A 57,671-nucleotide genomic window follows, 5' to 3' on the forward strand; every position below is an offset into this window, starting at 1 on the left:
TCCTTAAATAGATCAAATTCTGATTCCTCTATAGCAGGCCTTACCTTTTTATCATATGCCTCTGGTGTACAAAGGATTTTCTTCCACACAACATTACCTTTGAGATACCTAAGTACATCTGACTGTGTTACCTTTTCATAAACAACGCATATGTCTGGGTATTTAAGCATATCATCTGCTTTTGCTTTTGATTTCTCTTCGATTACTGGAACATGAGGGTTCACACAGATTGAGTGATGTCGGAATATTTTAATTTCTCCATGTGTTGCTCCCCATCCAGGCAATGTTTTAATGTATATCTTGTTTGTCGGGAATCCCATTTTAAACAGTTCATAATCTGTTATATATTTGATAGCCCTTGATACTTTTATTTCTATCTCTTTCATAATAATAATGGCTAGTTAGGGTGCGCCTTAACGCACCCTGTTTTTAAAAGTTAACGGTTGTAGATAAAATCAACTAATTCCTCTGCTTTGAAATTGATTGCTACTTTGCCAGCTTGGTAGTCTGCAATTAGGTTGTTTAATTTACCTAATGGGAACACCTTACATTCAATCTCTCCTTTAGGAGAGAAGAATTTAATGTAGGCGTACGCATTGCCACCTTTATCAATTCCCTCATAGATGCGACCAGCAAGTCTCAAGCCCGAACTGATGGCATTGAAAAGTTTTTTGAAGTCACTCGCTTCCGACGTTCTCATTACCTTCACATACCTTTCGATTTGTGCTTTGCTTACACTTTTGAAGTACTTCATTGCTACCTCATCCACTGTTAACAGATTCTCAACTGTCTTCTTTGCAGTTGCACTCTTCTTGAACTTGGCAAGAAGAGGATTTAAAATTTTGGCTGTTGCCATAGTTTTAAGTTTATTTAATATTGCTCCACTTTATTGGTAGGAGATTAACCGCCTTCCCTTGAGGAATTAATACAAAGGAGCCTCGGGGATTAAGGTTAATAAATTAGAATTGGAGAGAAAAAGAGAAAGCCATATAATCGACTGACTATATGGCTAATAAATTTAAAATAAATTAAAACGGTGTAGCTAGATGTAAAGCTGCTTTTCCCCGTAGGTTTTTGAACGTTTTGTAGGATCGCTGTCTCTCACTATAGTTCTGATATAGCTATATTTATCTTCTCGGGTTGGATGATTGTATTCGATATATTTTAGAGCCTTAAGAATATCATAGATTAATACGTATCTATGCTTCTTAACAACCTCGAAAGTGTTATATTGAGTGATATAGATGTCCATCAGCAGTATTAGGTGGTTTAACAGTTTAATGTTCTTCTTACTCTTTCTGAATGTGCTTCTGCTTTCAAGTTCAATGTCATTTACATCATCCTTGGTCAGCTTCGTATAAAACTTAGTACCATTGCGCTGATGTTCTTCAATGATTTCTTTCAAAAGCATACTGTAAATCTTGTTTGCTAAGCGCTCTGGAATAACGATATTTTCGCCTCCATTTCTATCCGCTATAACAATATCCATGTCTGAAGGAATGTAAGTAAGCTTATTAACACCCAATCCCCCAACATGCCTAGCTTCTGCTTTGACATAACCATCTACAATAAGATGCTCTTTTGTATCTTCTGAAATTCTATCAAACCCCTTGCTTCTGTCCTCTGCATCAAGCAATAGGCTGGCTTCCTTGCCAATCAGAACCTTTTTTTTCTTTATGTTCAGATACAAACCAATCAGCTCATCTAGATAAGACAGTCTATTATCATTTCCTTGACGTTCTGAGAATTCTCCCCAACTGAACAATGTTGCAAATAACAAATTGTCTATGGCTTGTAGATTCAGTGATGGTATGTATTGTTTATGTTTTTCGCCAACATCACGAAGCTCATTATAGAGTTCGCTTAGCTTTCCATCATAATGTAGCGACTTATCATTACCACCCATAAACTTGAAAGGCAAATTGTTATAAGTTACTTTTAATTCTCCAATTATAATACTACCAAGCTGATCAGATATTGTAGGATGTATTCTTTCGTATGTATTTCCTCTAGCTAGCTCATCTGATATAAGTTTGTTGGCAAACTCAATGTTTGGGCTGATGTCTATAATATTATCTGCTTCGTTAAGTACCATCCAAATTTCTGTCAAAGGGTCTATAATTAGGTGAAAGGTACTAAATTTTGGATTTTGATATATTTCTTATTTCTCAATATCATAAATAAGGCATTCAATACAGATCATCTCGACGAGAATCGAACTGCTATCTAAGATATTTCTTCTAAAATTCGTAGTTCCCCTTGATTTTTTTAAAAGTTAACAAGTGATTAAGAGACATTTAAGGATGAAAATATGCGCCAGTAGATGCGCCAAAAGGATAGTATAAATGCCTCAAACTGATTGTAATTCGACCTTATTTCGTTATCTTTGATCAGAGATAATTAACAAATTAAATATCAGCAACAGACTGCCTTTTAAGTGTAATTATCTATTTTACAAGTGGTTAAAAACAAGAAAAGAGAGCTGTTACACTCTCTTTCTTTCAGTGATCCCGACGAGAATCGAACTCATATCTAAAGTTTAGGAAACTTCTATTCTATCCGTTGAACTACGGGACCATTTATGCCGCAAATATAATAAAAGTTTTGAGGCTAAATGTGTGAACTTGATGTTTCGGATGATATCCTTGGGGAAGGCTATCCTAAACAATAGCGGATGTTATCTGTTGCATTATATATTCACCTCATATTTCTGTTATGGATACGAAAATGATCTGGGCTAATCTTGCCGTGAAAGACTTGGCACGAACTGCTGAATTTTACAATGCCCTTGGCTTTAAACAAAATGGGGAGCAAACTACCGATCTGGTGAGCTTTTCTTTTGGCAATAATCATTTCATTATTCATTTCTTTACAGAACAGCAATTTACCAATGCAGCAAAGTTAGAGAACACGGTTCTTCACACCGGAACTGAAATTATATTTAGTCTCTCAGCAGAGAGCCGCGAAGAAGTTGATGTCTGGTTTGAAAAGACGAAGGCTGCTGGAGCCGCTATTTACGCCGAGAAAGAAAATTATCAAAAAGGTTACACCTTTGGCTTTTCGGATCCAGACGGACATAAGTTTAACGTGCTTTATTGGCCATCTTAATTTGAAGTTTACTTTCGACAAAACTTTGAACAGAGTCTCTAAAGGCTAACCTACATTATTGTATAAAAAAATCAGCAGATGCAATTTGTGCATCTGCTGATGTGATCACTTTTCAACTTGTGTGTTTAAAGTGCCTGAGGTAACGTCAAAATACACGAGTGAATCACTTGTGTTTAACCTAAGTTATACATCAGTTAGTTCCAGATGTACATGCTAAATACGAATTCTCAGCAAGGCTAGTTTTAAAAAAGATATTCCTATTTATATTATCCATTGATTTTCAGCATGCTTCGATTGCGCTCATTGGTTTTGGATGAACAAACGTGAATATCGCTTAAATAAGTTAACTTGCTGCCTTCAACGTTTCGAATCTAAGTACCTGTAATAAGCGAATCACTCCAATGCTCCAACGAATAGTCCACCCTATTTTAACGGCTCTTTTTTTCATGTTAACCGCAAATGCAAATCTCGCTTTTGCGCAGAAAAAAACATTTAGGAAAACTACTATCGATAGTTTGACTTTTACCCAAAACAGAAAAATAGTAAATAGTTTAAATACTAATGTATGGCTCAAAAAAGCTTTCACGCTTGATAGCATCCAAATTCCTTATCGGCTTCTTTTACCTAAAGCGCCTAAAACCGGAAAGAAAGGCTACCCTTTGGTGATTACTTTTCATAATTCCACCAGAATAGGCACCGACAATAAGCAGCAACTGGAGCCACTGGCAAAAATTTGGCTCCGACCTGAAATTTATAATGACTATCCATGCTATGTGGTGGCACCACAATTCAACAGGCGATCTTCCAACTATGCGAATGATGAGGTGGGTACTGCAATTGCAAAACCCTCTGCGGATGTTTCTGCTTTATTGAAATTGATTGACCAATTGGCAGATGAATATCCTGATATCGATCGAAATAGAATTTACCTGATCGGCTACTCCATGGGCGCCTCTACTGCACAAAATCTACTGAACCTGGCGCCAGATAAATTTGCAGCAACCATTTCTATCGCAGCCGTTTCAGATTTCTCTAACCTTCAAAAGATAAGGCTAAAAAACATTTGGCTCATCCATGGCGAAAAAGACGACGAAAACCCATACCAGAGTAGTTTGGCTTTATTTGATCGATTGGCTTCCAACAAAAATCTCGTTTTCACAACCTTCACCAATCTAAATCACAACAACATTGTAATTCCGTTTTTATTAACTGAGGAGATTCCAAAATGGCTGTTTAGTAAATGGAAATAATTTTTGATAGAACAAATGATCGCACCTGCAGGAAACCAGTATCTGTTTAATCGGAATTTGATGATGAAGGCGAAGGCGGTTTGGCTTTACCTGCTACTTTTTGGCGGCTTATCAGTCACCTTTATCGTTGCAGCAATGATCGACCCAAATGTTGGAAAAGGGATTAACGGGTTGACTGACAAAAATCGATACAGCCAAAAAGATATCAACCCTTTAATGTTGAAATACACCACTGGGATCCGCTCTATTTTTGCAGATAGCAAAGGAGATATTTGGTTTGGCAGTGACCAGGAGGGTGTTGCGCTGCTTCATAAAGGGAAATTTGAATATTTTAATAAGTCGAATGGTTTAAGTGATCATCAGGTACGGAACATTTATGAAGATAAAAATGGTGTGGTTTGGTTTGAGTGCGGCAGGGGCTTAAGCCGATATCAAGACGGTAAAATGGCGGTTTATACCCAGAAGGATTACCATAAAAAAAACGACTGGAAGCTCAACAAGAATAGTATTTGGTTTAAGGGAAATGAGATGGAAGCCTATAATCAGCTTGAAGGCAACCCTGGCGTATACGAATATGATGGAAAAAACCTCTCCTACCGCACATTTCCCATTCGTTCCAGAGTAGGGCATGAAAATCACTATTCGATATCAACGGCTTTTGTGAAGGGCAAAAATGGCAGACTTTGGTTTGGCTCCTATGGCGCAGTACTGGGCTATGACGGAAACAATTTTAAAATTCTGAACGATTCGACCCTGGGTTTGAGCGACAAAACCGGGCATCTCCACACCAGAGCGATCATGGAAGATCGTAAAGGCAACCTTTGGATTGGCAACAACGGGATAGGTGTATTGAGATACGACGGCAATAAGGTTGTTAATTTTACTGTTGAACAAAAACTCAGAAAAGCCGACATCGGGGGGAATTCGTTAGAAAAAGTTTTTGCACTTGCCGAGGATCAGTCCGGAAATATATGGTTTGGAACCGTAGGATCTGGTGTATGGCGATATGATGGAAAGTTGATGAAGAATTTTACTAAAGCAGATGGACTGGAGAGCCAACACATCTGGACAATCTACAAAACACCGCAAGGCGAATTGTGGTTCGGCGGCGCAAACCCAAGTGGAGTATACCAGTTAACGGGAGATAGGTTTGAAAGGAAATTTTAACCTTTACATCTATAATTTAACCTACCAAGCCAATAGGTCGCAGCTGCTACTGTGGCTTATGGCTTGGCAGGTTTAGTTTGAAATCAAACTCTTATTTTTTTTCAGTGTAAGAATTATTACGCTATTTCAATATTTTCTATCCCCTTTTCTAAAGCAGTTTTTTTTAGATCAGGCATATTTACGCCTTCTACTCTGAAAACAGTAACATCTGTCATTCCCAGAAAGCCAAGAACAGCTTTTAAATAAGGTGCGGCAAAATCATAGGCTTGCATCGGTCCATCAGAATATACGCCACCAGAGGCAATGGCCAGATAAACTTTTTTCCCTTTAACTAAACCTTCAGGTCCGGTTGCTCCGTACTGAAAGGTAACGCCAGCTCTGGCGATGTGATCAATCCATGCTTTAAGCGTAGAATGGATGCCGAAATTGTAAAAAGGTACACCAATGACTAAAATATCTGCATCTTTTATTTCCTGAATCGCCTCATCAGAATGTTGTACCGCAAGCCGATTTTCGGGACTTCTCTGTTCTACAGGCGTATAAAAAGCGTTAAGATGCGCTTCCTCCAGGTGAGGGAAATGCTTGTTGATAAGGTTACTCTCCTTAACCTTTGATCCCGGGTATTTGAATTGAATTTTATCGACAATGGCATTACCTAGTTTAATGCTCATAGAGGCCTCTCCACGAGGACTTGACATAATATGAAGGATATTTTTCATCTGTATATATTTTTTTAAGGGTGATGAAGCGATCAGATTGATTCATTCCACTATGTGGTTTCAAAAAATCGTGATGGTTTCCTGTTTCTAAATTTACCAGACAAATTTAGCCGTAACACCTGAGCAAACCTTCTTACTATCCCAAAGGGTAGTGCTATCCTTTGGGATAGCCTCTTTAAAATCAGGCACAAAAAAAGCCCCGAAAAACTCCGGGGCTTGATGCAAATCCTAATGATATATTATCGAATAATACTACCTTCTTGAAACTTTTCAACCGGAGCAACAAAGGTTAATTTACCTTCCGAATTCTCGGCCATTAAAATCATTCCCTGTGATAAAATTCCTTTAATTTCACGGGGAGCAAGATTAACAATCATGCTCACTTGCTTGCCGATAATATTTTCTGGCTTATAGTATTCTGCAATACCTGAAACTACGGTTCGTTCATCGATACCGGTATTTACGGTTAGCTTTAATAACTTTTTGGTTTTCTCTACCTTTTCGGCCGCTACTATAGTTGCCACACGGATATCTATTGCAGAAAAATCATCGAAATTAATGTTTTCTTTAGCAGGAGTAGCCACAACAGCACTCGCGGCATTCGTTGCTTTACTTTGATTCAGTTTTTCAATCTGAAAATCGATTTCAGCATCTTCAATTTTCTCGAAAAGGAGTACGCCTTCTCCAATCTGATGACCGCGTTTAAGCAAACTCACACTTCCTGCATCATCCCAATCATGACCACCATTCACCAGCATCTTCATCAACTTCTCCGCGGTAAATGGTAAGAAAGGCTCAATTAAGATTTGAATATTTGCTGCGATTTGGAGCGACAAGTGCAAAATGGTCCTCACGCGATCTTCATCTGTTTTAATCAGCTTCCAGGGTTCAGTTTCTGCTAAATATTTATTTCCCAAACGGGCAACATTCATCACTTCGGATAAAGCCTCTCTAAAACGATAATTCTCTATTGAAGCCGATATTTTTGCCGGATAACCTGCCAGCTCATCAATTACAGCTTGATCAACTTCAGTAATTTCCATGCAGGTGGGCACAATTCCATTGAAATATTTATGGGTAAGTACCACCACGCGGTTTACAAAATTGCCAAGTATAGCGACAAGCTCGTTATTGTTTCTGGCCTGAAAATCTTTCCAGGTAAAATCGTTATCCTTTGTTTCTGGTGCTGTTGCGGTAAGTACATAACGCAACACATCTTGTTTGCCTTCAAACTCACGCAGGTATTCGTTTAACCAAACTGCCCAGTTTTTAGAGGTAGAGATCTTCTGTCCTTCGAGGTTTAGAAATTCATTGGCTGGCACATTGTCGGCCAGGGTATAATCGCCATGCGCCATTAACATGGCCGGAAAAATGATACAGTGAAAAACAATATTATCCTTGCCAATGAAATGTACCAATTTGGTTTCATCACTTTTCCAATATTCCTCCCAACCACATTTATCCGCTTCGTAATTACTGATGTAATATTCTTCCGCTTTTGGATTCCAAACATCGAGTTTGGCATAGTTACAAAGTTCTTTTGTGGCAGAGATATAGCCAATCGGAGCATCGAACCACACATATAATACTTTACCTTCCGCATCGCGGAGCGGAACACGTACGCCCCAATCTAAATCGCGGGTCATGGCCCGGGGCTGTAACCCAGCATTCAACCAGCTTTGGCATTGTCCGTAAACATTTGGCCGCCACTCTTTGTGGCTTTCAATATAAGTCCGCAGGCGATCTTCGTATTGATCTAAAGGTAAAAACCAGTTTTTAGTTTCCTTTAAGATGGGTTTATCTCCTGAAAGCGTAGATTTTGGATTAATTAAATCGGTAGCATTTAAAGTAGAACCGCAGTTTTCACACTGATCGCCATAGGCGTTCTCATTGCCGCATTTTGGGCACGTACCGGTAATGTATCGATCAGCTAAAAATTGTTTCGCCGTAGGATCATAATATTGCTCTGTAATTTCTTCGGTAAATACACCTTTATCATAAAGGGTTTTAAAAAAATCTGAAGCCGTTTGATGATGGGTTTGCGAAGAGGTACGGTGATAAATATCGAAAGAAACCCCAAATTCTTTAAAAGAATCTCCGATAATCTTATGGTATTTATCTACCACCTCCTGTGGGGTAATTCCTTCGCGTTTTGCCTTCAAAGTAATTGGCACACCGTTTTCATCCGACCCGCAGATAAACTTCACATCGCGTTTATTGGACCGAAGGTAGCGGGCATATATATCAGCAGGAATGTAAACACCGGCTAGGTGCCCGATATGTACCGGCCCATTGGTATATGGAAGTGCTGCCGTTACGGTATATCTTTTTATTTTACTATTATCCAAAACAATTTTTATTAATTTGGCAAAGATAAGTGTTTTAAAGATGATTAAGCAGCCCCCGTATTTAAAAAAAGGAGATAAGATTGCCATAGTTTGTCCGGCAAAGAAATTACCTAAATCCATTGATAGTGCAATTTCCATTTTGGAAAATTGGGGCCTAGAGGTTATAGTTGGCGAAAGTGTATATGCAAGTCACCATCAGTTTGCGGGCACAGATCAATTGAGAACCAACGACATTCAGCATTTTTTGGATGATGAAACCATAAAAGCGATTATTTGCGGTCGCGGGGGCTATGGCACCATCCGTATTATTGACGAACTCGACTTTACGAAGTTTAAGCAGAATCCGAAATGGTTTATTGGATTTAGTGATGTGACGATTCTACTTTCGCACATTATAGCGCAAACCCAGATCCAATGCTTACATGCGCAAATGCCTTACACTTTCGATGAATCTACACCTGAAGCTTTAGCGTCATTAAAAAAGGTGATTTTTGGTGAGCGTCAAACTTATCGTTACCGCAGCGAATTTAATAATCAACCGGGTGTTGGAAAAGGCCTTTTAATAGGGGGAAATTTAACATTGCTTGTCATGATGCAGGGATCAGTTTCGGAGATGGATTTTGATGGTAAAATCTTATTTCTAGAAGATGTGGGAGAACAAGAGTATAGCATCGATAGAATGTTGAGGATGCTGAAGCGTGCGGGAAAGCTAAGAAATCTTCGGGGCTTAATCATTGGTGCATTTAATGAAATCGCAAAAGAGAAGATCTTTTTTGGCCAAACGGCAGAGCAGGTAATTTGGGATATCGTGAAAGATTATGCTTATCCTATTTGTTTCAATTTTCCCACCGGACATATTGAAAATAATTTAAGTATGGTTTTAGGGGCTGAAGTAGAATTAAAAGCAGAAAAAAACGACGTTCAATTTAAATATTTATAACATGGCAATTTTTGATAGTTTAGGTAAGTATCGCAACACTGGCCTATTAATTCTCCGCATTGGTTTAGGCGTGATGTTTATTATTCATGGTTTCCCAAAATTGGCTGGCGGTCCTTCTGGCTGGGCAGGTTTAGGCGGCAGCATGAAAGTTGTCGGCATTGATTTCTTACCCGTTTTTTGGGGCTTTATGGCTTCTGTAGCTGAAACCTCTGGCGGCTTTTTGTTAATTGTAGGATTATTTTTTCGCCCTGCCTGTATGTTATTGGTTTTTACAATGGCTATAGCCGCTTTGGTTCATTTTGGAAAAGGCGATGGCCTGAAAGGCGCAAGCCATGCAATAGAGTTGGGTATTGTATTTTTCAGCTTGGTTTTTATCGGCCCTGGAAAATATAGTGTAGATAAGAAATGATGTTTGATTTATTAAATTGGGGAGAAAGGCCTCTCATAAATCAGTAGAAATTATAGGAGATTCAAAAAATAATTAAACCCATTAAGAACCTTTGATTTGAAGCACGTATATAATTAAATAACTTTTTTAATTCTTATCTTATGAGAAACATACTATTAATTATTGCTTTATTGCTTGCATTTTCATGTTCAAGCGCTGCACAGTTTAAAATCGGGCAAGATATTATTGGTACACCTTACGACTCTAAGTATACTGATGGATATGTTGGTGATGTTTATTTATACTCCAACTGGATAACTGGACACGTTTTGCAAGAGAATGAAAAATATTTTAATAACATGCTTTTGAAATATGACATATTTAATGATCGCATCATTTTTAAATCAAATGAGGATCAGGCTATGGCATTCAAATATCCAATTAAAGAATTTCAAATGATCTTGAATAAATCCTCAATCGAACCTATGGCTTTGTTCAAAAATGGTTTTCCTGAGGTTGGGAAATATAATCAAAAAAGTTACTATCAAGTTTTGACGGAAGGAAAAACAACACTGCTTAAAAAGCTTTATAAATCGATTTCTGAAAGCATTTCATATGGAGAGTCTGAAAAGAAAAAGACATTCTTGTACAACGAAATATACTTTCTTTGCCATCAAGGAAAGATGATTAAATTTCAAAAAAATACTAAAAACTTATTGGCTATTCTTTCAGATAAAAGGACTAAACTAAGTAATTTTATAAAGGAGAAAAATTTAATTATGAAATCAGAAGAGGATTATGTAAATGTGATAAACTATTACAACACACTATAATCGTAACAAACTTACAAAGTTAGCTTTTATCCAAATCACCACATGTTAAAGAGCTGTTGCATATAGGATATAATAACTATTACCTATTTTTTTAATCATGTATGTTTTTATTTATTAGCGTTGATAACTATCATTTTGGGAAGAAGCATACAGCTCAAGTACATCAAATTCTAATAATATTGGCTGTTTATATCATAACTAAAATACGGTTTTTAATCCCAATATCTACAATAACTTTTCTTATAAAACTAAAAAACCCGATAGCAAATAACTATCGGGTTGTAATCAAATATAAATGCCAAAAATATTAGTCTCCCACGAGTGGATTTGTATTTCTCTCATTAATTGGAATGGGGAAAGTATATCTAGGATCAGCAACTGGAATGTTTTGTCCAGAAGCCCCGATTGCCGGTAAAGGTCTATTTAACCTTGCTAAATCATTATATCTTTGCCCTTCACCTAACAATTCAATTCTACGCTCTTTTAATATAGTTTCAAAAAGCTGTGATGCATTTAATGTGCCAAAATTGTAGCTCGCATCCGAACGTTGGCGAACAGCATCAAGTAAAGCTCTAGCTCTAGCTAAATTGCCACCTGCAGAACGAGCTTCAGCTTCAGCAACATTAAGTAATACCTCAGCATACCTAATCATTGGAACAAAGTCAGTCCAAGGTGAAGGGGTGTTATACTTTTTTAATACAGGTTGGGCAGTTAAACCCGAACCCGTAAATAAAGCCGTGAAAGCTGTTTTACGAGCATCAGTAGCTGGCCAAAGAGGATCAGCATAAATACCTGGTGAAGTTCTATTTAAATAATAAATTAAGTTTGCTCCAGTAAAGCTATTATAATAATAAGCTAACTGATTCTGAGTTCCTGGTGCATTAGTTGCAGCCATTGGAAAAGAGAATATCGATTCTGAATTTGTGTATGGAGGGACATACAGTGTAGCCACATTTGCAGCTAAGCTGTGCCCGGCTCCAGCAGTTGTAGAAAAAGGTGCTGTAGCTGGAACAATTTTATTACCTTCTTCAATAACTTTAGGAAAATTTCCCATCGCCAAATAAACGCGTGTTTTCAAGGCTATAACAGTATTCTTATGCGCCCTTGTAGTTTTTGCTAAAGCTGTAGAATAGGTTGTTGGTAGCTGAGCTTCTGCTTCATCCAAATCTTTAAGAATTTGAGCATAAACTTGAGCAACTGTGCTTGAAGCCAGTGCATTATTAGCTGCAGTAGTTTCTGGCTGCAACCTCAATGGCAAACCTCTTGATGCGCCATTATCCAATGCATAAGGTTTTGCAAAAATCTGTACCAACTGGAAGTACACTAGAGCTCTAATAAATTTAGATTCACCAAGCGCAGGATTAGTTACTGTTGCCGGTAATCCAGCTACATTTTGGGTTAATCCATCGATAGCTAAGTTCGCACGATTGATTGTACCATAACCTACAGACCAAAAGCTTGAAATGTATGAGTTTGTTGCATCATTGGTTGCTTGATAAACATCTGCACCGGTAACGACGTTAGGATCCCTGAGAATATACTCTTCGGCACGAATGTCGTTGTAGATGTGGTAACGACCGCCGAATAAAGAGCCATTTTTCGCAGATGAATACAATCCTGTAATAACTTTATCTATACGCTGAGCAGTTGTATACGCTTCTTCCTGAGGAAGCTCAAGTTCTGGCGACTTCTCTAAAAACTCTTTTTTACATGAAGTTGCCAAAATGCTAAGAAGAAATACCGCGGTAACAACTTTTGATACCGGAAATCTATATGTTTTTTTATGAAAAATTCTCATGTTATTTATTAAATTATAAGCCCAAACTGATACCAAATGTAAATACCCTACCTTGTGGAATACTATTTCTTTCAATACCGCTTGCTAAATTTGTATCACCATTTGAAGAGATCTCAGGATCTACCCCAGTATATCCAGTTATCAAGAAAGCATTGTTAACCTGACCATACACTCTCAAGCTAGATATTCCAGATTTTCCAAAAATAGTTTTAGGTAATCTATATCCTAGTGTAGCAGTTTGTAACCTTAAGAAGTCACCTTTCTCAACATTCTCAGAAATTAAGTAAGATGAACCATTAGATACATTATCACTAAAAACTGGGAAGGGAATTGTTCCGGATGTATTCGTAGGAGACCATGCATTACTCACAACTTCTACAGAATTGTTCCAAAACCTTTGATCTAAAAGACCAGCACGAGAGCCATTATAGATATAATTCCCACCAGAAAAAGTAAAGTTTAGTGAAAGATCAAAATTACCATAGCTCATATTGTTGTTAAAACCCCCATACCAAGTAGGAAGTGTATTGCCTAATATTTGTTGTTGTGACGCTGGAGATGGAGCAGCCAGGCCATTATCAACATAAGTATAACCATTACCGGCACTTTGATGCAAGTATTGAATTTCTCTTCCGGTTCTATCAACAAAAATACGGCGTCCGTTTGCAGGGTTAACACCATTTGTTTTAACACCATATATTTGAGCAGCTGAATATCCTGGAATTGTGATACTGGTTTGTTCTAAATCACTGGTACTTGTTAAGATTTGTGTAATTTGTGGATCCAGAGCGGTTACCATGTTTTTGATAGTTGTAAAATTCAAGGTCGAGTTCCATTTAAAGTTCCCTTCACGGAATATAGCAGCATTTAAGGCAAACTCAAAACCTCTATTGTACATGCTACCAACATTTGAGCGAATGAAACCTCCAGGAATACCTTTTGATGGAGCCTGGGGAACATTTAAAATTAAGCCATCAATATTTTTGTTGAAATAATCTACCTCTAATGAGAACCTATTATTTAAAAACGCAATGTTAATACCAACATCTGTTTGTTTACTAGTCTCCCAGCCTAGATCTGCATTTCCAGCTCTATTGAATAGAAAACCCGTTCCTGTTTCTCCGTATAATGTTGGATCATATGTTGAAAAAAAGTTATAAGCACCAACTGCGGCATTACCCACAACGCCATAACTTCCTCTGATACGTAAATTGCTAATTATTTTTGCTAAAGAAGAGTTAGCGAAAAAAGCCTCTTTAGAAACATCCCAAGCTAAAGATCCACCCCCAAAATTACCCCATCTTTTTTCTGGTGAAAGTCCAGAATTCCCATCCCTTCTGAAGTTACCATTAATAAAATATTTGTTATCGAAATTATAGTTAGCAATAGCTAGATAAGATTCTAATGCAGTTGCATTTAACCCATTTCCTGCAGCGGTGTTGTTGGTAAATTGACCTTGAAATTGTGTGTAAAACGGATCTGACAATGTTGTCCTTTGAGCGCCCCAATCGTCAGATGTAGTACTTTGTGCTTCGTTACCAGCAATTAATGACAAATTATGTAAGCCCCCGAAGGTTTTATTATAATTGATGGTATTTATAAAGTTTTTATTATTTCTACGATTATTATTATTGTATGCACTACCAGTAGTGCTAAATCCATCACCACTTAGTGGATTCCAAAATCTGTAATTTTCAGTATTCCCTCTATCCCATGAAAAAGATGATTTTACTGATAAATCTTTTGTAAGTTTAATTTCAGCACCTAAATTAGCTATAATTCTTGTTGTTTCTGAAGTATTTCTATCCCTTTCAATTAGAACTTGTGGATTAGACCAGCTTGTAGGTACTAAGTTAGGGCCATTGCCAACTGTGCCATTGTTGCTAAGGCTATAAGAACCGTCATCATTGAAAGGTCTTAAATTTGGGGAAAGCGCAAAAGCTAACCTTCCTAAACCAGAACTTGCGAATGCACCTCCTGCGGCAGAACCGCTATTAGGGCTTTGGTTGTAAGTATTAGTGTAAGCCAAGTTCATGTTCAATTTTAAGAAACTAGTTGCTTGATGAATAACATTAGCACGACCTGTGTATCTTTTGAAATTATTACCTCTTAAAAATCCCTGTTGATCAGATAGACCACCAGAGATAAAATATGAAGTCTTTTCAGTTGCGCTACTTAAGCTAACATTATGATTTTGAGTTACAGCTGAACGGTATATTACATCATTCCAATTTGTATTAACCTCAGAACCATCAGCACGTAGATTCGGGAAAAAGCTGTTTCCATTGGCATCAGTTACAACTGTAGCAGTTGGATTAACTGCCTTCAAATTTTTTACAGCTTGATTTTTATATGCGATATACTGGCCTGCGTCCATTACTTCAGGAAGTCTAACTGCATTACTAACACCTGCCCAAGCATCATAAGAGAATTTGGTTTGTCCTTGTTTTCCCTTTTTTGTAGTGATAATTAGTACACCGGCTGCACCTCTAGAACCATAAATTGCGGTTGAAGCTGCATCTTTTAAAATATCGATAGTTTCAATATCTTCTGGATTAATGTCTCCTAATGGGTTGTTTGCCGCCGAGTTCTGTGAAGTATTGGAAGTTGAAATGGGGATACCATCTACAACCACCAAAGGAAATGAAGATAGAGATAAGGAACTTAATCCCCTAACACGTATCACTGGCGGGTTGTTTAGTAAACCGTTTGGCTGAACAATGCTAACTCCTGTCGCTTGTCCTACCAATCCCTGTCCAAAACTTTGAACAGGTTTATTTGCTATTTGGGCTGCATTTACAGTTGATGAAGCACCAGTAAAGCTTTTTCGTTGAATCGTACCATAACCCGTAACAACTACATCTGTTAAGGTTTTAGCATCACTTACCAACATCACATCAATTGAATTTCCAGCGCCAATAGCTCTCGTTTGAGCTGAATAGCCAATATAAGTAAACTCTAATGCTGTAGCATTGCCAGTTACACGAAGGGTATACTTACCATTTGCACCTGTTGTGGTTCCACCAGATGCACCTTTGATTTTTACACTTACGCCAGGTAATGGTAACCCATCCTCCTTACCCGTAACTGTACCAGTGATTGTTCTTTCTTGCGCTATTGCAGTCCCCGCAATAAACAGCAATATGAACAAACTTTGTAAAAGTTTTTTCATAAAAGTTTTTAGTTTAGTTAATAATATTTGTCTAAGATAAAGTTTGGTTATCCGTAATGCAAATTTTACATAATAAAAAGAATCACATTATTTTCCTAAAAAGAATACAAAACATAAAATATATTGCCTGAACGTTAATTAAATCGGCAAATTTTATTATTATTAACCAAAAAAAAGACAATTTCACAAACTCAAACACTAAAAAAGATACAATTAGATTAATTTAGCATTAGATATATTTTGTTAAGAAGAATCTCAGTTGCTACAGACAATGAATATAAACTGAAAAATCGTGCATTTAAACCTTAGTTTTACCGTTTAAGTCGTAATAAATAGATATTAATTTATAATTAGCGGTTTAATAATGTTTTTAATTTTTATGATCTAATCTTATCAAGCCGTTATATCAGGAATACTACGCGCTGCATAATATCTATTGAACGCCCTAGGCCGTTTTCATATTAATCATTGCTATTACACCTAGCTGAAACAATTTGTATTACCTACATAAAATGTTTATCTTGATTAGAATCATTAAAGAATTTATAAGCCCACGATAAATATTATGAAGTCATATCTTTTACATATAGTATTTTTTTCTTTAGCAATAGGAAATGCAGTTGCGCAGATTGGCGTCGATGTTATCCTTGCAAATAATGATGTTAATTATTCTGGCAAGAATACTGCGGCAAAAAACAATACCGACTATTTAATTCAAAGTTGGAATAAGGGGGCGGTTCGATTGAGTAATGGTTCTATATACAGGAATATATTCCTTATTTATGACATTGTTAATAATAGACCAATTTTTAAATCTGATAGCGGAACTCCGCAGATGTTCAAAACTCCTGTAAGTGAATTTTCATTAAATATTGCTTCAGAAGGCAAAGAAAATGTAATTCGAAATTTTCGAAGTGGCTACCCTGCTCTTGAGGGAAACAACACATCCACTTTCTATGAAGTGTTATCCAATGGAAAGATAACTTTTTTGAAAAGCATTAAAGTCAGAACTGTAGATGAAAGAGCTTCAGGTGCGATATATAGCGTTATGCAAAAACAGCAGATTAATAGTTATTTTTTCTTCGCCAACGATAAGCTCATTAGTGCAAAAAAAGATAAAAAACAGATTTATGCTATACTTGAAAACTCTAAGCACAAAATGCTAGACGAATTTATAGAGAAAAATCATCTGAAGATGAAAACAGATGAGGACATAACTAAGCTAATTGATTACTATAATAGCTTGTGATAGTATCAAAATGGAGAATAAGCACCATAAAAAAAAGATTTAAAGCTAAGTAAACTTTATAATGCTAATAAATTTCAAAACTGGAAAGGCTAATCACACAATAACAAGCTGTCAATTTGTTAGTATCTTCCTTTTAGCATTCAGTACCCCTAAGTATTTATAAATGATAACGGCGCAAACACCTGTGTTTCCGCCGTTGTATATTAGCAATTATAAGCTTGTTTCCTAAAGTATCTAAATAAAAATGCCCCCATCGGCTTTTAACCTATTGGGGGCATATCATCTTAAATAAAGATTGGTCTTTACTTATTAAGTGATTTATAACGAGCTATTATCTATCAGATTTATATCTGATAACAAGAGAAACCGCCCTAGGTGCAGTAGTTTGATTCCAATCGAAATTTAAGGTAAATGTTTTAGTCGCTGGGTCGTACTTATTAACTTTGCCAGAAACATTTTTCAAAGTCAAATTTGTAAGGGATTTCATTGTAACAAGATTTGTTGCTGGATCTATAACAGCTTGAAGACGATCAATTCCTGCAAGAGCCGCACCAGTCGCCCAAGTTAATGTTGCAATCTGAACTGTATTTGCATCAATTGCAGATAAGGTTAAATTTGGTTTACCTTCAAGACTACCATTTAAAGCATCGCCCACTGTTGGTACATTAGGAGCAGAATATCTTTGAACAGAACTGCCAGCTCCTATAGTATAGATACCATCATATGCGCCAGTTGTCCCCACGTTGATCATACCATATTTTTGATCACTTACTAGATCATCTTTTAAACAAGATGAAAGTCCCATTGTTAAGACTACAAGGGAAAGTATAATTGAGTGTTTTTTCATTTTTGCTTTCTTATTATTTATCCCAGAATATCTTTGAAGTTTGAGCGTTGATAACACCTTGTGCGGCAACGTTTGCAGCGTTTGTATTATACTCCGATTGAGGATACAACAAACGAGTTGGTATAACATTTCCACCTCTACTTGGAGACAACGATAAAGGAAGATCACTAGGTACGCCAAGTCTTCTATAATCAACATAAGCCTCAAAATTATTTATCCCGATCAAAGCCATATATTTCTGCATATCTATAAGACGTACTTTATCAGTAGCCAGAGACCATGAAACTAATGGATTGGCATTCTGATCTAGGTAAGTTGTCGCTGTAGCAACTGCATTAGTAACACCAAGCCAAACGAACGATTCTTGAACGGCAGCTCTATAAGCAGTTTCAGGAGTTCCTGGAATCCATCCTCTTTGGATAGCCTCTGCCTGTAAGAAAAGGCTTTCTACAGATGTAAACAACCATTGATCTTGAGTTGCGCTTTTGGCTAAACCTGGACCGGCAACATCAGAAGAATTGATCGCTTTTGGATCGCTATTCGGTATCGTCTCACCATAATTATAACCATAATAAATATTACCATTTAAAGGTGTAGCTGCTCTGCTAAATACATATTGATAACGAATATCAGCGTTATTTCTAAATTTACCTAAGATGTAATTGTTAGCACGGTTATAATCGTCAACTACAGCACCAAGCTCAGTTAATTTATAAGCCCCCCAAAACGGGTTTTGTTGATCCCTAATAATAGCATAACCAGGATTTACGCTTGCAGTACCTCCGCTTGCAATAAAACCACTACCATCAGCATTAATTTTAGCAATTTCAGCACTTACTGCGGCTGCACTTAAGTACTCAGATTGGTGGATTAATAATTTCAGTCTTTGAGTATTAACCAACTTTCTCCATTTAGTTAAATCCCCTTTAAATAGAACGTCTGCTGCTCTCATTTCTGCAGTAACATTTGCAGATGCGAATGTTTTAGCTGCCTCATCCAATTTAACTAAAAGGTCTGCATAAATATCTTCACCCTTATCATAAGCAGGAAGAATGTTATTCTGGAAATCGAAGGCTTTAGAATATGGTACATTTCCAAACTGATCCACCAAATACATAAAGCCGATCGACTTAATCACTTTAGAAGCTCCCACATAAAAAGTCTCCCCTGAAGCTAAACCTTTTTTCTCCATCAGGCTGGCATCAAATAAAATGTCATACCATCCAGTGTTCGTGGCCGTCCATTGACCAGCACCGAATGTAGTGGTGATTGCATAAGATTCTTGCTCCACACTTGGGCCATAAGTACCCGAACGAGTCCAATAGCCCATCCACATTGCAGCGTAATTATAGGATGTTGCCATCTTTGCTGCAGTACGGGTAAGCGCTGAAGGAAGCAACAATTGTGCTGTAATTGAACCTTCAGTTGGTGAATTGGGATTTTGATTGATATCAAAGAAACTTTTTTTACAACCTGTCATCACTAGGAATAACAGCGTAAAGGCGTATATAATCTTTTTCATTTTCTTATCTCTTTATTTCCTTGTATTAAAAAGTTATAGTGATGTTACCACCAAAAGTACGTGTTGGAGGGTTAATACTTGAATCACTAATACCATTACGATTACTTGTAGCTGTACCAGAACTTCCAGCACCAAATGAAGTATTTGTATCTGTGTACGTAAAATCTGGGTCAGTGTAGATATTTGTTTTAGGTAGCCACAATGCTAAGTTTCTTCCAGTTAAAGCTACTGACAATCCTTTGATAACATTTTGGTTACCTAAGATTTTCACTGGAATATCATAACCAATAGATACCTCTCTAAGTCTCCATGATGCTGCACTTGTTAAAAAGTTAGTACCTACGTTTCTGTAAACACCAGTATAGAAGTTTTCGTTGCTATTGATGGCAACATTGGTGTTAGGGGAATAACTTCCGTCCGTATTTCTAATAGATGAATTAGGGAAAACAAAAGGCGAGCGATTATTGCTAGCAGTTTCATAACCTACACCAGTCCAAGCCATAGCCTGACCAATATCATGGTAAGCATAATGACCTGTTTTGTATTCAAATAAAGCAGATACATTCAATCCTTTCCAACTTACTGAAGGATTCAAACCTAAAATCCATTTTGGCATTGTTTGACCAAAGATTTTTGTTGTTGGATCTTGTGTTGGTAAGCCTGTAGTAGGACTTACAACTACTCTTCCATCAGGGTCTCTAACATAATCAGTAGCTTTAATAACGAAAGCTGGATATCCATTGACAGCATAGTTAGCAGAATTGGTATAACCACCAATTAACACTTCTGGTAAACCAGCATAAATCTGAGTAATGTTAGTTGTATTATAGGTTGCATTTGCTCTCAAATTTACTCTAACTTCTCCTAAATCAACAAGAGGAGTTAATTTCAAATCTAATTCAAATCCCTTATTATCAAATGCTGCCGCATTTACGAATGCGCTAGTGTAACCTGATGAAGCTGACACGTTAATCGGAATAATCTGATCAGTCATTTTCTGGTTGAAGTATGTTCCTTCTAAACTAAGTCTTCCATTTAAGAAACCTGCCTCTAAACCAGCTTCAAAACTTTCAATGAATTCAGGTTTTAAATTAGCGTCATAAGTTGTATTGTTGGCAGTGTAACCTGGAAGTGTTCCGATAGGAAATCCTGTTGGTTGTGAAAAAGTAGCAGCTAATAAATATGGTGAAATATCAGCATTACCTGTTTTGTTCCAAGCACCTCTCAATTTCAAATACGAAAGTACTTTGTTATTTTTTAATGCTTCGATAGCATCACTTAACACTACAGCACCACTTACACCAGGATAGAAGAATGAATTATTCTGAAGACCTAAAACTGATGTCTGATCATTACGTCCTGTAACCTCGATGTTAGCCCATCCTTTGTAGTTTAAACCAGCACTACCATAAATACCTAATAATCTTGATTTTTGATAAGGAGAAGAACCTGTTAGTTGGCCAACACGGTTTCCAACGTTAAATAATTCAGGAACCACTAAACTGGTTGCTCCTAATCTATTATCTCTCGCTTCATCTTGACGTAAGTAGGTACCAACAATAGCCGTTAATTTAAAGTCGCTACCTAGTTGCTTGTTAACTGCGGCGAAAGCCTCTGAAGACAATCGCGTATTTTTAAACGCTCTTTCTTCAATAGCACCTGGAATCAATTTAAATGATCTTGATAAACCAAATGCATCAGGAATTTCACCTTTTGAGCTTCTTCTCTCGTTAATTGATTGTGTTGTGATTGCAGCACGATAAGTTAAATTTAACCAGTCTGTAGCTTTGAAGTTTAATTCTAAATTACTGATCAAATCTTCTCTCTTACCTTCTTTGCGCCAGTTATCAAGTGCAAAATAAGGGTTTAAGCCATAATCTGTAAAATAGTTGTTGTAGGTAGCAAATTTGTTGCCATTAAAATCTTTATATGATGTTAGTGGTACATAAGCAGGTGTATTAAAAATTAAATTCATTAACCCACCATTTAAACCTACGTTGTTTGCCGCATTGTAACTCGACATTGCTGCATCGTCAAAAACATTATAGTTTTGTTGACTATAATTTGTATTGAAACCAACTTTAAATTTGCCGTATTCTTTAGCAACATTTAGTCTAATTCCAGTTCTTCTGTTTTTGTCATCAGGCACTATACCTTTAATATTTGCATCCTGAAAACTTAAGTAAAAATCTTTTGCTGCGAATGAAACGTCATTTTGCATCGTTACACCAGTGTTAAAAAATTCTTTACGTTCATTATTTGGGCTATATTCGGTTGTCTGTATAGTCCCGTCAGGTAACTCATGACCTAGTTCTACAGTTGAACCATCAAATGCTGGTCCCCATGACCAGTTTTCGTATGGAATGTACTCTCCACTTCCACCAAGACCAAATTTCTCTTGAAATTTAGGAAAAAATGAAATGTTTGTAAATTGAGTGGAGTTACTCAACGTAATCACTGGCTTATCGTCTCTCGATCCTTTTTTAGTAGTTACTACGATAACACCATTTCTTGCATCAGGACCGTAAAGTGCAGCACCTGCAGAGCCTTTAAGCACGTTAACCGACTCGATATCATTAGGGTTAATAGAAGAAAGATAATTAATATCTGACTGAACACCGTCTAATAACAAAAGTGGATTATTATTTCCCGTCAAAGAGCGAATACCACGAAGGTTAATCTTTACGTTCTCAAATACACCACTGTTAGTGGTAGTAATGTTCATACCAGAAACTTTCCCTTGTAAACCATTAACAGCGTTTACAGCTTTTGCTTGTGTAATCTCTTTACTTGTAACTGTTGTAGCTGCATATCCAAGGTCTTTCTTTTGTCTAGAAATACCTAATGCTGTTACAACAACCTCAGTTAGGGCCTTAGAATCAGATTGCAAGACTACATTTAAGCTTGTTGAGGTACCAACACTTTTACTTTGTGCTGTGTAACCGATGTAAGAAAATTCAAGTGTAGATCCTGACGCAACTCTTACGGAATATTTACCATTTGCATCTGTAACTGTACCAGTTGTGGTACCTTTTACTCTTACACTTACTCCCGGAATAGGTAATTTGTCGTCCGCAGAAGTAACTGTACCAGTAATTGTTCTTTCTTGTGCCATTGCGCCGAACGCAACGAACATAAGAATGAACAAACTTTGTAGAAGTTTTTTCATAATTTGAAAATAGGTTAGTTAATGATTAATAATAATGTGCTAAAATATAGTTAGTTGGCTACACCACCAAATTTATTTTAACAATTTTTAACATTCCGCTTAAAATATGACAAAACCACCTTTTAAATGTTAATAAATCCAACAAAAAGCTATATCAGATTAACATAGCGCTCACATAATGTTGGTTTTGTGTAGCATTAATAACTACAAAATAGAATATTCCCGAAAAGTGTCTTGCCACCTTCCCAAAAGTTTCTAAAAAGAGGATCATTTGCCAGATAAACTACCTGGCCTTTACCAAAATCCTGAACACCAATTAATAATCCAGATTTCAGCTCTTCTCTTACTTTTTTACCGACTACACCAGCCATTAAACTTTTATCATTTACCTGACCAACGTTCCAACCCTTCGTAAAAGGTTCATAAATTTTGCGATCCGTTTTTAAAGTATAGTAAAATTTACCCAAACCGTAGGAGAAGGGGTGAGATGCATCTAAATTTACTTTATAGATTGCTCCTGGAATGGCAAATTCGAAATCATCTTTATCTTTATTTTTAAACAGAAGTTTGCTTGGTTCCGGTTTTTCATCCTTTTTAACTACTGCTTCCTTCTTTTTAATATCAAAACCTTTTTTCTCCAGAACGCTCTCTATTGCATCCTCCATTAAAATCAATTTTCCTCCTTTATTTAACCAGGCGGTTAAGCCGTCACCTATAAAAGAACCATAACTTCCATCAGGAAGAATTAAGGTATTGACCTTATTGATATCCAAATTATTGATATCTTTTGCATTAATAATACTTGGTGATAGATTTAAATCGTGCTCCAAATAAAACCATGTCTCGCCAAAAGCTAGAGAAGAAACCTCATTTCCCGATGCGATTGCAATTTTAGGCTGTTTTAAAATAGGATAAACATTCGAACCAAAGTCTTTCCCCTTTTCTACAAAACCACTGGTTATGCCTCGTACAGGTTTATCAAATTTCTTCGCCACCGCTACAACCTTATCTTTTAACCCCTTAACTACCTTTTCGTTTTCAGTTCTTAAAACAATTAATGTTCCGGCAGGGTAATCTCTGCCAGCGACAGTAAAGGCTTGATCTGACTGCCTCACTTTTATATTTTCTTTCTGTAAACTAATTAAAACACCAGCATCTTCAGCTGATCCCCAGGAAAATAACCAAGCCAGGGGTCTGTCAATGTCGTTAGAAGTTGGGTCGGCAACAGATAGATCAGCGTATTTCCCTTTAAAACTTTCTTTACTGGCATAAGCTTTCAAACCATATACATAAGGCAGCGCCCAAGCTGTTATATCATAGGTGTTTGAGTCGGTAACAAAAGTTTGGGGCTCCAGCAAAACATTGGCCAATACCGCTCGGGGTTGTTGAATATTTACAATCAAATCATTTCGCTCAGTCGAGAAATTCTCCTCTTTTTGTGTATCGTAGTCATACCCTCTACCCGTTTTCTCAGCGCCATAAGCAAACTGAATTTTATTTTTGCTCAGCAGTTCCGCCAGTTTTTTCAATCTGGAAATATTACTTGCCTTAATGATATAGGTTTTGTAAGCTCCCGGAGCTGCTATCAATTCTTGCCGGAAGTATTTTTTATATTCCTCCATTAACTTAGTCTGATTTTGCGAAGATACTTCGACCGTTGACATGCCGGTAGCGAAATGATGGGCAATTCTGTCTTTCAACGTAAGTGTATCACCATCGTTTGTAACCACAGATAAACCTGCCCTGATTCCTCCTTGCTCATAAGTCATACCGATTGAGCCGTTATACAAGGGGTAAGTATCGCCATAAGAGGGGTAGAGTAAGTCGAACCGTTCTTTGGTAAAATACTGCCAACCTGCAGCATCGAAATACTTAGCATTATTTTTCCCTACAACCACTTGAAAGCTTCTTTGCCAAGGGGTAATATCCTGATGAACGGGTTCGGCCGCTGGCGCAAAATAATAGGGCTCATTATAGCTTTGTTCATGAAAATCCACATGAACCTGAGGCATCCAATCATTATAAAGCGCTAAACGCTGTTTACTTTCCAATTGGGTTTGCCAAGCCCAATCTCGGTTTAAATCAAAGTAATAATGATTTGGCCTTCCACCTGGCCATGGTTCAATGTGCTCCCGGGAAGCGGGATCAGAATTTGGTGTTTTGCCCACCACACTATTAAAGTAATTTACATAACGGTCTCTTCCATCAGGATTTAAACACGGATCTATAACTACTACTGTATTTTTTAACCAATTATTGGCCTCCACGTTTTTGCCCGAAGAAAGCGTATAAAGCAGTTTCATGGCAGTTTCAGTAGAATTTGCTTCGTTTCCGTGCACATTGTAGCTCAACCAAACGATGGCAGGTTGGGCTTTTATATCAACTGTATTATCTGCGCCAGTAGATAGCTTTAAGTTATTTGTTCTAATTTGTTCTAATCGGGCAATGTTTTCAGTCGCCGATATTACGGCAACCAATAGCGGTCTACCTTCATTTGTTTTTCCGTATTCAATTAATTTAACGTTTTTTGGAGAAGCAACAGCAATTTGTTTAAAGTAATCGGCTACTTTATAATGTGGCGTAAAATGTGCACCAAGTTCATAACCTAAAAACTCATCAGGCGATTTAATTTGGGCATTTAAAACCAAAACAGAACCTATAAAAATCAGACAGAACGTTATGCTTTTTTTCATAAAACAATTAAATTTTATCTAATGTACTAATTTTGCTTTTTGTTAATGCTAAACCTTAATTTTACAGCATAATTATTACCGATAAAGATGATTACCACAGCCGAGTTATACCAGCACTTCCTTAACAATCCCCTTATCTCAACTGATACCAGAAATATTTCTGAGGGCTGTATCTTTTTTGCCTTGAAAGGCGATAATTTTAACGCGAATGGTTTTGCAGCACAAGCTATTGAGAAAGGTGCATCTTTTGCTGTGGTAGATGAGCAAGAGTATGCTATAAATAAAAAATGTTTATTGGTTGATGATGTTCTTCTCACCTTGCAGGATTTAGCTCGGCACCACCGCAAACAATTAAATATCCCAGTGATTGGTTTAACAGGGAGCAACGGAAAAACAACGAGTAAAGAATTGGTTAATGCTGTTTTAGCAGAGCGATATAAAACTTTTGCAACATCTGGCAATCTAAATAACCACATTGGCGTTCCACTTTCCATCTTAGCCATTGCTAACGAAGTTGAAATTGCGGTGATAGAAATGGGTGCAAACCATCAGAAAGAAATAGAGTTGCTTTGTACTATTGCCCTACCTACTCACGGCATTATTACTAACGTAGGCATGGCGCATTTAGATGGGTTTGGCGGTTTTGAAGGCGTAAAGAAAGGCAAAGCAGAACTTTATGCTTATCTTAAAGAAACCAATGGCTATACTTTTATTAATAGAGATAATGCTTATTTATTGGAAATGAGTGCTCAAGCCGGGCTAAGTAAACTTATTTATTACGGCACAGAAAATGGCAATACCATAAAAGGAATGTTAAAAAGCAGTGATCCATTTATTGAGGTTGAATGGACAAATCACGAGGTTTCAACGGCAGTAAAAACCAATTTGACAGGCAGTTATAATTTTGAAAATGTTCTGGCTGCAATTTGCATTGGCGATTTTTTTGACATGAGTCCAGAAGATATTAATAGTGGGCTTGCTAACTATCAACCAAAAAATAATCGCTCTCAGTTAACAAAAACTGATAGCAATACCGTTATTTGTGATTTTTACAATGCTAATCCAAGCAGTATGATGGCGGCTTTACATAACATTTCTGTATTATCTGCCGATAAAAAAACTGCCATTTTAGGTGATATGTTTGAGCTTGGGCCAGAATCGGCTATGCAACACGAATTAGTCGCGAAACAAGCTATTCAAAGCGGTTTGAACAAGATTATTTTTATAGGAAGCCATTTTTATGCTTTTAAAGATAGCTTTGAGGGTATATTTTTTGAAACGCCTGCCTTAGCAGCAACGTATTTAGGAGAAAACAAAATAGAAACTAATCTGATTTTACTCAAAGGATCACGGGGAATGAAGCTCGAAAGTTTATTGGAATATTTGTAAGCATCTGAACGAAAAGTAATTACTGCAAAATACGCAGAGAAAACAAAGTGGGGTAAAAAACGAATGTAGAATTTACAACGGAATTCAAAGATATGTTTGGGATGTTGCGAAAAAAAAGCGCCACACATTTCTGTACAATGCTTATGGTTTACTTTTCATATTCAAAAATCAGGCAGCAAGCACTGGATGCTATTCAACCTCCTCCACTAAAATACCAACGTCACTAACTTCGACTAAAGGATTATCACGCATATTTTGCTCAATTTCGATCTCAAATTTTCCTTTTCTCGGGAAACGATGATTTTCTAATAACGGCAAGGTATAACTGAATAAATTTCCTGACCCACTACCTAACCATTCTCCATCTTTTTTAGCCAATTGAAATTCGAACCGTTGATTGACCATCGCTTTTCCATCTTTAAAATGAGCCAGAATAAAAATATTTGAATATTTGTATTCAGCGGTGTGCCTTAACTTAAAATAAACATGGTAAGCTTTTGTATTATCTTTTATTTCAAATGCAGTTTTAATATGATTGCGATAAGACCATTTTCGGTCGGGAATTTCCACATTGCTATCAATAACACTCGAGGTACATCCTGTAAAAAACGATGCAACCAACAGAAAGCTCCATAAAAACGCTGGTTTATTCAGAAGCTGGTTTATTCTCGGAGCCATTTGTATTGTTTCGGCGGTTATTATTTTTTCTACGGTTATTTCTGTTCTTGTTTTTACTTTGCTCAGGCTTCGCACCTTCAATATTTTGAGTTCCTTCTGCCTTAACTATGGGTTTCTGCTGCTGAGGTTTCGGTCCGGCATTTTGCGGTTTTGGTCCGTTAACATGAGCAGGTTTTGGCACCGCTTGCGGTTGGTTTCTTTGATTGATATGCTGAGGTTTTGCACCAGCATTTTGAGGCTTAGCACCTTGTTGAGGCTTCTGAGCATTCTGCTGCGACCTGTTACCAGGCTCACTACTTTTTTCGCCAACCGAAACACGCTCTCTTCTGTTATCGTTTTTATTATTGCGATTTTTAGAATTCCTGTTTTGATTATTTTTCCCTCTCGAACGTTCATCCAAACGGGTTAAACTATCCTGGCCCACCACGTTTTCGTAATCGAATGATTTTTCAACCACTACCGGAGCAGCAATCTGAACAGCTTCTTCTTTAAGGTTTGGCGCTTTTTTACCAGCCTTGTTCATCACCATGATTTCCTTAACCCGAGCGGCCTTAACCGGAATCCAGTTTTCATCACCCTGATAACTAAACCACATTATTTTCTTAAAAATATCGGTTTTCTGGTGACGGGCATAACCCGCTTCAGTATCTAAATTCTCAATGCGGTCAGGAATATCCTTCAGCGCATCTAAATAGGTATCCAGCTCATAATTTAAACAACATTTCAACTTTCCGCACTGACCGGCAAGCTTCAACGTATTTAAAGAAAGGTTTTGATAACGGGCAGCAGCAGTAGAAACCGTTTTAAAATTGGTTAACCAGGTAGAGCAGCACAATTCGCGTCCACATGAACCAATTCCACCTAAACGACCAGCTTCCTGGCGCATTCCTATTTGGCGCATTTCAATACGGATCCGGAAACTTTCAGCCATTTTTTTAATCAGCTCGCGAAAATCGACACGACCATCAGCCGTGTAAAAGAAAGTTGCCTTTGTTTTATCAGCCTGGTAATCCACATCGCTAATCTTCATTTGCAAACGAAGATCCAAAGCCAGTTTACGGGCTTTGTGCATGGTTTCCCATTCCATCTCTTTGGCGGCGTTCCATTTTTCTACATCCGCTTCGGTAGCTTTGCGATAGATTTTTTTGACTACCTGATCTAAAGAAGTTTTGCGTCGTTTCATTTGTACGCGAACCAATTCGCCTGTTAATGATACATGGCCAACATCAAAACCTCCGGTTGGTCCTTCAACAGCAACCAGTTCGCCAATTTCCAAATAAATATTATCCGTATTAAGGAAAAATTCTTTTCTTGAACCTTTGAATTTTATTTCTGTAACCTGAAAAGGTTTATAACTTGAGGGCATATCCAGGTTGGATAGCCAATCGTGAACTTCCATTGTTTGGCATCCACCGGTGCCACATGAGCCATTACTTTTGCATCCATTAGGGGTGCAACCACCACCTGTTGAACAACTTCCACATCCCATAATCTAATTGTATATATATTGAGTCCCCTGAGGGAGCGTTTTAAACTTTATAATTTTTACCAACTGTAAAGATACATCTAAAAACAGAATTTTAGGATTTGCATTTCTTTCGATATGGTAATGTGCTTTCTCCAACTCAGCAATTATTGCTTCGGCCATTGGTAAAGTAAGTACATGTGCGCTGAGCTTTTTTGCGGTTTCAAGCGTTAACGGAGGCAGTTTAACCAGGTCTTCTGCTCCACTTAAAATTAAGCAACATTCGCGTAAATAATTTACACCGTACTTTAAAAAATTCTTTTGATTTTCCCTTCCCCACTTTGCCGCCTCATCGGTAAAATCTATCAATTCGGGCACTTTGTTGCTAAAACCATTTCTAAGCCAACTGGTAAAGGTACCAGAGCTGTCACTTTGCGTATCGGCGGCAAGTGCCTTAGCCTCTATCAAATTTCCATCCGCCAGAAATGCGTAATCTATCGCCTGATGCTCGGTTAAGCTGCCTGAATTCAGCAAATAATCCGTAACCTCTGTTCCGGTAAGTTTTGGTATTTTAACAATTTGCGTTCTCGACAATATAGTAGTTAAAATTTGATCCTGACTTTGTGCAATCAAAATAAACAGTGTATTTGCAGGTGGTTCTTCAATGAGTTTTAACAATGCATTTCCAGCTTTATCCAAATACTCAGGCAGCCACATAATCAAAACCTTCGTTTCAGCTTCAAAAGCTTTATAGCTTAATTTTTTTATAATATCGTGGCATTCGGCTATCGGAATATTTGCTTGTTTGTTGGCTGCATCGAGTTTCGATCGCCAGATATCCATATCAAAATACGGATCATGCATCACCATACTGCGCCATTCTTCCAGCACATCTACGGCAGTTTTTGTACTGGCAGATGCAAAAAATGGATAAGAAAAATGTAAGTCGGGATGAATGAGCCGCTCATACTTTCTACAGCTTGAACATTCTCCGCAGCTATCATTTTCCATTTTATTTTGACAGTTAATGTATTGCGCATAAGCAATTGCCAATGCCACCGCACCAGAACCAACCGGCGATAAAAAAAGCTGGGCATGGCTCACCCGGTTTTCCTTAACCGTTTGCACCAATTGTTGCTTTATTTTCTCTTGTCCGATGATTTCTTTAAACTGCATTTGGTGCAAAATAAGAAATAGATATGAGAATTGAAGCTTTGTTATTCTGATCTTCTTTCCGGAACTGTATTTTTTAAATTAAAACGACATTTTAATAATTAGAAAATCAAGCTCCGGTAATGCTTTTGATCCGTTCGGTCCCTCTTTGGGCTTTCTCCCAATTGGACCAATTTCGGGATGACGCTGCATTAGGCTCTGGAAAGCAAGTGAAGTCGCTTTTCCTTCCAAAAACCCATTTACCAAAAAACCTTACCTTTGGGGCTTTTAATTTTCGCAATGGTCAAAGCATTGCGCCACAGGCAAAACACTATATGGCAAGAATTCTCGCTTTTGATTATGGAACTAAACGTATCGGCATTGCCGTAACCGATCCCTTGCAGATTATTGCGACTGGCTTGGATACTATCCATCCCAAAGACATTATCGACTATATCAAAAGGTATATGTTAGCGGAGCAAGTCGAGGCATTTGTTTTAGGCGATCCAAAGCAAATGGATGGATCAGATTCTGAATCAAAACCACATGTTAAAGGTTTTTCCACGCTACTTAAAAAATCTTTCCCAACAGTACCCCAGCATTGGGTTGATGAGCGTTTTACCTCCAAAATGGCACAGCAGGCCATTATGCAAAGTGGCTTAAAAAAGATGGATCGGAGGGATAAGGATCGGGTGGATACCATCGCCGCCACCATTATTTTACAATATTTTATGGAAACAAACCGTTTATAACCGAATACATGAGCTTAATAAACGACGATTTACAACAACTACTTGTTAATTATTGCGAACCCGAAAGTGAGTTGCTTCAACATATCGATCGCGAAACCAACCTTAAAGTTTTAATGCCAAGAATGCTTTCTGGCCACTACCAAGGCCGGGTTTTGAGTATATTGAGCAAAATGGTATCGCCAAAAAGAATTTTAGAAATAGGGACTTTTACGGGTTATGCTACCCTTTGCCTAGCAGAAGGACTAATGCCCGATGGGGTGATTTACACCCTGGATATTAATGCCGAACTGGAAGATATGGTCAGAAACAATTTTGCCAAATCGCCGCTAAATGACAAGATCAAATATATAATAGGAGATGCGACTGAAACTGTAAATCAATTGGATGAAGTTTTTGACATCGTTTTTATTGATGCGGATAAGAAAAACAATGGCATCTATTACGATTTGATTTTCGATCGCGTTCGCCCCGGCGGAATTATCATTGTTGATAATGTGCTATGGAGTGGAAAAGTACTGCAAGAGAAGCAAGATAAAGACACCCGGAATATTACTATTTTTAATGATAAAATTACTGAAGATGAACGGGTTGAAAAACTAATACTACCTGTTAGAGACGGATTATTTGTGATTCGGAAAAAATAAAAATTCGTCATTACCAGGCGCAAAGCAATCTCATTCGACAGATTGCTTCGCGGTCTGGCAACGACGACCAAATGAAAAAAAATGAAACCATCATGATTTTTCAAACCAAACCAAAATGAATAAAATCATGGTAGCTTCATCAATATGAAAACAAATTATACACTGATGAAAAATATATTTACTTTTTGCCTTATACTTTTAAGTGTAATTACCGCCAAAGCACAAGACACGGAAGATTATATTGCCGAACATGTGGAAGTTGCGCAAGAGTTAATGCGTGATCATCAAATTCCGGCGAGCATTATTTTAGCGGTTGCCATTCATGAATCTGCTGCTGGAAACAGCCGGATTGCTCAGCATCTAAATAACCATTTTGGCGTTAAAGGGCCAAACAATAATGCTGATATCCGTTCTGCTTACCGCGATTATGAAAGCGACGAAGAATCTTATAATCACTTTGTAGAATTGATGGAAACCCGAGCGCCTTTCAATGGTCTATTTGGCAAATACGATCGATACGATTATAAAGGGTGGGCTAGAGGAATACAGAGATCTGGCTATGCCCGAAGCCGAACCTGGGCTAGCCAGGTTATTGCCATGGTAGATAAATACGATCTTTATCAATACGATGAACGCCCTGAAGATTATATAGCGCCTGTTTATAAATCGCCTGTTTACCATCGCAAGAAAAGATCTACATCAAGATTTTATACTGTAAAAGCCGGCGACAACCTCGGTGTCATTGCAAGAAAGAAAGGCACAACAGTAAAAACACTGATGAAAAAGAATCGACTTAAATCCGCCAGACTAAAACCAGGACAACGAATTAAGTTTTAAGTTTCAAAAAAGCTATCTCTTAAACATAATTTTACTTAAACAATTATCAACAATAATTATATAATGCATTCATCCTTTCGCTTATCATTTCTATTTCTCCTCATCGTTTTGGCCAGTTCTTGCAGTTCACGGAAGTTTTCGAAAAACAACAAGCAAATTGAAAAAGCGGCTAACAAAGCCAATAACAATAGTTATAAAAGCTACAACACTTTAAGCTATATCGATGAGTTTAAAGCAGTCGCCATTGAGGAAATGAATTCGGATGGTATTCCAGCGAGTATTACTTTGGCACAGGGTATTCTGGAATCAGGTAGCGGAAATAGCGATTTGGCTAAATATGCAAATAATCACTTCGGTATTAAATGTACCTCGGACTGGAAAGGAAAAAATTATTTTCGTGATGACGATCAAAAAAATGATTGTTTCAGAGTGTATAAAGATGCACGGGAATCTTTCAGAGATCACTCGGAATTCTTGAAGCGTAAGCGTTATAGTTTTTTATTCCAACTGGATAAAAACGATTACAAAAGCTGGGCTCAAGGCTTAAAAACTGCTGGTTACGCCACCAATCCAAAATATCCTGACCTGCTGATTAACATGATCGAAAAATATCAGCTTTATCAATACGATCAGTCGGAAAGCGAGAAACAGAAAATAGCTCGCGAAGATCGCGTTTTTGCAGAAATTAACCAAAATATACCGCAGGAAAAAAAGAAATTTACGCCCGTTGATACCCCGCCGCCAGGAGCAAAACCAATTATTGCCGATGGAACCTACACGGTTATAAAAGGCGATACCCTTTATAATATTGCCAAACGTTTCAATTTATCAGTTGATGAACTTAAAATGCTGAACGAAATGACTACAGATGGAATTAAACTTGGCCAGGTGCTCAAGGTTAAATAATGTTAATACTAAACATTGCCTGGCAGATATTTGTAGTTTTGTAAACACATGAAACTTTTTGTAACCATTGCTTTTCTTTTTTGCTTCACAATGGCGCTACATGCACAAAATAAACCTGTGCAGGGTATTGTTATTGATAAAGAAACCAAGCAACGATTAGCCAAAGTTTACATATATAATGTGCGAAGTAAAGATGGTTTGTATAACAACACAAAAGGTGAATTCAGCACTTATGCCATTTCTGGTGATACACTCGTTGCTGCACTTTCTGGATACGGTGTAGATACGATTATTTTCAAAGGCCAAACTGCAGTTTACTTTCAGCTGAAATCTCTGGGAATCAGACTCCGCGATGTGGTAATTGCACAAAAGAGATTAACCCCGCAGCAGCAATACGAAAAATCGATAAAAGAATTCCGCTATCAAACCATGAAGGGCAGCAGTAAAGACCTTTTGAATTTGGGCACCGGCGGAGTTGGTTTGGGCATTGATGCGATTTATAATTTATTGAGCAGACAAGGAAGAAATGCCCGCCATCTACAGAAGATATTGGAAAAAGACTATCGGGAAGATTTAATAGATTATCGTTTTAAAGCTTCTTTGGTTCAACAGGTTTTAGGTATAAAGGATACTGAATTGGAAGACTTTATGCAACAATATCGTCCAACTTATCAATTTGTACTTGATGCCGATGACTATGCTTTCAATGTATTTATCAAAAATGCTTATCGCAGCTACCGGCTTAACCCAAAGGCTTTGCAATTGCCTGCTCTGCCTAAACTGACAATCGAAAAGTTGTGAAAGCACCAATCCTGATAATTAAGCATTTACCCGTCGAAGGAATGGCAATTTTTCCCTTCATTTTGTTGAAGTCGAAGAAGCTTAAATCCGATATGGAAATCATCAATCATGAGAAAATTCATTTAAGGCAACAGCTGGAATTATTGATTTTACCTTTTTACCTGCTTTATTTAATCAATTACCTGTTTAATTTGATCATGTATAAAAAGCATGATTTGGCTTACCGAAAAATCATATTTGAACAGGAAGCCTACCGGCATGGGGCAGATCTAAGATATCTTAAAAACAATAACTGGTATGGCTGGATTAAATGGTAATAACGCGTCATTTTTAGTCGTTTCATAATTGTCTATCAGACATTCATTTTGTTAAAACCTTTTTATCTATAGAATTTTTGTTTTTCTTTGTAACCCATGAAGAATTGTTTAGCCGCCCTAATCCTTATTCTAAGTATTTGCTCTACAAAATTATTTGCACAGGTAATTGATACCGTCCCGATCAATACTAAAGACATGAACATTAAGCTTAAGCGTAGTCCGCTACCTAGCAGACAGGGGCCTCTAAATTTCGAGCCGGTAAAAATTCCTCCGTTTATTGTGAATGCAAAGGTTAATTATTGGAAAACCAAAACCTCCATAGGCATCAATGTAAACCAGGCGCAATTTAGCGATAACTGGAAAGGTGGAGGCGTGAATTCTGTAGCCGTAGGCGGTCTTTTAAACTGGAAAGCAGAATACAACAAGAATAGTTATAGTTATGTGAGTGAGGTAATTTTGCAGTACGGTAAAATCAAAAATAAAGATCAGCTGCAAAAGAAAACCAACGACCGCATTTTCTGGGATAACAAAGCTTCGTTTCAGTTATCAAAAAACTGGTTCTTTTTCGGATCTGTTAACTTTGAATCGCAGTTTGATAGTGGTTATCGTTACTTTAGAGATGGAAATGGTGAAGAACAGCAAGTGTTAATCTCCAGATTTATGTCGCCAGGATATTTAACTGAATCAATCGGTTTTGAGTACAAGCCAAATAAGTATTTCTCAACTAGAATTGGTACGGGTACCGCCCGCCAAACTTTTGTATTAGATACTGCTGTTTATGATAACAAAGCGAATGTTTTCGGGGTTGATAAAGGCAAGCATTTTAGAAATGAACTGGCCTTTCAGGTAGTAAGTGCTTTTGATAAAGACATTTTCAAAAACACCAACTTAAAAGCACGTTATGCCATGTTTATTCCTTACGAAGACATTGCCGTAAAACGCGTCGACCATAGATTAGATGTTGCATTAACAGCAAAGATTAACCGCTTCATGAATACCAGTTTAACAGGTGTAATTTTGTATGATACTGATACGGACGCTAAAGTTCAGGCCAGCCAAACTTTAGCGCTGGGTTTTGCTTTTGTTTTCCCGAGGTAATTAAGCACCACCTATTTTACCCATTTCCCAGTAGGGCATGGTAATAATCTGATTGAAACCTACGCCTCTTTGTTTCAGGTATTTTTTAAACTGCTGAACCGATTTTGCCCGGCCAGTTAAATAAAAGGTTGCATACTGCCACATTTCCCAACATTTTGGATGCATGTTTTCCATCCATTGAATGGCTCTTTCGGCAGGAATACTTTTATCTACTGGCACAGCATCTATCAAAAGCTTGATGCAATTCAAGGCTTCGAAGTTCTCTTCGTCAAGTTCCAGTATCCCAAAATATTCTTCATCCATTTCAACTGCTTTTTTTCCGAGCGATTCATATAAACCGATGCTGGTTTCATCACCAAAAAAGAAATGCTGACTTGAACCATTATTATACCTGACCCTGGCTTTATCGATAATTAGTTTTAACTGATCGCCAGGCTTAATATTTTCAGCAAAGGTATTGCCTGGTCCACGCCTGTTTAAATAAAAAATCACTTCACAGGTTTGATCTTCCCTGTTAAATCTTGAGACGGTATAATGCCTGTATTCGTTGGCATTTACCCTGAAAAGAATTTCCATCCCCGGAATAAATTCAGTTTCATAAAAATCTCCTTTAAAGGTTATGCATTTTATGTTGCTGCTTAGCATTCTGGCTTCGACAACTTCAACCTGAACTATTTTATTGCTGATCAATTTCTCTACTGTATTAGCCAGCCATGATGGTAACTTTGGCATTGTTTAAATTTGTTTAGTAACTTTGAGCAAAAGTAATGGTCTAAAAAATGTTTCCTTTTACAGCAAAAGGAGAAAAATTTATATCAAAAGGATTTTTTATGGCCTTAAACATTTATGATAGTTCAGATCGCCATTACGTTGTAGGGTCTCTCTTCAATGAAATTGAATTCAACCAACCCTTAGTTAGAGAAACCCGCGAAAAGTTAAGTTTTCCATTCGGCGATGCCGAAATGGTACAGATTATATTTTCTGGGATATCAATTGTTTATGGTGACATGGTGATGAAAGAAAATCGGTTAAAGATTAAATCGTTGGATGAGCCTGATTTGGTAGAATTACACTTTTCGATAAGTGGTAATGGCATCATGAATAACCACCTTACAAACCGCAGCATCAGTATAAAATCAAATCATCATAACATCCTTTACACTCCTGATTTTGATGGAACAGCCAACTTTGATAAAACAGGTAAGTATAAGTTTTTTGAAATTCACTTTCAGAAAGAACGCTTTGTAGATTTAACTAGCGACAGCAGCACTTTACTGAAGAACTTTGCAGAGAATATCATGAACAATAAATCTGCAGAGTTATCGGAAGAACATCTACCAATCAGTTTTGCCATGCACAACTGCATTAACGATATTATGAATTGCCGGTTTTCCGGAGGATTGAAATTGCTATTTCTACAATCTAAATGTGTGGAACTACTGGCCATGCAGGCACAAGCATTTGAAATTGCGACGAAGAAAGTAGATAAATCAAAATTAAAGACAGTTTATGATCAGGATCGGATTTATTATGCTAGAGAATACCTGATTCAGCATGCCAGTAGCCCGCCATCGCTACCCGAACTTGCGAAAGTTGCAGGAATAAATGAATTTAAATTGAAGCAGGGTTTTAAAGAAGTTTTTAATGATACTGTATTTGGACATTTAAGCGATTACCGGTTATCAAAAGCAAAAGATCTTTTATCGGATAAATCAAAAGACATTAAGCACATTGCAAATGATCTTGGTTACTCATCAGTTCAACATTTCAGTAATGCTTTTAGTAAAAAATTCGGCGTTAGTCCAGGCAAAGCTAGATAGTTTCTCAAACCTTTTTCCTTTTTTTCTTAAGATCCAGATAATCTACAAAGTACAATACTTTAACAGATAAACTATTGTTTTGAGGTGCAGCAAGAATACCGCCCAAATTGCGGTTGTAACGTTGCATAAAATACGAATCGTAGGTTTCGGCTGCATCTTTATACGAAAGTGATAATGTACTGCCTGGGGCAAACTGCCAGGTATAAATTAAATCGATATTAAAAACATTATAGTTTCTGTCCGTCCCCGTTAAAGCGGGGCCCTGATAGTCGGTTAAATTACCATTTGGGGTTAATAAGTAAAACTCTTTGTTTCGTCTGTCGCTCCAATAATGCCTTAACACCACGGTAACCCCCATTAAGTTGGTAAAGGTGTACTTTGCATCAAAAGAGTTTTCTACTGTACGTCTATCATATTTAGAAAAAATTGCCTGGCTACCTTGTGATGTTACCCAGTTTACATAGTTATAATTTGGGTTGAAATTCAAATCCAAACCAAAGGCGATTTTGTCATTTAGACGGAAATTTTGAAACAGGTAGAAATTATACTCTTTGCCCCCAAAAAGTTGTTGTTCGAAAAAGCGAACATTTCCACCAAAATTATACGCTTTAGCCCGATTGGGATTAATATATAGTCCGATACCATAACTTTCTGGCGCGTTATACATTTGTCCGTTCCGTGCTTCGTAGAAATCGTTACCCTTCGCATTATAGCTCATATCTATTTCTGCCGACCATAAATTTTTGAAACGTAAATAAGCGCCTCCATTTGCTACCGTATTTTGGTAATTGCCAGGATTTACCCGTCTTGAATAGGTAACATTCAGCCAACTTTGCATTTCATTAAACCACTTGCTCGGCTTGAAAATATTGTACCCAAGTCCAATTCTTTGATCAAAAAAATTATTGTTGGTAAAAAAACCCAGATCTGAAGGATCAAATTGATTGTCGGCATAAACCTGGTTATAATTCCAGGTAAAATTGCCGCTTTGTTTCCCCAAACGCAGCGTATAACTATAGCCCGACGTGCTGCTTTCTTCGCCACGTAAGTAGCTCATTTTAGCTCCGCCATTAATAAAATATTTATTGTTTTTATTATTTAAGTTAAAGAGCAAAGCACTCACATTGGCATCATAAGCACTTCCCTGACGTAGCACATTTGTATTGATAAATGTTGCTGAACTGTTATTTTTTAACGATTGATCGAAAACCAAAATGTTATAATTGGTGAGCGGTTGTGTTTCTACGTTTCGAACATTTCCTGCTCCATCCTCTACTTCGGTTTGCATGCTGTTAGTGATGGCGTTAAAAATACCAATGCCTAAACCCTTTGCCGTACGTCCAGATATTTTGGTTGCGTTTAATACTTTCGCTTCGGTTTGATCTCTAATAATTTTATCATCTTGCCCTACGCCAGAATAATTATAGTAGGAAGGAATAGAACCAATCCGTTTGGAATAAAACAGATCGCCTTTATTAAAAAGTTCTGTTCCTTCGGTAAAAAATTGCCGGTTTTCATTAAATTTTACCTCAAACGGAGTAAGGTTTAAAATGCGATTATCGGACTGGACTTGCCCAAAATCCGGTACTAAGGTCATATCTAGCGTAAAGCTATTGTTGATTCCATATTTTACATCCATACCGCCATTGAAGCGGGATGTAGTATTTTTTACGCCAGGGATATTTGCTGGATAATGATTTACGTAAGCAGAAACGTACGGTGAGAACGACAAACGTAGTGGTGGCTTAATGTCTTTTAAACCTGTAAAAAGTCCTTCCTGATTAATGAAACCATTAACTTTTGGATCAACAAAATTCCAAAACGTTTGGATATTGGTTCGTTGAATTCGGCGACTAAAGTTTAAACCCCAATTTTGAATTTCCTTACCCGAAAAACGCAAGGCAGAATAAGGAATTTTCATTTCGCAGGTCCAGCCTAAATCGTCTAATTTTACAGCACTTTCCCATACGGCGTTCCAATTCGGGTCTTCGTCGCCAACTTGAGAGTATTTAGCATCAAACTGAACGCCTGCAGCAGTAACAAAAAAACCATTACCATTCATTTTATCGTAAAAAGGGTCGACAATGATTGAAATAAAATCGGCATTACCGATATTATCCCTCGAAACCAACTCGTGTGAAACGCTATCCTTATCATCGTACATCCGGGCGTAAACGTAAATGGCCACATCATCATACAGCACTTTCATTTCCGTGCGTCGATCTTTTGTTTCCACTCTACCAGGCAAGGGTCTTATTTCGAAAAAATCAGTAGCAATTGGCACCTTTACCCAGCAGGCATCATCTAAAACACCATCAATTTTAGGAGTTTCAACTGTTCTCACCGCTTTAAGTTCCTTTTGTTTAGCAGGATCTTGGGCAGCACAATAAGAATACAGGAATATAAAGATAAGAGTTGCCCAGCGTTTCATTTGTTTAGGTTAGTTAAGTATAAGACTAGCTAATGTTAGATATGTTGCACATGAAAAGAAAATATCGAATCAATAATAGCTAACTATTTGAAGCGCAATACTTTAAAACAACACTGGAATACCGATTAACCCAGGGTTTAAGTGAAAGGGTTTGTGTTTTGAATAACGTTTGGCTAGCAGGCCGTTGTTTCTAAAGGTGACAGAAAAGGAGATACTTTTTATAAACCTCGTAGGTTCTGAAAAACCTACGAGGTTTGCGTTAAAAAGATCGAAGTGTATCGTAGGATTGATGTCTCCTAAATAATACTGAACTTTCATTCCAAAAAAAGATTTTTGACTTTGTGGTGCAGCGATTTACAATCAAAATTTGATACATTTGCCTTTTATTAAAAACAGTGGCTTTTCGTTCACTACGATTAGCTTTTTAGCTTAAAAAAACATGTTTGATAATTTACAGGACAAGCTAGACAGAGCATTTAAAGTATTAAAAGGACAAGGCAGCATTACGGAAATCAACGTGGCGGAAACCATGAAAGAGATTCGTAAGGCGTTATTAGATGCCGATGTTAACTATAAAACAGCCAAAACATTTACAGATGAGGTAAGGCAAAAAGCATTGGGTCAGAACGTATTAACTTCGGTTTCACCAGGCCAATTGCTAACCAAAATCATGAATGATGAACTTGCGGCCTTAATGGGTGGCGAGGTTACAGAGCTGGAAACTAAAGCCAACCCGACCATTATTTTGATTGCGGGTTTAAACGGTGCGGGTAAAACTACTTTCGCTGGCAAACTGGCTTTACACTTAAAAGGTAAGGGCAAAAAACCTTTATTGGTTGCCGGTGATATGTATCGCCCTGCAGCGGTAGATCAGCTGGAGGTTTTAGGAACTTCGGTTGGTGTTTCAGTTTACGCAAACCGTGAATCGAACGATCCGGTAGCCATTGCTTTGGAAGGAATTGCTCACGGTAAACAAAACGGAAATAACATCATCATTATAGATACTGCAGGTCGTTTAGCGATCGACGAATCATTAATGAATGAGATATCGGAAGTTAAAGCCAAAACACAGCCACATGAGATTTTATTCGTAGTGGATTCAATGACGGGTCAGGATGCGGTAAACACGGCAAAAGTTTTTAACGACCGCCTTGATTTTACGGGTGTGGTTCTAACCAAATTAGATGGTGATACCCGTGGCGGTGCTGCGCTTTCGATTAAATCGGTAGTGAACAAGCCGATTAAATTTATTGGTACCGGTGAGAAAATGGAGGCGCTTGATGTCTTCTATCCAGATCGTATGGCATCGCGTATTCTGGGAATGGGTGATGTAGTCTCGCTTGTTGAACGGGCACAAATGCAGTTTGATGAGAAAGAAGCTGCAGAGTTGCAAAAGAAAATACGCAAGAATAAATTTGATTTTAACGATTTCTATAGCCAGATTCAACAAATTAAGAAGATGGGTAATATGAAAGATTTGATGGGCATGATTCCGGGAGTGGGTAAGATGATGAAAAATGTGGATATACAGGATGATGCATTTAAATCGATCGAGGCAATCATCAATTCGATGACACCCTTCGAAAAAGAAAACCCTGATGCAATCCAGCAGAGTCGCCGTTTACGTATCGCCAAAGGTTCGGGTAGCAAAGTAGAAGAGGTAACCAAGCTGATTAAACAGTTTGAGGATATGCGTAAAATGATGAAACAGTTTTCGAACCCGGCAGCCGCAGCAGCGATGATGAAAGGTATGCCAAAAATGCCAATGGGCAGAAGATAGGTTCTTGAACTTAAAGCTGAAGTAAAATATTTGAAATCCCAATCGGAAATGATTGGGATTTTTTTGTTTGCTTCTTTTTTTTTTAGCTAAAGCCCTAATTGACTTATTAAGTTAAGTCAGCTAAGCAGACTGCAATGAATTCAACATAAGCCGTTAATATCTATTACGATTGAAGTAAGCATAAGTGCCAGTATAAAAAAAGCAGATTTACATTATAATGCCCAAATGAGGCCAAATATGGTGCAAAAAGTTTGTGCGATAAGCGAGGTCGGCACCACACTCCTTAAATCGGCGATCGGCTGTTGGGCTTATCTGCCAGGGCTTATGGGAGGATTTTAAATGTGACTAGAACCTTTGCAGATTTAACTGAGAGCGAAAATGTAGAATCGGAGCATTTAGCAGAATCAATCAACAATCGAAGTTTAGAGAGAGATGGCTGAACGAAATAATTTCAATAATGGACAAAGAGTGAAGCATGAACTGGTAGAAATATAGGTACAGAGCTTCAATAAAGTGATTAATAAATATAATTTATGTAATTCATATTAATAGAAAAGAAACAACCATATGGATATAGATTAATTGAGATAACGACCAACAAATATCTAAAGGAAATGACTTATAATGTAATTGATGCCGCTATAGAAATACACAATCTCTTGGCCCTGGTTTATTAGAAAGCGTCTACCATGAATGTACAACACATGAGCTTACCCTCCGAAAAATATATTTTTTAACAGAAATCTCCATGCCGGTTCGATAGAAAGAAATAGAAGCAACAACCGATTTAAGATGTGATCTATTTGTAAAAAATTGCTTAGCTGTTGAAATAAAGGCATCCAAAACTATAGAACCCATCTTCGAAGCACAGATCCTCAGCTATATGAATTATTGGAAGGCCTGCAAGGTTTGATCATTAACTTTACTGTGTTAATATTTTAGTGATGGACAAACGACATATATCAATGATTTTTACCGATTTTTAGAAGATTAAACGCCCCGAATGATTAGAACGCTTATAATTGAAGACGAACCTGCCATCCGCAAAGAAATTGAATGGCTTTTGCAACAAGAAACACAGTTTAATTTGATTGGTTATGCAACAAGCGTAGCTGAAAGTTTAGTGCTCATTAAAGCAACAAATCCCGAATTAATTTTAATGGATATCCAGCTTACTGACGGCACAGCTTTCGATATCTTAGACCAGTTGGATGAAATACCTTTTCGCATTATATTCATCACCGCATATAATCACTTTGCTGTTAAGGCGATAAAATTTGGTGCCCTAGATTATCTTTTAAAGCCCTTGGATGATGCAGAATTTAAAGCTGCATTAGCTAAAATTGCTACGAATGATGAAACCAATATCACACAGCAAAAACAACAGATTTCCATTTTAAAATCACAATCTGGATCTGGGGAAAGTAACTTAGACAGTAGAATTGTATTACATACCCTAGAATTTTTGCAGGTTTTGCAGCTTCGCGAAATTATCTATTGCCAGAGTGAAGGGGGTTACACCAACTTTTTCCTAACTGAAGGCCGAAGGATTATGATTTCAAAACCGCTCAAATTTTATGATGAGCTTTTGCCCGAGAAGTGGTTTCTACGTCCCCATCAATCTTATTTGGTAAATGTTTTATACGTTGATAAATTTTTAAAATCCGGTACAATTGTATTGAAAGATAAAACCGAAATTCCGGTATCAGGGCGTAGAAAAGATTACATTTTGCAGCACATTAACCACATCGAATAAAGAACTTCAATTTGTCTCTCAGTCATGAAACAGAAAGTATTAAAAATCTTGAAATGGATATTCGTTGTTTTAGTTTCATTGATTTTGATACTATCAGCTGTTACTTATTTATACATGAAAAAGCCACTTTTTGGTAAGGCTGCTGAAGGTGTAAGGCTTGAACGAATGGAAAAATCGCCGCATTTTAAAGATGGTGTGTTCCATAACCTCAATCCTACACCTGAACTTACGGAAGGTTATAGTACCATAGGCATTATTTACGATAAACTTTTTGGAGATCACCCGCGATTAAGTCCTGTAGATAGTATTCCATCGATGAAGGCAGATTTGCTGCATTTACCCATTGATTCGAACATTTTAGTCTGGTTTGGTCATTCTTCTTATTTTATTCAACTGGATGGTAAGCGCATTTTAGTTGATCCTGTTTTTAGTGGAAATGCTTCGCCAATTCCAGGTACAGTTGTAGCATTTAAAGGCACCGATCGTTACAAAGTAGAAGATTTGCCGAACATCGACTATTTAATCATCTCACATGATCATTACGATCATACAGATTATGAAACGTTAATCAAGCTCAAATCGAAAATTAAAAAGGTATTCTGCGGTTTGGGAGTAGGCGCCGATTTTGAAGACTGGGGATATAATGTTGAAGATATCTACGAGAAAGATTGGGATGAAACCCTTGATTTAGGCGATGGTTTTTTTATACATACTACGCCTACAAGGCACTTTTCTGGCAGGGGTTTCACAAGAAATAATACCTTGTGGATGTCGTATGTTTTTCAAAGTCCGACTATGAAGATTTATATAGGCGGCGATAGTGGCTACGACACGCACTTTGCCAATATCGGCAAGAAGTTCGGCCCAATAGATTTAGCGATTTTAGAAGACGGGCAGTATGATGTTAAATGGAAATACATTCACTTGCAGCCTGCAGAGGTATTAAAAGCAGCGCAGGATTTAAAGGCAAAAAGACTTTTCCCGGTACATTCGTCGAAATTTATACTCGCAAATCATCCTTGGGATGAACCTTTAGTTAAAATTACAGCACTAAACAAAGTTACCAAAATCTCATTGGTAACGCCAATGATTGGCGAGTTTGTTTACCTAAAAAAACCCAACCAAATTTTCAAGCCTTGGTGGGTTGGTGTAAAGTAGCAATTAAGGCCTTGGCATCATTAGAACGAATAATAATGCAACCGCTACAAATACCTTTTTTTTTGGTCGGCAATTAATAAAGGTTTAAAACTGTTTTCTGGTTCTTAAGTATATTAAGGAACATTAAAATTTTAAGTTGTTGGTATTGCTTTATTATATGAGATTGAAGTTAATTATTCCCTTAGTTCTATTAAGTCTGTTCGTTGCAAATTTCACTGTTGCACAATCAAAGACCTATTTTGAAAAAAAGGCAGATTCACTGACTACAATTGGTCAGCCAGAGAAGGTGATTCCTTACTTGGAGAAGGAATTAAAACTCATACCCAAAAGTGAGCCGCTTTTGCGATTATTGGGATTTTACCATCTTCGAAACAATAATTTATTAGTTGGTGAAAAGTATTATCGAAATGCATTATTAATCAACCCTAAATGCGCCAGATGTTATTTAAACATTGGCCGTATACAAGCCATAAAAAATGAGGGAACGGACGCTTTGTCATCAATAGATAAAGCAATTTCGCTCGACCCAAAAGATGCAATACTATTTGTGACAAGAGCAAACACTAAGGCTCAATTTAACGATAAATTCGGTGCCCTTGCGGATTATAACAAAGCTATTGAAATGGCGCCCGATAATGCTGAATATTATACCGCCCGTGGTGCTTACAACGCCGACAATGGTTATCATGCTTTAGCACTTATCGATCTTAATAAAGCAATTGTTTTGTCACCTGAAGGCTCTGACGCTTATTTTTACCGAGGAGGTGTTTATTATAATCAAAACCAGGTTGAGAACGCTTTAAACGACATCAACAAGGCCATTGTTTTAAACGATAAGCAAGCACATTTCTACAATGGAAGAGCATCAATTTATGCAAACTTAGGGCAATTCGACAAAGCACTGGAGGATTACACCAAATCCATAATATTGGACCCCTTAACCTATACTGGATATTTAAATAGGGCCAAAATTTATTACGAACTGGAAGATTTAGATGCTTCTTGTACAGATTATTCAACGGCTAAGAGAATACTAACAAGTAAAAAAAACTACGATCCTGAATTATTAAAAACGATTTCCCAATCCGCTGCCGATTTCTGCGATGAAACCAAGCCAAGCTATTATTACCAAAGGGGCATCGCCCAGTATAACCTGAAACGGTATGATAAAGCTTTAGCCCAATATGCTAGGGGCTTGGAGAAATTCCCTAAAAATGCCATGATGTTATCATTTAAAGGCAATGCTTATCTTGCGCTGGCCGACTATAAAAATGCTACCGCAAATTATAAAGCATCATTAGAGAACAAGGAAAACCTTCTTCATGAAATCGAAATAAACCCTCGTTTCGAGACAGCAACGAAGGGTGACATCAATCGCTATTATCATTCGTCTTTAGCATCCATTTATTCAGGTTTATCTGAGTGCTATTTAAATACCGGAGCCTTGGAAGAGGCCCTCAATTTTATAAACACCGCATTATCTCTAGCGCCCGATATTAAGGATTTTGAGAAAGAAACTTATTTCAACCGCCGTGGAAATATCTACTTAGCTACCGAAAAATATAAACTGGCGTGGAGTGATTTTAATAAAAGTCTTGAGTTAAAAAATAATTATGCACTTGCTTACGTCAATAGGGCGATCGCTCGCGTAAGCCTTTCCGATAATATAAAAAAATCTACTTATCGTGCATCTACAAAAATAGCCAATCAACCGGCAAGTTTTGGTTGGATAGTGAACGAAAAATCATCCGTTAAGAAATCTCAGCAAGAACTACTTCTTGCTTTAGCAGACTGCAATAAGGCTATCGAGTTGGATAAAAGTTTAGGTTTTGCTTACTACGTTAGAGGATCTATTAAAGAGATTTTGGGGCGGAAAGATTTTTGTGCTGATATACTTACCGCAAAAAAAATGGGCCTTGAAATCGATGAAAATATGTTGAAAATTTGCAATCAATAACTAATTAAATATGAGATATTTCTTTTTGTTTTTCATTTTACTATCCTTAGAATCTATAGCACAAGTTTTGCCGAACTTCGTGGTACCAGCGGGACGAACAAAAGTTTTTGAAACTAAGGGCGACTTAGATAAAGATGGCATTGATGAGGTGATATTGGCTTTCAATACCACTAAAAAAATAGACCGAACAGGTTATACCAGAGAATTATTCATCTGTAAGGTAGTTAATGGCACTTTAAAACTATGGAAAAAAAACACATCAGTATTATGGAACAGCGAGGATTGTGGTTTTTGTACCGACAACGGGATTGATTTAATCATTAAAATAAAGAATAATACTCTCATTATTGAGCAAACCTTTTGGCACAATACAAGGCATACCAGTAAGTACAAAAACATTTATCGCTACCAGAACAATGATTGGTTTTTGATAGGTTCAACTTATAAAGACGATTATAATTGCGGCTATCATCATACTTTTGACATCAATTTTTCGACAAAGCAGGTACATGTGAGTTATGATAACGAAGATTGCGAAGATTCTGTTCAATTGTATCCCGCTACAGAAAAATTATTTAAATATCCTTTTAAATCCGTTCCGAAAATGGATGGATTTACACCCGGAAGAACTGAAACCAAGATCCCTAATTCTAAGCAATTTTTCTATTATTAACCCTACCTGGCAAGTCGGATAATCGTTTATTTGCGACAAATAACGGATGAATATTAACGAATAATAAACGGGTGTGAATTGCTAATGCAGTTTACTTAGTTTAGCATTGTTAAGCAAAAACATCCTTAATCTATGAGGATTAAATGTTGAATTTATAGCTTTTAGTTCTGTTAACAGCTGTTTGGTTTTAGGAACGTAACGCCTCTCATTTGATGGTACTGGCGGCGTAAAATTTCAGTATGTACATATCAAGTATGTACTGTATTTTACGCCTCCTCATCAAAACCTTGAATTCTTTTATTTAATCATATTGATACTCAAAGAATGAAAAAGATACTCATTTTAGTTTTCTATCTGGCGAGTGGAACAATCGCATTTTCCCAATCAAGTTATTCAGAAATTCAAAAGGATGTTAAAGTAGCAGTTTTAAATTATTCAGCACAGAACGCTAACTACTTAGTTCTAAAAAAATTAGTTACCGGTTTCGAAAGTGCCAAAAAATTAAACCCCGGTTATCTAAAGAAAGATAATATGGGAATTGCGATATTTCTATCAAACCAAAACTCTGAACTGGATATATTCCCTGCCCGCTATACCTTCGAAAATGATAAGATAAATTTGTCCGCTTTGCGAGATAAAAACACCAAGAAACCGAGTGATGATATGCGGGAGTACGTTAAGACATATATCGAGGATTTTAATCAGTTGGGTAATACCAAAATATTTAAAAAAATGATTTATAACGCGCCAGAAACTGACGGAACTTACACAGCCAATAAAACGGAACAAATTGTGAAAGAAGCTTATGCAACTACCTTTGTACGTGGCAACGATACCTGGATGTATGCGATGAGTACAGGTAACCAGGGAATTATTTTGTATACTTTTAAAATGACCATTTCTGGTGAAAACTTGCTGGATAAAAAGAACAGAGCGCAAGCAAATAAAGTAAGTTTTCCGATGTATTAGGCTAAATTTCGTTTAAATATTCTATCTAAAATATGAGATCAACACTTCAATTGGCTATCCTTTTATGTTTGGTAATAAAAGTAACAGTCGCACAGCCTCCTACTATATCAGCACCAAAAAACAAAGACAAGAGCTTCTCTAACAATAACATCCTTACCATGGATGATATGGTTTTCGACCAGTTGATTACACAGGTTAAACCTACAGCCTTAGATACCAACAGCATCCTGATATACGACTCAAATGGAATATTGAAATCGATGAACTTGAAAACCAAAAAAATAAACTGGGAAGTAAATGCATCGGATGCTGACCGGCACATTAGCGGAAATAATAAATTTTATATAGAAAACGGAACGGTATATATTCCTTTTATCAATGGCGAAATCTTTGCTTTAAACAATCAGAATGGTAAAGTTTACTGGAAATCGAGGCTGGGAATTATAAAAGATGAAATAGTACTTAAAGGGCAATCGGCACAAGTGGTTAATGGCGCAATTTCATTGAGTGCTCAAAGCAGGAATCAAAATATTTATTCAATAGACGCCAAAAACGGCAAACTGATCTGGAACTATAAGTTGGATTATCCTTACAATCACCTTCCAACCCTTACTTTCGGAAATAAAGTTTTCGCACAGAATGCTCCCTACCTTTTAAGTTTTGACGCTAAAACAGGCCACTCGCTTTACAAAACAGGTTTCAAAAAGGCTATGTATGGAAAACCGGTTACCGATGGCAAAAACGTTTTTATCCCTGATGAAAGTGAAACATTGTTTGCAATAAATCCAGACAAGCTATCCATTTTATGGGAATTCAAGCTGGAAAAAGGACAATACAATATCAAGGAAAAAATATTTACCAAAGACAGCAAAGTTTTCTTCGGCACAACCTCATCCACTGAAGCATCTGTGTATGCATTGAGCGCATCTAATGGCGAAAAACTTTGGAAAACCAACTTCAATGCGTCCATCGCTTATTTGTTGGATAAAGCCGATGCCATTTGGGGTTACACCAAAAACGGATTACTTTTTGAATTAGATCTCAAAACAGGTGATAAAAGGAGTGAGGTACAATTGGCAAACCTTCCCCTGTCTAACCTCGAGTTTTTGAACAAAAATGAAGTTTTATTTTATAGTAAAGCTGGGCTCGTTAAACTAAATCTAAAAACCAAAGAAGAATCAATTTTACTTGCCCATCAAAAGATAGATGATAATAACAAAAACGATGCATTTATCAAACTGCTGAAAAATTCGAAGAATTAAATTAAGATTTCACTAATCTAATACAACAAATTATTATTTGATTTTAACGACAACTTTGCCTTTTGCCCTTCCACTATCAACATAATCCATTGCCTGGTTCAGCTCTTCGAAAGGAAAAACTGTATCCAATACGGGAGTTATGATACCTTGATCAATTAATTTTCCTATTTCCGCTAAATGTTTGCCATTGGCTTTCATAAATAGAAACGAATAATCAACACCGAGCTTCTTGGCCTGATTAATTGTTTTTCTACTCAAAAAGTATATGGCTAATTTTATGAACCATGATAAGCCACTTTCCTTCGCAAAGGCTGGATCTGGAGGACCGGAAATAGAGATTACTTTACCTCCCCGACTGAGTATTTTTAGGGATTTGCTGAGCGTTTTTTCATCCTGGCTGTTTAATACCAAATCATATTGACTTAGGATGATTTCAAAATCTTGAGTTTTGTAATCAATCACTAAATCAGCACCCAATTTCTTTACTAAATCTGCATTCGCTGCACTTGTAGTAGTAGCCACAGTAGCCTCCAAATGTTTAGCCAATTGAATAGCAATTGTTCCTACACCGCCCGAACCTGCTTGTATAAACACGCGTTGGCCTTTTTTAAGTTTCGCCTTTTCAACAAAAGCTTGCCAAACCGTTAAAGCAACAAGTGGTATAGAGGCTGCTTCTTCCATCGAAATGTTTTTCGGTTTCAGAGCTACATCTCTTTCATTCATTGCAATGTATTCTGCAAATGTTCCTATTCTAAAATCAGCTGGGCGAGCAAATACCTTATCGCCTATTTTAAACCGCGTTACCTCCGATCCTATTTTTACCACCACCCCAGCTACATCATGACCTAAAACTAATGGCAAACTGTAAGGCAATAACAACTTAAATTCTCCATTTTTAATCTTGTTATCCAGCTGGTTAATGCTAGTGGCATAGATTTCCACTAAAACTTCATCTGCTTTAGGCTCGGGGGTTGATATTTCAACAACCTTTAGCTTTTCTGTTTTACTATAACTGTTTATGGTGTATGCTTTCATTATTTTCAGAGGCGATTATTGCTGTAAAAAAGATTCTGATTTTTTGGGATTAACCAATTTAAAGGCCAGTCTTGGGAAAAAACGATTCATCATGTAAAGCACTTTTGAATCGCCAATGCGAATCGTTAATTGGTCCTGTTGAAGCCCGTTAATTAAACCTTTAACTAAAACCTCCGTACTCATTTTCTTGTCATTTCTGCCCGCTGTGAGCTCCGTTGCAACCAAGGGTGGTAGCAATTCGAATACTTTCAAGGTACTTTTAATTATTCTCAGATGTTCTCTTAACGATTTGGTGTAAAATGCCAGAGCCGTTTTTGTCGCTGAATAGGTTGCCTCTTGTAAAGATGGAACATAACTCAATAAAGATGTGGTATTGATTATTGCGCCCTCAGGACGAGATTTTAGCATATCTAAAAAAAGATTGTTCAATCGGATTACTCCGAAATAATTGATGTTCATCTCATATACCGCATTTTCTAAATGTTTACTGCTGGATATTCCTAGATTTGAAGGCTTAACCCCAACACCGGCATTATTGTAAAGGATGTCAATTCCGCCAAGCGCTTCCACATCCTTAAATAACGAAACAGCGTCCGTTTCATCAGTGACATCACTTTTAATAGTAACTAAACTGGGATACAAACTCTTGACAGAAGTCAATTTATTCTGATCGCGGCCAGTAATGATCACTTTTGCACCTAAAGCCAAAAACTGTGTTGCTGCTTCAAGCCCTATGCCTGCATTGCCTCCGGTAATCAGTATTGTTTTCCCCCTTAATTCCATTTTATATATTGAATTTAGTAATTTTGCTTTCAAATTGCAAGTGCAAATATATAATAAACTTGCAAAATGCAAGTGAATTAATTTGTGTTATGTCAGCATTAAAAAGAAGATCAAATTGTCCGGTAAGTTCATCTCTTGATATTTGGGGTGATAAGTGGTCGTTACTCATCGTTAGAGATTTAATGTTTTCCAAGCAATGCACTTATGGCGACTTTTTAAAATCAGCAGAAAAAATCGCGACCAATATATTGGCCTCCAGGCTCCAGATGTTGGAAGAGAACGGAATAATCACGAAATTAGAGCATCCGGATAGCAAGGCAAAAGTATTGTATAAACTCACACAGAAAGGAATTGACTTGCTTCCGCTTATGGTTGAAATAAATTTATGGGCCGAGAAATATTTTAGCCTACCCGAAGATCGCCTGGCTATAATAAGGGAGGTGAAAAAAGATAAAGAAGGGTTTGTTAAAGCAACCACAAAAGAGTTACAGCGCAACAGCAATTTAACCTAACAAAGATTCGTTCGGCTTTATCAAAAATAAAGTCCCTATTAAATAAACCAAATAAAACCTATAAACAACCAGCTATGGCACTTATTAACCCACACATTAATTTCAACGGCAATGCCGAAGAAGCTTTCAATTTTTACAAATCGGCATTCGGTGGAGCATTTACATCAATAGTGCGCATGAAAGACATGGCAAGTGACGAATTTCCTGTTGAAGAAAACGACGCAGAAAAAATTATGCACATTGCTTTGCCAATTGGCCCAAATACGCTGATGGGTAATGATGTGCCCACTTACCTTGGACAGGTAAATGAAAATGAAAATCGATCAAAAATTTCTATTAGCGCAGAAAGCAAAGAAGAAGCTAATAAAATATTCAACATTTTATCAGCTGGCGGAACTGTAGAATTTCCGCTGGGCGATAGTCCTTGGGGATCATACTTTGGAATGTTTAGAGATAAATTCGGCATCGAATGGATGATTGAATACACCGCATAATTGATTACTGAAACTTATATAAATCGCGTTCGAAACGCAAAATTTAAATCCTCGCCCATGTAGGCGAGGATTTTTTTTTCAAATAATAGTTCATTCTCAACAAATAAGAATTGAATTTTAACGAATAATAAACCAGCCCATCTTTTAGCTGTAGCAGTGTTATTTTTAAATAAAAATCGATAAAAATGATTGTTACAGCTCAAACCTACACGATAATACTCGTTGCAATTCTTGTCTTGATTTCCTTAAAACCACTTTATACCAAGCTAGTAAAGAAGCAAGGCAAAAAAGACGATTGGATGTTTTTATTGATTATACTCTTATTGCCTATTAATTGGTATACGCCAACTATTTTAACGGTTACAGATTGTAATCAATTTACCAAAGAAGTGGTATTGTTTCCTACAGAAAAAGAAGGAATATCAATGTCGTACGGAAGAAAAAATTATATATTCAACCATTCTAAACAAACCCTTGGCTTCGAATATTTATATTACGGCAGCGATCAAAAAGAAGATGACCACCGTGATTTAGTGATCTTTCCTAACAAAACTGCTACGGTAAACGAGGTTAAAATCGACTATGTTTTTGAAGCACCCGCAAAAAGTGTTTCCACAAAATCAAGCGGAGCTACAAAAACCATGTTGTATTGCCAACAAGACAGTACAGAAAATTCAACACAATAATATTAAACCGAAATCTACCCTTAAAAATCTCATGAAGAACTTAACTTTTATCTATTTAATTGCGTTGGTAACATTTTTTTCTTGCAATACCAAAGATAAGCAACCCGAAATACTCGAAGCAAAGGGAGGCTTTGATCTTGAAACAGTCGATTTTAAAGAGGATGTTCCCAGGCTTTATGGAAACAATGTAATTCTTAGCGACGGTATGCGTTACGACAGTGCCGAAAACGGGAAACTTACCGATGAATTGTTAAAATATAAGATCAGTAATTCGATGCTGGATGCAATGAAAATTACGGTTCCTCAAAAAGATTTTGGCTATTTATATCAAAGCCACACTTCAGATAGTTTGGCCAAATTTAATGGCTATTATTTTAGCAACCTAAATATCCTCACTGACAAAAATAAGAAACCCGTAGCTTATCATGCCGAGGGCGAAATTTACGACCTTAAAGCCAAAAAAGCTTTCCTTGCTAAAATGAAAGAAAAGTATGGGGCTCCAAAATATTCCATTTTCATTTCTCATCATTTTAGTCAATCTTCTTACGAGTGGATCTTAAAAGATCGCACCATTCAGTTGGAAACTTCTAAGGGTTTTAGCGCCAATTTTAGCACGGATAGTGATGCAAAATCAGGAGAATACCTTCGCTTCGATTTACTGATTATTGCCAACGATAAAAAGGAGCAAGTTCACCAGGCACACTTGTATGAATTTGGCGACAAAGTATTGTATAATGGCAAATATCTTACGCTGGAAGAATTGCAGCTTGATAAAAAATCGACATTTAAAGATGTTTTTCTATTAAACTCTACAGATAAAAAATACTTTAACGATCCAACTGGTCAATACGATATTAGCCGGGAAGAGGCCGAATAAATTAAGCATACTATCTACTTAAATTATTTTACCATGGAAAATTCTAATTTTAATATCGAGCCGATCCAGCAAGCAGAGATTATCCCTCAGCCAAAGCGTAAAAATAAAGCTAAAACTATTATTTGGCTGATCGTGGCCATAGTTGTTATTGCTGGCGCAACCGGTTTTGCCTATTTATATGGCGGCTATAGAATGCGACAAGATATTTATAATGTCGATGGAGATGATACCACTTATCCGGCAGACAGTGTTTTTGTTGATGGCTGGGCATCACCTGAAGATTTCGCCACATGGAGAAATGCTACATTTACCATCCCGCAGTACGATGATATCCCAGTTGCTTTTCAAAGGGGAATTGTTAAAATCTTTATGGATAATAACTATTTCAGCAAAGAGAACAACGAATTATACTTTTTCACCAAAATTAAAGATCGGGCTTATCGTGTTATTGCTTATGGCGATTTTACCGGGCAGGGAGAAAAAGAAATGGCGTTTTTGCTCGAAAAATCAGATTTTGCCAGTAGCGCAATTTACATCATCCCTCAAAAAGGAAACATATTGTATTGGAAAGCACTAAGTGGGGAACTACCCACCATAAAAAGCTTTAAAAAAGGTGCGCTAATTTTCATGGATAAAATGGAACTTACACCCGCTCCAAGTGATGGAATAATTAAACAAACAAAAAGCTCTAAGTACGTGCTCATCTACAATCGGCAAACTAAAACCTTTGATGAATACTATCAATACACCGATGAAGATATAAAGAGTGCAAATGAAGAAACAGACGAGGGAGAATCAGAAGAAGCAGATGAGCCAGATACAACCGCTATTTCGGAGCAGTAAAAAGGTGTTACAAATTTCGCGACTTAAGCTCGTCCTGCATCTTTTTAATGTTGCCAAGGTTTAAAATAACAATGGGCAATAAACAGATTGGAATTACAGTTAAGGGGGTAAATCCTTTTTTAAAATTCAAATACATGCTAAGCGCAAACAAGAGCACCAACATTACAACAAGCGTATAAGTGGAGGCTTTAGCTACCTTTTCGCTTTTTTGTAACTGCTCATTGCTCATTTCCGCAAACTTATTTTCACTCATTTTCAAGGGAGGTAATTATTGTATTGACAGAAATTGATTTTCTTTTGCTCAAAAATAATAAAGATCAGCGTTTTTGCAATCCTCATTTCCTGTTTAAAAAAGCGAATTATAATAAAAGTTCAGCGAATTATAAATCATTAACTGCGTTTATCAATCGGGCATTAATCAATTCTGTAATAATGATTAATATAGCATTACAAAAGCCCTCAAATAATTTTGAACGGGTCTTTCAGTTTGAGTTAAACCTAAATATTTTAAAAATGACAGTTACTTACATGATGTTGGCCTTTACTACAATTTACCTGGCCGGAACTTATTTTTATTATAGACACACTGTAAAAAAAGGCACAGAGTTTAGATATAAACCTATTTTCTTACTTATCATTGGTTTGTTGTTTTTATTATCGCTTTACGGTAGCGTTACCAACCAGCCATTTAATACCATAGTGCCTTTTATTGGATAGGTCCTTAGCAATTTGCTTTAATAACACTTGTTCACAAGCAAACACCACGATTGGCTACTTGCTTACAAAATCCAGGGATATAACTTCAAGAGCTTTTCAGGAATATTAAGTTTTCTGAGAACAAATAGAAAAAAATAATGAAAATTTACACCTTGCTCATCCTGATGATGTTTAGTTTATCTTCTTGCAAATCGCAAATAAATGATTATGCCGAATTGCTTGAGAATTTGAAATACGATCCGAATAAAGAGATGTATCAAATAGCAGGAACGAACCTGTATCCTGTAGAGCTTGCTATCAACGACTATCCAGCAGGAAGAGGCCTCGCCTTTTTTGGCCATCAAATGTATTACATTGCCGATATTGGTTTACAGAAGAAAGGCCGCCAAACTGCTAAAGTCACTTTGGACTTAAAGAATTTTAAACCTACTGAAAGTGATCAGCCTATACTTTTCGTGGCGATTTATTACCATGGTGATATTGCAATGCCATCAATAGACGATGAAGAAGATGTACTGGTGCACTATGTACTCACTGGAAAAGATGTAACTGCCCAGGATATTAAAAATGGTTACATCACAAAATCCTTTTCTTTTGAAGCAAGGGAAGTTCGTACTGACTTAGATAGCTGGAAAAATTCAAAAAAATTAACGGCCAATGATGCCCTTTTTCATCAGCTATATGAAGCATACGAAGAGCTGCAATCAGATTTAAATGCTGAGGACAAAGGCGATGCCATTGAAAAAATGAAAGTTGCTGAATACGAAACTGCTCAGCTGAGAGGTGCTAAAAAGGAGTGGATTTTAGAGGAGCGGGAAGCGTTATTTTCCAATACCTGGAAGTTGCTGCCAAAAGATAGTTGTAAATTAAAACTTTACGGTGATGGAAAAATTGCCACCTTAGTTAAAAAAGACGGCTCAATCATTTCACCATCAGCAATTTCCTCAAATCCGAGATCTATGCATGGCAAAACCTTCCAGGTTTTGAATTTATATTTTCATATTCCAAACAATAAAACCGATTTGGAATTAACCCGGTTCGATGCATATGCGGTCACTAATTTTGGGAAGTAAAAGATAGGGTTTAGTATTAATTATTTATGCTAGTGACAGTGATTGCCTTCCGTGCTAATCGCTGGGATTAAGTCGAAATAGTTAAAGAATAAGCAAACAAAGCATGGTTAAAAATTCAGTCGATTGAGCCTGAAATGTTTAAAATAAGGGTATAGAAACTAAGCCGAAAATTTTAAATATTTCCTAAAACATAAGCATATTTCTGTAAAAAAATGTAACATTATAGTTGTTTACCTGAAATCAATGCTCACTGCCCTACCCGTCATCAAATGAAACAACCTTTTCTTTATTTTTGCCTGGCAATCCTACTTATTTTTTCATGTAGGCAAAAACCAGCTGGTGCTAAAACTGAGCAACTTTTAAAATACAAGGAAGAGATTTCATTACTCTCGGCAAAACAGCCAAATAAAACAAATGCCGATTCTATTGTTCAGGCATGGAAGCGATACAATAGTAACCCAATTGTACTGGCCGACACCGATTTAAATACCAAAACCAAATACAATCTGGGTAAAATGTTTGCCCGAAAAAATTCCGATAGTTCTAAAATGTTTTTGCAGCAAGGCCTTGATTTGGTTGAGCCAGGCAACAAGTTTCTAGAAATTAAGGCTAATCTCTATAACGGGATGGGAAATCTGGCTAATGCAGAACCGTCTGAACACCAGGCCAATTATTATTACAACAAGGCAGCCATGATTGTGCTTTCAGACACGACTTTAACCTTGAAACCTATGGCCAAGGCTATTATTTTACTAGCAGCAGCACAGAGCAACAAAAGTTTACAGCAATACAGTTTGGCATTAAAAATGAATTTGGCAGCATTAAAATTAATGCCACAACTGCCTCCAAACATTACCAACCAACAGCGGGTTTTAACGCAATTGATTTCATTAATTTATACCGCAAACTTCCCCAGAAAGAATGTGGAGGCCTACCTCGCAAAACTAGAAAAATTACAAGCTACGTACCCTGATGATTTTAACCCGAGGTTTTTATATGATAGTAAATTGCTTTATTTCGATAAGGCCAGTAACGTCGATTCTGTTTTAAAATACTCTCTATTAAATGCAGAAATTGATGAACAAATTTATGGGCAAAACCCAACTGAACCTACCGCGGCAGGCAACATTTACACTACCTATACCAATATTGTAACTAATTATGTAAAGGCTAAAAATTACCCCGATGCAGCACGCTACCTCAAAAAAGCAAATGAAGTGTTTAAGCAAAGTGGTAGGCTATTAGAGTACGAAGATTTGATAAGAGGAGGAGAGGCAAGCTCAAGTTATTATGCTGCAATTGGTCAAAAAGATAAGGCGCTCCAAACCGCGACAGAAGTAATAGCGCTCCAAAAAGAGAATTATGAGATAGAAAATACTCAGGCAGTGGCCGAAATGGGCGCTTTATATCAAATTCAAGCGAAGGATAATTCGATAGAACGATTGAACGAAGACATCAAAATAAATACCTTGAAACTAGAGCGAAATAAATTAACATTGGTGATTACCGCCCTCATTATTTTGATTTTGCTCATTGTTATCTTTTTATTCTATAGCATTTATAAGCAACGAAAACTCAAACAGGAGAAAGAAAATGTACAGTT

Annotated in this window: 51 protein-coding genes, 1 tRNA gene and 1 pseudogene (2 of these 53 running past the window's edge); 33 read left to right on the plus strand and 20 right to left on the minus strand. The window is 37.1% G+C overall.

What is annotated here, in order from left to right:
• The 4 genes from OQZ33_RS00480 to OQZ33_RS00495 all read right to left on the minus strand — a co-directional run.
• Window positions 1-386, minus strand: partial view of a hypothetical protein gene (locus OQZ33_RS00480; RefSeq protein WP_265797089.1) — the 5' end (the start) only. The gene continues 1,432 nt to the left of window position 1, outside the view; 386 of the gene's 1,818 nt are visible here — the first part of the coding sequence; it begins with the start codon at window positions 384-386; the stop codon falls past the left edge of the window.
• 50 nt (window positions 387-436) lie between these two features.
• Entirely contained in the window at window positions 437-856 is a 420-nt protein-coding gene (locus OQZ33_RS00485) for a hypothetical protein (protein ID WP_265797090.1), read from the minus strand.
• 186 nt (window positions 857-1,042) lie between these two features.
• Window positions 1,043-2,110, minus strand: coding sequence for a hypothetical protein (locus OQZ33_RS00490; RefSeq protein ID WP_265797091.1), 1,068 nt, complete (start codon window positions 2,108-2,110; stop codon window positions 1,043-1,045).
• Between the two features lie 395 nt (window positions 2,111-2,505).
• Window positions 2,506-2,577 (minus strand) — tRNA-Arg (locus OQZ33_RS00495).
• A gap of 138 nt (window positions 2,578-2,715) precedes the next feature.
• Here OQZ33_RS00495 and OQZ33_RS00500 point away from each other — a divergent pair.
• The 3 genes from OQZ33_RS00500 to OQZ33_RS00510 all read left to right on the plus strand — a co-directional run bounded on the left by OQZ33_RS00500 (window position 2,716) and on the right by OQZ33_RS00510 (window position 5,525).
• On the plus strand, window positions 2,716-3,108 hold the full coding sequence (locus tag OQZ33_RS00500) for a VOC family protein (RefSeq protein ID WP_265797092.1): 393 nt from the start codon (window positions 2,716-2,718) through the stop codon (window positions 3,106-3,108).
• Window positions 3,109-3,554: 446 nt separating this feature from the next.
• Window positions 3,555-4,358 carry a prolyl oligopeptidase family serine peptidase gene (locus OQZ33_RS00505; RefSeq protein ID WP_265797093.1) on the plus strand — a complete coding sequence of 268 codons (804 nt, stop codon included), beginning with the start codon at window positions 3,555-3,557 and terminating at the stop codon, window positions 4,356-4,358.
• 15 nt (window positions 4,359-4,373) lie between these two features.
• A complete protein-coding gene (locus tag OQZ33_RS00510) occupies window positions 4,374-5,525 on the plus strand; it encodes a ligand-binding sensor domain-containing protein (RefSeq protein WP_265797094.1) in 1,152 nt (383 codons plus the stop codon).
• Window positions 5,526-5,641: 116 nt separating this feature from the next.
• On the opposite strand, the gene OQZ33_RS00515 is transcribed toward OQZ33_RS00510, so the two are convergent.
• Window positions 5,642-6,244 carry an FMN-dependent NADH-azoreductase gene (locus OQZ33_RS00515; protein ID WP_265797095.1) on the minus strand — a complete coding sequence of 201 codons (603 nt, stop codon included), beginning with the start codon at window positions 6,242-6,244 and terminating at the stop codon, window positions 5,642-5,644.
• A 239-nt stretch (window positions 6,245-6,483) separates the two neighbouring features.
• The gene (metG, locus tag OQZ33_RS00520) at window positions 6,484-8,592 is read right to left on the minus strand and encodes a methionine--tRNA ligase (protein ID WP_322974994.1); all 2,109 of its coding nucleotides are present in this window, start codon (window positions 8,590-8,592) and stop codon (window positions 6,484-6,486) included.
• Window positions 8,593-8,632: 40 nt separating this feature from the next.
• Here metG and OQZ33_RS00525 point away from each other — a divergent pair, with 40 nt between their 5' ends.
• The 3 genes from OQZ33_RS00525 (at window position 8,633) to OQZ33_RS00535 (ending at window position 10,753) form a co-directional block, all read left to right on the plus strand.
• Window positions 8,633-9,532 carry a S66 peptidase family protein gene (locus tag OQZ33_RS00525; protein WP_265797097.1) on the plus strand — a complete coding sequence of 300 codons (900 nt, stop codon included), beginning with the start codon at window positions 8,633-8,635 and terminating at the stop codon, window positions 9,530-9,532.
• Window position 9,533: 1 nt separating this feature from the next.
• Entirely contained in the window at window positions 9,534-9,941 is a 408-nt protein-coding gene (locus OQZ33_RS00530; protein WP_265797098.1) for a DoxX family protein, read from the plus strand.
• 140 nt (window positions 9,942-10,081) lie between these two features.
• Window positions 10,082-10,753, plus strand: coding sequence for a hypothetical protein (locus tag OQZ33_RS00535; protein ID WP_265797099.1), 672 nt, complete (start codon window positions 10,082-10,084; stop codon window positions 10,751-10,753).
• Between the two features lie 307 nt (window positions 10,754-11,060).
• Here OQZ33_RS00535 and OQZ33_RS00540 read toward each other — a convergent pair whose 3' ends face one another.
• Window positions 11,061-12,551: a RagB/SusD family nutrient uptake outer membrane protein gene (locus OQZ33_RS00540; RefSeq protein ID WP_265797100.1), complete on the minus strand. Its 1,491-nt coding sequence runs from the start codon at window positions 12,549-12,551 to the stop codon at window positions 11,061-11,063.
• A gap of 13 nt (window positions 12,552-12,564) precedes the next feature.
• Window positions 12,565-15,723 carry a SusC/RagA family TonB-linked outer membrane protein gene (locus OQZ33_RS00545; protein WP_265797101.1) on the minus strand — a complete coding sequence of 1,053 codons (3,159 nt, stop codon included), beginning with the start codon at window positions 15,721-15,723 and terminating at the stop codon, window positions 12,565-12,567.
• A gap of 565 nt (window positions 15,724-16,288) precedes the next feature.
• Between OQZ33_RS00545 and OQZ33_RS00550 the strand changes: the two genes are divergently transcribed.
• On the plus strand, window positions 16,289-16,972 hold the full coding sequence (locus tag OQZ33_RS00550) for a hypothetical protein (protein ID WP_265797102.1): 684 nt from the start codon (window positions 16,289-16,291) through the stop codon (window positions 16,970-16,972).
• A 331-nt stretch (window positions 16,973-17,303) separates the two neighbouring features.
• On the opposite strand, the gene OQZ33_RS00555 is transcribed toward OQZ33_RS00550, so the two are convergent.
• The 4 genes from OQZ33_RS00555 to OQZ33_RS00570 form a co-directional block, all read right to left on the minus strand.
• Entirely contained in the window at window positions 17,304-17,819 is a 516-nt protein-coding gene (locus OQZ33_RS00555; RefSeq protein WP_265797103.1) for a hypothetical protein, read from the minus strand.
• A 13-nt stretch (window positions 17,820-17,832) separates the two neighbouring features.
• Window positions 17,833-19,341, minus strand: a complete 1,509-nt coding sequence (locus OQZ33_RS00560) for a SusD/RagB family nutrient-binding outer membrane lipoprotein (RefSeq protein WP_265797104.1) — start codon at window positions 19,339-19,341, stop codon at window positions 17,833-17,835.
• 25 nt (window positions 19,342-19,366) lie between these two features.
• Window positions 19,367-22,510, minus strand: a complete 3,144-nt coding sequence (locus tag OQZ33_RS00565) for a SusC/RagA family TonB-linked outer membrane protein (protein WP_265797105.1) — start codon at window positions 22,508-22,510, stop codon at window positions 19,367-19,369.
• Between the two features lie 197 nt (window positions 22,511-22,707).
• The gene (locus OQZ33_RS00570; RefSeq protein ID WP_265797106.1) at window positions 22,708-25,203 is read right to left on the minus strand and encodes a M14 family metallopeptidase; all 2,496 of its coding nucleotides are present in this window, start codon (window positions 25,201-25,203) and stop codon (window positions 22,708-22,710) included.
• A gap of 87 nt (window positions 25,204-25,290) precedes the next feature.
• Between OQZ33_RS00570 and OQZ33_RS00575 the strand changes: the two genes are divergently transcribed.
• Entirely contained in the window at window positions 25,291-26,592 is a 1,302-nt protein-coding gene (locus OQZ33_RS00575; RefSeq protein WP_265797107.1) for a UDP-N-acetylmuramoyl-tripeptide--D-alanyl-D-alanine ligase, read from the plus strand.
• 189 nt (window positions 26,593-26,781) lie between these two features.
• Here the strand turns inward: OQZ33_RS00575 and OQZ33_RS00580 are convergent, their stop codons facing one another.
• The 3 genes from OQZ33_RS00580 to OQZ33_RS00590 are packed head-to-tail and all read right to left on the minus strand — an operon-like array spanning window position 26,782 to window position 29,911.
• Window positions 26,782-27,270: a gliding motility lipoprotein GldH gene (locus OQZ33_RS00580; RefSeq protein WP_265797108.1), complete on the minus strand. Its 489-nt coding sequence runs from the start codon at window positions 27,268-27,270 to the stop codon at window positions 26,782-26,784.
• Entirely contained in the window at window positions 27,239-28,759 is a 1,521-nt protein-coding gene (ricT, locus tag OQZ33_RS00585) for a regulatory iron-sulfur-containing complex subunit RicT (protein ID WP_265797109.1), read from the minus strand. Before ricT ends, OQZ33_RS00580 begins: the two co-directional genes overlap by 32 nt.
• Before the next feature lie 3 nt (window positions 28,760-28,762).
• A complete protein-coding gene (locus OQZ33_RS00590; RefSeq protein ID WP_265797110.1) occupies window positions 28,763-29,911 on the minus strand; it encodes an ATP-binding protein in 1,149 nt (382 codons plus the stop codon).
• Window positions 29,912-30,222: 311 nt separating this feature from the next.
• Here OQZ33_RS00590 and ruvX point away from each other — a divergent pair, with 311 nt between their 5' ends.
• The 7 genes from ruvX (at window position 30,223) to OQZ33_RS00625 (ending at window position 35,242) form a co-directional block, all read left to right on the plus strand.
• Complete coding sequence (gene ruvX / locus OQZ33_RS00595) at window positions 30,223-30,639, plus strand: Holliday junction resolvase RuvX (RefSeq protein ID WP_265797111.1); 417 nt, start codon at window positions 30,223-30,225, stop codon at window positions 30,637-30,639.
• A gap of 8 nt (window positions 30,640-30,647) precedes the next feature.
• Complete coding sequence (locus tag OQZ33_RS00600) at window positions 30,648-31,283, plus strand: O-methyltransferase (RefSeq protein WP_265797112.1); 636 nt, start codon at window positions 30,648-30,650, stop codon at window positions 31,281-31,283.
• A gap of 165 nt (window positions 31,284-31,448) precedes the next feature.
• Window positions 31,449-32,120: a glucosaminidase domain-containing protein gene (locus OQZ33_RS00605; RefSeq protein ID WP_265797113.1), complete on the plus strand. Its 672-nt coding sequence runs from the start codon at window positions 31,449-31,451 to the stop codon at window positions 32,118-32,120.
• Between the two features lie 63 nt (window positions 32,121-32,183).
• Window positions 32,184-33,026 carry a glucosaminidase domain-containing protein gene (locus OQZ33_RS00610; protein WP_265797114.1) on the plus strand — a complete coding sequence of 281 codons (843 nt, stop codon included), beginning with the start codon at window positions 32,184-32,186 and terminating at the stop codon, window positions 33,024-33,026.
• A 48-nt stretch (window positions 33,027-33,074) separates the two neighbouring features.
• A complete protein-coding gene (locus OQZ33_RS00615; RefSeq protein ID WP_265797115.1) occupies window positions 33,075-33,827 on the plus strand; it encodes a hypothetical protein in 753 nt (250 codons plus the stop codon).
• Between the two features lie 41 nt (window positions 33,828-33,868).
• The gene (locus OQZ33_RS00620) at window positions 33,869-34,144 is read left to right on the plus strand and encodes a hypothetical protein (protein ID WP_265797116.1); all 276 of its coding nucleotides are present in this window, start codon (window positions 33,869-33,871) and stop codon (window positions 34,142-34,144) included.
• Window positions 34,145-34,240: 96 nt separating this feature from the next.
• On the plus strand, window positions 34,241-35,242 hold the full coding sequence (locus OQZ33_RS00625) for a DUF3078 domain-containing protein (RefSeq protein ID WP_265797117.1): 1,002 nt from the start codon (window positions 34,241-34,243) through the stop codon (window positions 35,240-35,242).
• Here OQZ33_RS00625 and OQZ33_RS00630 read toward each other — a convergent pair whose 3' ends face one another.
• Window positions 35,243-35,974 carry a siderophore-interacting protein gene (locus OQZ33_RS00630; RefSeq protein WP_265797118.1) on the minus strand — a complete coding sequence of 244 codons (732 nt, stop codon included), beginning with the start codon at window positions 35,972-35,974 and terminating at the stop codon, window positions 35,243-35,245.
• Between the two features lie 98 nt (window positions 35,975-36,072).
• On the opposite strand from OQZ33_RS00630, the gene OQZ33_RS00635 reads away from it, so the two are divergent.
• Window positions 36,073-37,062 (plus strand): helix-turn-helix transcriptional regulator, encoded by a 990-nt coding sequence (locus tag OQZ33_RS00635; protein ID WP_265797119.1) that lies wholly within the window; start codon window positions 36,073-36,075, stop codon window positions 37,060-37,062.
• Between the two features lie 4 nt (window positions 37,063-37,066).
• Here the strand turns inward: OQZ33_RS00635 and OQZ33_RS00640 are convergent, their stop codons facing one another.
• Window positions 37,067-39,493, minus strand: a complete 2,427-nt coding sequence (locus OQZ33_RS00640) for a DUF5916 domain-containing protein (RefSeq protein WP_265797120.1) — start codon at window positions 39,491-39,493, stop codon at window positions 37,067-37,069.
• Window positions 39,494-39,932: 439 nt separating this feature from the next.
• Here OQZ33_RS00640 and ffh point away from each other — a divergent pair, with 439 nt between their 5' ends.
• The 9 genes and pseudogenes from ffh (at window position 39,933) to OQZ33_RS00680 (ending at window position 49,048) form a co-directional block, all read left to right on the plus strand.
• Window positions 39,933-41,273 (plus strand): signal recognition particle protein, encoded by a 1,341-nt coding sequence (gene ffh / locus OQZ33_RS00645; protein ID WP_265797121.1) that lies wholly within the window; start codon window positions 39,933-39,935, stop codon window positions 41,271-41,273.
• Window positions 41,274-41,614: 341 nt separating this feature from the next.
• A complete protein-coding gene (locus tag OQZ33_RS24250; RefSeq protein ID WP_265797122.1) occupies window positions 41,615-41,713 on the plus strand; it encodes a hypothetical protein in 99 nt (32 codons plus the stop codon).
• A gap of 269 nt (window positions 41,714-41,982) precedes the next feature.
• Window positions 41,983-42,186 (plus strand): annotated as a pseudogene (locus OQZ33_RS24410) (GxxExxY protein); the annotation flags it as partial.
• Between the two features lie 90 nt (window positions 42,187-42,276).
• The gene (locus tag OQZ33_RS00655) at window positions 42,277-43,029 is read left to right on the plus strand and encodes a LytR/AlgR family response regulator transcription factor (RefSeq protein ID WP_265797123.1); all 753 of its coding nucleotides are present in this window, start codon (window positions 42,277-42,279) and stop codon (window positions 43,027-43,029) included.
• 24 nt (window positions 43,030-43,053) lie between these two features.
• Window positions 43,054-44,187, plus strand: a complete 1,134-nt coding sequence (locus tag OQZ33_RS00660) for an MBL fold metallo-hydrolase (RefSeq protein WP_265797124.1) — start codon at window positions 43,054-43,056, stop codon at window positions 44,185-44,187.
• Between the two features lie 157 nt (window positions 44,188-44,344).
• Window positions 44,345-46,144: a tetratricopeptide repeat protein gene (locus OQZ33_RS00665; protein WP_265797125.1), complete on the plus strand. Its 1,800-nt coding sequence runs from the start codon at window positions 44,345-44,347 to the stop codon at window positions 46,142-46,144.
• A gap of 10 nt (window positions 46,145-46,154) precedes the next feature.
• Complete coding sequence (locus OQZ33_RS00670; protein WP_265797126.1) at window positions 46,155-46,817, plus strand: hypothetical protein; 663 nt, start codon at window positions 46,155-46,157, stop codon at window positions 46,815-46,817.
• A 324-nt stretch (window positions 46,818-47,141) separates the two neighbouring features.
• Window positions 47,142-47,786, plus strand: coding sequence for a hypothetical protein (locus OQZ33_RS00675; protein WP_265797127.1), 645 nt, complete (start codon window positions 47,142-47,144; stop codon window positions 47,784-47,786).
• A gap of 32 nt (window positions 47,787-47,818) precedes the next feature.
• The gene (locus tag OQZ33_RS00680; protein WP_265797128.1) at window positions 47,819-49,048 is read left to right on the plus strand and encodes a PQQ-binding-like beta-propeller repeat protein; all 1,230 of its coding nucleotides are present in this window, start codon (window positions 47,819-47,821) and stop codon (window positions 49,046-49,048) included.
• A 33-nt stretch (window positions 49,049-49,081) separates the two neighbouring features.
• Here the strand turns inward: OQZ33_RS00680 and OQZ33_RS00685 are convergent, their stop codons facing one another.
• Together OQZ33_RS00685 and OQZ33_RS00690 are read right to left on the minus strand one after the other, a co-directional pair.
• Window positions 49,082-50,083, minus strand: coding sequence for an NADP-dependent oxidoreductase (locus tag OQZ33_RS00685; protein ID WP_265797129.1), 1,002 nt, complete (start codon window positions 50,081-50,083; stop codon window positions 49,082-49,084).
• Window positions 50,084-50,098: 15 nt separating this feature from the next.
• Window positions 50,099-50,866, minus strand: coding sequence for an SDR family oxidoreductase (locus OQZ33_RS00690; RefSeq protein WP_265797130.1), 768 nt, complete (start codon window positions 50,864-50,866; stop codon window positions 50,099-50,101).
• An 89-nt stretch (window positions 50,867-50,955) separates the two neighbouring features.
• On the opposite strand from OQZ33_RS00690, the gene OQZ33_RS00695 reads away from it, so the two are divergent.
• The 5 genes from OQZ33_RS00695 to OQZ33_RS00715 all read left to right on the plus strand — a co-directional run bounded on the left by OQZ33_RS00695 (window position 50,956) and on the right by OQZ33_RS00715 (window position 54,278).
• Window positions 50,956-51,378: a winged helix-turn-helix transcriptional regulator gene (locus tag OQZ33_RS00695; RefSeq protein ID WP_265797131.1), complete on the plus strand. Its 423-nt coding sequence runs from the start codon at window positions 50,956-50,958 to the stop codon at window positions 51,376-51,378.
• A gap of 74 nt (window positions 51,379-51,452) precedes the next feature.
• Window positions 51,453-51,872, plus strand: coding sequence for a VOC family protein (locus OQZ33_RS00700; RefSeq protein ID WP_265797132.1), 420 nt, complete (start codon window positions 51,453-51,455; stop codon window positions 51,870-51,872).
• A 185-nt stretch (window positions 51,873-52,057) separates the two neighbouring features.
• Window positions 52,058-52,558 (plus strand): hypothetical protein, encoded by a 501-nt coding sequence (locus OQZ33_RS00705; protein ID WP_265797133.1) that lies wholly within the window; start codon window positions 52,058-52,060, stop codon window positions 52,556-52,558.
• Between the two features lie 31 nt (window positions 52,559-52,589).
• Window positions 52,590-53,435, plus strand: a complete 846-nt coding sequence (locus OQZ33_RS00710; protein WP_265797134.1) for a hypothetical protein — start codon at window positions 52,590-52,592, stop codon at window positions 53,433-53,435.
• 33 nt (window positions 53,436-53,468) lie between these two features.
• Window positions 53,469-54,278 (plus strand): hypothetical protein, encoded by an 810-nt coding sequence (locus OQZ33_RS00715; RefSeq protein ID WP_265797135.1) that lies wholly within the window; start codon window positions 53,469-53,471, stop codon window positions 54,276-54,278.
• A 7-nt stretch (window positions 54,279-54,285) separates the two neighbouring features.
• Here OQZ33_RS00715 and OQZ33_RS00720 read toward each other — a convergent pair whose 3' ends face one another.
• Window positions 54,286-54,531 carry a redox-active disulfide protein 2 gene (locus OQZ33_RS00720; protein ID WP_265797136.1) on the minus strand — a complete coding sequence of 82 codons (246 nt, stop codon included), beginning with the start codon at window positions 54,529-54,531 and terminating at the stop codon, window positions 54,286-54,288.
• 260 nt (window positions 54,532-54,791) lie between these two features.
• On the opposite strand from OQZ33_RS00720, the gene OQZ33_RS00725 reads away from it, so the two are divergent.
• The 3 genes from OQZ33_RS00725 to OQZ33_RS00735 all read left to right on the plus strand — a co-directional run.
• A complete protein-coding gene (locus tag OQZ33_RS00725) occupies window positions 54,792-54,995 on the plus strand; it encodes a hypothetical protein (protein ID WP_265797137.1) in 204 nt (67 codons plus the stop codon).
• 137 nt (window positions 54,996-55,132) lie between these two features.
• A complete protein-coding gene (locus OQZ33_RS00730; protein WP_265797138.1) occupies window positions 55,133-56,068 on the plus strand; it encodes a hypothetical protein in 936 nt (311 codons plus the stop codon).
• A 269-nt stretch (window positions 56,069-56,337) separates the two neighbouring features.
• Window positions 56,338-57,671 carry the 5' portion of a sensor histidine kinase gene (locus OQZ33_RS00735; protein ID WP_265797139.1) on the plus strand. Its footprint extends 619 nt past the window's final position, so only the first 1,334 of its 1,953 coding nucleotides appear in the window; its start codon is at window positions 56,338-56,340; its stop codon lies off the right edge, out of view.

The sequence above is a fragment of the Pedobacter sp. MC2016-05 genome (assembly GCF_026239735.1).
Classification (GTDB): Bacteria; Bacteroidota; Bacteroidia; order Sphingobacteriales; family Sphingobacteriaceae; genus Pedobacter.

Bases quoted from the DNA above. Each gene is read 5' to 3' on its own strand.
- ffh (WP_265797121.1), top strand. From the start codon at position 39,933: ATGTTTGATAATTTACAGGACAAGCTAGACAGAGCATTTAAAGTATTA.
- OQZ33_RS00660 (WP_265797124.1), top strand. From the start codon at position 43,054: ATGAAACAGAAAGTATTAAAAATCTTGAAATGGATATTCGTTGTTTTA.
- ricT (WP_265797109.1), bottom strand. From the start codon at position 28,759: ATGGGATGTGGAAGTTGTTCAACAGGTGGTGGTTGCACCCCTAATGGA.
- OQZ33_RS00590 (WP_265797110.1), bottom strand. From the start codon at position 29,911: ATGCAGTTTAAAGAAATCATCGGACAAGAGAAAATAAAGCAACAATTG.
- OQZ33_RS00540 (WP_265797100.1), bottom strand. From the start codon at position 12,551: ATGAGAATTTTTCATAAAAAAACATATAGATTTCCGGTATCAAAAGTT.
- OQZ33_RS00580 (WP_265797108.1), bottom strand. From the start codon at position 27,270: ATGGCTCCGAGAATAAACCAGCTTCTGAATAAACCAGCGTTTTTATGG.
- OQZ33_RS00700 (WP_265797132.1), top strand. From the start codon at position 51,453: ATGGCACTTATTAACCCACACATTAATTTCAACGGCAATGCCGAAGAA.
- OQZ33_RS00685 (WP_265797129.1), bottom strand. From the start codon at position 50,083: ATGAAAGCATACACCATAAACAGTTATAGTAAAACAGAAAAGCTAAAG.
- OQZ33_RS00530 (WP_265797098.1), top strand. From the start codon at position 9,534: ATGGCAATTTTTGATAGTTTAGGTAAGTATCGCAACACTGGCCTATTA.
- OQZ33_RS00620 (WP_265797116.1), top strand. From the start codon at position 33,869: ATGGCAATTTTTCCCTTCATTTTGTTGAAGTCGAAGAAGCTTAAATCC.
- OQZ33_RS00610 (WP_265797114.1), top strand. From the start codon at position 32,184: ATGCATTCATCCTTTCGCTTATCATTTCTATTTCTCCTCATCGTTTTG.
- OQZ33_RS00655 (WP_265797123.1), top strand. From the start codon at position 42,277: ATGATTAGAACGCTTATAATTGAAGACGAACCTGCCATCCGCAAAGAA.
- OQZ33_RS00505 (WP_265797093.1), top strand. From the start codon at position 3,555: ATGTTAACCGCAAATGCAAATCTCGCTTTTGCGCAGAAAAAAACATTT.
- OQZ33_RS00515 (WP_265797095.1), bottom strand. From the start codon at position 6,244: ATGAAAAATATCCTTCATATTATGTCAAGTCCTCGTGGAGAGGCCTCT.
- OQZ33_RS00635 (WP_265797119.1), top strand. From the start codon at position 36,073: ATGGCCTTAAACATTTATGATAGTTCAGATCGCCATTACGTTGTAGGG.
- OQZ33_RS00575 (WP_265797107.1), top strand. From the start codon at position 25,291: ATGATTACCACAGCCGAGTTATACCAGCACTTCCTTAACAATCCCCTT.
- OQZ33_RS00640 (WP_265797120.1), bottom strand. From the start codon at position 39,493: ATGAAACGCTGGGCAACTCTTATCTTTATATTCCTGTATTCTTATTGT.
- OQZ33_RS00485 (WP_265797090.1), bottom strand. From the start codon at position 856: ATGGCAACAGCCAAAATTTTAAATCCTCTTCTTGCCAAGTTCAAGAAG.
- OQZ33_RS00550 (WP_265797102.1), top strand. From the start codon at position 16,289: ATGAAGTCATATCTTTTACATATAGTATTTTTTTCTTTAGCAATAGGA.
- OQZ33_RS00560 (WP_265797104.1), bottom strand. From the start codon at position 19,341: ATGAAAAAGATTATATACGCCTTTACGCTGTTATTCCTAGTGATGACA.
- OQZ33_RS00570 (WP_265797106.1), bottom strand. From the start codon at position 25,203: ATGAAAAAAAGCATAACGTTCTGTCTGATTTTTATAGGTTCTGTTTTG.
- OQZ33_RS00705 (WP_265797133.1), top strand. From the start codon at position 52,058: ATGATTGTTACAGCTCAAACCTACACGATAATACTCGTTGCAATTCTT.
- OQZ33_RS00535 (WP_265797099.1), top strand. From the start codon at position 10,082: ATGAGAAACATACTATTAATTATTGCTTTATTGCTTGCATTTTCATGT.
- OQZ33_RS00630 (WP_265797118.1), bottom strand. From the start codon at position 35,974: ATGCCAAAGTTACCATCATGGCTGGCTAATACAGTAGAGAAATTGATC.
- OQZ33_RS00600 (WP_265797112.1), top strand. From the start codon at position 30,648: ATGAGCTTAATAAACGACGATTTACAACAACTACTTGTTAATTATTGC.
- ruvX (WP_265797111.1), top strand. From the start codon at position 30,223: ATGGCAAGAATTCTCGCTTTTGATTATGGAACTAAACGTATCGGCATT.
- OQZ33_RS00545 (WP_265797101.1), bottom strand. From the start codon at position 15,723: ATGAAAAAACTTTTACAAAGTTTGTTCATATTGCTGTTTATTGCGGGG.
- OQZ33_RS00525 (WP_265797097.1), top strand. From the start codon at position 8,633: ATGATTAAGCAGCCCCCGTATTTAAAAAAAGGAGATAAGATTGCCATA.
- OQZ33_RS00605 (WP_265797113.1), top strand. From the start codon at position 31,449: ATGAAAAATATATTTACTTTTTGCCTTATACTTTTAAGTGTAATTACC.
- OQZ33_RS00615 (WP_265797115.1), top strand. From the start codon at position 33,075: ATGAAACTTTTTGTAACCATTGCTTTTCTTTTTTGCTTCACAATGGCG.
- OQZ33_RS00555 (WP_265797103.1), bottom strand. From the start codon at position 17,819: ATGAAAAAACACTCAATTATACTTTCCCTTGTAGTCTTAACAATGGGA.
- OQZ33_RS00500 (WP_265797092.1), top strand. From the start codon at position 2,716: ATGGATACGAAAATGATCTGGGCTAATCTTGCCGTGAAAGACTTGGCA.
- OQZ33_RS00720 (WP_265797136.1), bottom strand. From the start codon at position 54,531: ATGAGTGAAAATAAGTTTGCGGAAATGAGCAATGAGCAGTTACAAAAA.
- OQZ33_RS00625 (WP_265797117.1), top strand. From the start codon at position 34,241: ATGAAGAATTGTTTAGCCGCCCTAATCCTTATTCTAAGTATTTGCTCT.
- OQZ33_RS00690 (WP_265797130.1), bottom strand. From the start codon at position 50,866: ATGGAATTAAGGGGGAAAACAATACTGATTACCGGAGGCAATGCAGGC.
- OQZ33_RS00715 (WP_265797135.1), top strand. From the start codon at position 53,469: ATGGAAAATTCTAATTTTAATATCGAGCCGATCCAGCAAGCAGAGATT.
- OQZ33_RS00565 (WP_265797105.1), bottom strand. From the start codon at position 22,510: ATGAAAAAACTTCTACAAAGTTTGTTCATTCTTATGTTCGTTGCGTTC.
- OQZ33_RS00725 (WP_265797137.1), top strand. From the start codon at position 54,792: ATGACAGTTACTTACATGATGTTGGCCTTTACTACAATTTACCTGGCC.
- OQZ33_RS00675 (WP_265797127.1), top strand. From the start codon at position 47,142: ATGAAAAAGATACTCATTTTAGTTTTCTATCTGGCGAGTGGAACAATC.
- OQZ33_RS00710 (WP_265797134.1), top strand. From the start codon at position 52,590: ATGAAGAACTTAACTTTTATCTATTTAATTGCGTTGGTAACATTTTTT.
- OQZ33_RS00730 (WP_265797138.1), top strand. From the start codon at position 55,133: ATGAAAATTTACACCTTGCTCATCCTGATGATGTTTAGTTTATCTTCT.
- OQZ33_RS00665 (WP_265797125.1), top strand. From the start codon at position 44,345: ATGAGATTGAAGTTAATTATTCCCTTAGTTCTATTAAGTCTGTTCGTT.
- OQZ33_RS00510 (WP_265797094.1), top strand. From the start codon at position 4,374: ATGATCGCACCTGCAGGAAACCAGTATCTGTTTAATCGGAATTTGATG.
- OQZ33_RS00670 (WP_265797126.1), top strand. From the start codon at position 46,155: ATGAGATATTTCTTTTTGTTTTTCATTTTACTATCCTTAGAATCTATA.
- OQZ33_RS00680 (WP_265797128.1), top strand. From the start codon at position 47,819: ATGAGATCAACACTTCAATTGGCTATCCTTTTATGTTTGGTAATAAAA.
- OQZ33_RS00695 (WP_265797131.1), top strand. From the start codon at position 50,956: ATGTCAGCATTAAAAAGAAGATCAAATTGTCCGGTAAGTTCATCTCTT.